This is a genomic window from Pseudomonas sp. NFPP24, from assembly GCF_900112095.1.
Classification (GTDB): domain Bacteria; phylum Pseudomonadota; class Gammaproteobacteria; order Pseudomonadales; family Pseudomonadaceae; genus Aquipseudomonas; species Aquipseudomonas extremorientalis.
The window spans coordinates 113,647-171,317 of the sequence record NZ_FOKD01000001.1; the positions used below are offsets into that span (position 1 = coordinate 113,647).

General features: G+C 58.1%; 43 protein-coding genes (1 of these 43 running past the window's edge). 34 read left to right on the forward strand and 9 right to left on the reverse strand.

Translation table 11 applies throughout. The features are described from left to right. Window positions 1–55: 55 nt before the first annotated feature. Genes gyrB through dnaA form a run of 4 tightly spaced genes read right to left on the reverse strand, consistent with a single transcriptional unit; the run spans window position 56 to window position 6,261 of the window. The gene (gene gyrB / locus BM026_RS00565) at window positions 56–2,473 is read right to left on the reverse strand and encodes a DNA topoisomerase (ATP-hydrolyzing) subunit B (RefSeq protein WP_025854386.1); all 2,418 of its coding nucleotides are present in this window, start codon (window positions 2,471–2,473) and stop codon (window positions 56–58) included. A 4-nt stretch (window positions 2,474–2,477) separates the two neighbouring features. After that, a complete protein-coding gene (recF, locus tag BM026_RS00570; RefSeq protein WP_058424369.1) occupies window positions 2,478–3,581 on the reverse strand; it encodes a DNA replication/repair protein RecF in 1,104 nt (367 codons plus the stop codon). 20 nt (window positions 3,582–3,601) lie between these two features. Next, window positions 3,602–4,705: a DNA polymerase III subunit beta gene (gene dnaN / locus BM026_RS00575; RefSeq protein WP_058424368.1), complete on the reverse strand. Its 1,104-nt coding sequence runs from the start codon at window positions 4,703–4,705 to the stop codon at window positions 3,602–3,604. Between the two features lie 38 nt (window positions 4,706–4,743). Further along, window positions 4,744–6,261, reverse strand: a complete 1,518-nt coding sequence (gene dnaA, locus BM026_RS00580; protein WP_092241502.1) for a chromosomal replication initiator protein DnaA — start codon at window positions 6,259–6,261, stop codon at window positions 4,744–4,746. A gap of 585 nt (window positions 6,262–6,846) precedes the next feature. On the opposite strand from dnaA, the gene rpmH reads away from it, so the two are divergent. The 5 genes from rpmH to mnmE all read left to right on the forward strand — a co-directional run bounded on the left by rpmH (window position 6,847) and on the right by mnmE (window position 10,775). After that, a complete protein-coding gene (gene rpmH, locus BM026_RS00585) occupies window positions 6,847–6,981 on the forward strand; it encodes a 50S ribosomal protein L34 (RefSeq protein ID WP_003213577.1) in 135 nt (44 codons plus the stop codon). Between the two features lie 13 nt (window positions 6,982–6,994). Beyond that, window positions 6,995–7,402, forward strand: a complete 408-nt coding sequence (rnpA, locus tag BM026_RS00590) for a ribonuclease P protein component (RefSeq protein WP_020302575.1) — start codon at window positions 6,995–6,997, stop codon at window positions 7,400–7,402. Next, a complete protein-coding gene (yidD, locus tag BM026_RS00595) occupies window positions 7,395–7,640 on the forward strand; it encodes a membrane protein insertion efficiency factor YidD (RefSeq protein ID WP_003213574.1) in 246 nt (81 codons plus the stop codon). Before rnpA ends, yidD begins: the two co-directional genes overlap by 8 nt. A gap of 2 nt (window positions 7,641–7,642) precedes the next feature. Next, entirely contained in the window at window positions 7,643–9,325 is a 1,683-nt protein-coding gene (gene yidC, locus BM026_RS00600) for a membrane protein insertase YidC (protein WP_093527099.1), read from the forward strand. Between the two features lie 79 nt (window positions 9,326–9,404). Further along, the gene (gene mnmE / locus BM026_RS00605; RefSeq protein WP_071490888.1) at window positions 9,405–10,775 is read left to right on the forward strand and encodes a tRNA uridine-5-carboxymethylaminomethyl(34) synthesis GTPase MnmE; all 1,371 of its coding nucleotides are present in this window, start codon (window positions 9,405–9,407) and stop codon (window positions 10,773–10,775) included. 19 nt (window positions 10,776–10,794) lie between these two features. Here the strand turns inward: mnmE and BM026_RS00610 are convergent, their stop codons facing one another. The 3 genes from BM026_RS00610 to BM026_RS00620 form a co-directional block, all read right to left on the reverse strand. Continuing rightward, the gene (locus BM026_RS00610; RefSeq protein ID WP_092241508.1) at window positions 10,795–13,233 is read right to left on the reverse strand and encodes a TonB-dependent siderophore receptor; all 2,439 of its coding nucleotides are present in this window, start codon (window positions 13,231–13,233) and stop codon (window positions 10,795–10,797) included. A gap of 91 nt (window positions 13,234–13,324) precedes the next feature. Continuing rightward, complete coding sequence (locus BM026_RS00615) at window positions 13,325–14,269, reverse strand: FecR domain-containing protein (RefSeq protein WP_093527101.1); 945 nt, start codon at window positions 14,267–14,269, stop codon at window positions 13,325–13,327. Then, a complete protein-coding gene (locus tag BM026_RS00620) occupies window positions 14,269–14,775 on the reverse strand; it encodes a sigma-70 family RNA polymerase sigma factor (protein ID WP_093514256.1) in 507 nt (168 codons plus the stop codon). Before BM026_RS00620 ends, BM026_RS00615 begins: the two co-directional genes overlap by 1 nt. 564 nt (window positions 14,776–15,339) lie before the next feature. Between BM026_RS00620 and mnmG the strand changes: the two genes are divergently transcribed. The 29 genes from mnmG to glmS all read left to right on the forward strand — a co-directional run bounded on the left by mnmG (window position 15,340) and on the right by glmS (window position 52,326). Then, on the forward strand, window positions 15,340–17,232 hold the full coding sequence (mnmG, locus tag BM026_RS00625; RefSeq protein ID WP_025854394.1) for a tRNA uridine-5-carboxymethylaminomethyl(34) synthesis enzyme MnmG: 1,893 nt from the start codon (window positions 15,340–15,342) through the stop codon (window positions 17,230–17,232). Continuing rightward, window positions 17,229–17,873 (forward strand): 16S rRNA (guanine(527)-N(7))-methyltransferase RsmG, encoded by a 645-nt coding sequence (gene rsmG, locus BM026_RS00630; protein ID WP_092241515.1) that lies wholly within the window; start codon window positions 17,229–17,231, stop codon window positions 17,871–17,873. Before mnmG ends, rsmG begins: the two co-directional genes overlap by 4 nt. An 18-nt stretch (window positions 17,874–17,891) precedes the next feature. Beyond that, window positions 17,892–18,689 (forward strand): ParA family protein, encoded by a 798-nt coding sequence (locus BM026_RS00635; RefSeq protein ID WP_010207696.1) that lies wholly within the window; start codon window positions 17,892–17,894, stop codon window positions 18,687–18,689. Between the two features lie 9 nt (window positions 18,690–18,698). Next, window positions 18,699–19,571: a ParB/RepB/Spo0J family partition protein gene (locus BM026_RS00640; RefSeq protein ID WP_016970690.1), complete on the forward strand. Its 873-nt coding sequence runs from the start codon at window positions 18,699–18,701 to the stop codon at window positions 19,569–19,571. A 148-nt stretch (window positions 19,572–19,719) separates the two neighbouring features. Further along, entirely contained in the window at window positions 19,720–20,127 is a 408-nt protein-coding gene (locus BM026_RS00645; protein ID WP_010565865.1) for a F0F1 ATP synthase subunit I, read from the forward strand. Between the two features lie 16 nt (window positions 20,128–20,143). Next, window positions 20,144–21,013 carry a F0F1 ATP synthase subunit A gene (atpB, locus tag BM026_RS00650; protein WP_093514255.1) on the forward strand — a complete coding sequence of 290 codons (870 nt, stop codon included), beginning with the start codon at window positions 20,144–20,146 and terminating at the stop codon, window positions 21,011–21,013. A gap of 133 nt (window positions 21,014–21,146) precedes the next feature. Beyond that, window positions 21,147–21,404, forward strand: a complete 258-nt coding sequence (gene atpE, locus BM026_RS00655; protein ID WP_002555987.1) for a F0F1 ATP synthase subunit C — start codon at window positions 21,147–21,149, stop codon at window positions 21,402–21,404. A 57-nt stretch (window positions 21,405–21,461) separates the two neighbouring features. Next, window positions 21,462–21,932 carry a F0F1 ATP synthase subunit B gene (locus tag BM026_RS00660; RefSeq protein ID WP_093527103.1) on the forward strand — a complete coding sequence of 157 codons (471 nt, stop codon included), beginning with the start codon at window positions 21,462–21,464 and terminating at the stop codon, window positions 21,930–21,932. Between the two features lie 12 nt (window positions 21,933–21,944). Further along, window positions 21,945–22,481 carry a F0F1 ATP synthase subunit delta gene (locus tag BM026_RS00665; protein WP_093514253.1) on the forward strand — a complete coding sequence of 179 codons (537 nt, stop codon included), beginning with the start codon at window positions 21,945–21,947 and terminating at the stop codon, window positions 22,479–22,481. 21 nt (window positions 22,482–22,502) lie between these two features. Beyond that, window positions 22,503–24,047 (forward strand): F0F1 ATP synthase subunit alpha, encoded by a 1,545-nt coding sequence (gene atpA / locus BM026_RS00670; RefSeq protein ID WP_003177064.1) that lies wholly within the window; start codon window positions 22,503–22,505, stop codon window positions 24,045–24,047. A 50-nt stretch (window positions 24,048–24,097) separates the two neighbouring features. Then, a complete protein-coding gene (gene atpG, locus BM026_RS00675) occupies window positions 24,098–24,958 on the forward strand; it encodes a F0F1 ATP synthase subunit gamma (protein ID WP_003233565.1) in 861 nt (286 codons plus the stop codon). 27 nt (window positions 24,959–24,985) lie between these two features. Then, on the forward strand, window positions 24,986–26,362 hold the full coding sequence (gene atpD, locus BM026_RS00680) for a F0F1 ATP synthase subunit beta (protein WP_015886645.1): 1,377 nt from the start codon (window positions 24,986–24,988) through the stop codon (window positions 26,360–26,362). 44 nt (window positions 26,363–26,406) lie between these two features. Continuing rightward, entirely contained in the window at window positions 26,407–26,823 is a 417-nt protein-coding gene (locus BM026_RS00685) for a F0F1 ATP synthase subunit epsilon (RefSeq protein ID WP_058424358.1), read from the forward strand. Window positions 26,824–26,946: 123 nt separating this feature from the next. Next, window positions 26,947–28,314: a bifunctional UDP-N-acetylglucosamine diphosphorylase/glucosamine-1-phosphate N-acetyltransferase GlmU gene (glmU, locus tag BM026_RS00690; RefSeq protein ID WP_093514252.1), complete on the forward strand. Its 1,368-nt coding sequence runs from the start codon at window positions 26,947–26,949 to the stop codon at window positions 28,312–28,314. A gap of 497 nt (window positions 28,315–28,811) precedes the next feature. Continuing rightward, window positions 28,812–31,577, forward strand: a complete 2,766-nt coding sequence (locus BM026_RS00695) for a type I polyketide synthase (protein WP_093527105.1) — start codon at window positions 28,812–28,814, stop codon at window positions 31,575–31,577. Between the two features lie 42 nt (window positions 31,578–31,619). Beyond that, window positions 31,620–33,323: a fatty acyl-AMP ligase gene (locus tag BM026_RS00700; protein ID WP_093514250.1), complete on the forward strand. Its 1,704-nt coding sequence runs from the start codon at window positions 31,620–31,622 to the stop codon at window positions 33,321–33,323. A gap of 33 nt (window positions 33,324–33,356) precedes the next feature. Next, on the forward strand, window positions 33,357–34,313 hold the full coding sequence (locus BM026_RS00705; protein WP_093514249.1) for an acyl-CoA desaturase: 957 nt from the start codon (window positions 33,357–33,359) through the stop codon (window positions 34,311–34,313). Further along, the gene (locus BM026_RS00710) at window positions 34,303–34,557 is read left to right on the forward strand and encodes an acyl carrier protein (RefSeq protein ID WP_093514248.1); all 255 of its coding nucleotides are present in this window, start codon (window positions 34,303–34,305) and stop codon (window positions 34,555–34,557) included. Before BM026_RS00705 ends, BM026_RS00710 begins: the two co-directional genes overlap by 11 nt. Before the next feature lie 20 nt (window positions 34,558–34,577). Next, window positions 34,578–35,465: a class I SAM-dependent methyltransferase gene (locus tag BM026_RS00715; RefSeq protein ID WP_093514247.1), complete on the forward strand. Its 888-nt coding sequence runs from the start codon at window positions 34,578–34,580 to the stop codon at window positions 35,463–35,465. Window positions 35,466–35,490: 25 nt separating this feature from the next. Continuing rightward, window positions 35,491–37,584, forward strand: coding sequence for a beta-ketoacyl synthase N-terminal-like domain-containing protein (locus BM026_RS00720; RefSeq protein WP_093514246.1), 2,094 nt, complete (start codon window positions 35,491–35,493; stop codon window positions 37,582–37,584). 57 nt (window positions 37,585–37,641) lie between these two features. Continuing rightward, window positions 37,642–39,690, forward strand: a complete 2,049-nt coding sequence (locus BM026_RS00725) for an acyl-CoA dehydrogenase family protein (protein ID WP_093514245.1) — start codon at window positions 37,642–37,644, stop codon at window positions 39,688–39,690. Window positions 39,691–39,709: 19 nt separating this feature from the next. Beyond that, window positions 39,710–41,149, forward strand: coding sequence for a cytochrome P450 (locus tag BM026_RS00730; protein ID WP_093514244.1), 1,440 nt, complete (start codon window positions 39,710–39,712; stop codon window positions 41,147–41,149). Between the two features lie 74 nt (window positions 41,150–41,223). Beyond that, complete coding sequence (locus BM026_RS00735; RefSeq protein WP_093527107.1) at window positions 41,224–44,832, forward strand: alpha/beta fold hydrolase; 3,609 nt, start codon at window positions 41,224–41,226, stop codon at window positions 44,830–44,832. 27 nt (window positions 44,833–44,859) lie between these two features. Beyond that, complete coding sequence (locus BM026_RS00740; protein WP_158243782.1) at window positions 44,860–45,828, forward strand: acyl-CoA desaturase; 969 nt, start codon at window positions 44,860–44,862, stop codon at window positions 45,826–45,828. 35 nt (window positions 45,829–45,863) lie between these two features. Continuing rightward, a complete protein-coding gene (gene asnB, locus BM026_RS00745) occupies window positions 45,864–47,792 on the forward strand; it encodes an asparagine synthase (glutamine-hydrolyzing) (protein WP_093514241.1) in 1,929 nt (642 codons plus the stop codon). 18 nt (window positions 47,793–47,810) lie between these two features. Next, entirely contained in the window at window positions 47,811–48,926 is a 1,116-nt protein-coding gene (locus BM026_RS00750; protein WP_093514240.1) for a M28 family peptidase, read from the forward strand. 28 nt (window positions 48,927–48,954) lie between these two features. Further along, entirely contained in the window at window positions 48,955–49,584 is a 630-nt protein-coding gene (gene cysC / locus BM026_RS00755; RefSeq protein WP_093514239.1) for an adenylyl-sulfate kinase, read from the forward strand. A gap of 131 nt (window positions 49,585–49,715) precedes the next feature. Beyond that, window positions 49,716–50,483 (forward strand): DeoR/GlpR family DNA-binding transcription regulator, encoded by a 768-nt coding sequence (locus BM026_RS00760; RefSeq protein ID WP_058424356.1) that lies wholly within the window; start codon window positions 49,716–49,718, stop codon window positions 50,481–50,483. 10 nt (window positions 50,484–50,493) lie between these two features. Beyond that, window positions 50,494–52,326, forward strand: coding sequence for a glutamine--fructose-6-phosphate transaminase (isomerizing) (gene glmS / locus BM026_RS00765; protein WP_092241519.1), 1,833 nt, complete (start codon window positions 50,494–50,496; stop codon window positions 52,324–52,326). A gap of 86 nt (window positions 52,327–52,412) precedes the next feature. On the opposite strand, the gene pbpC is transcribed toward glmS, so the two are convergent. Both pbpC and BM026_RS00775 read right to left on the reverse strand, forming a co-directional pair. Beyond that, entirely contained in the window at window positions 52,413–54,713 is a 2,301-nt protein-coding gene (gene pbpC, locus BM026_RS00770) for a penicillin-binding protein 1C (protein WP_093120225.1), read from the reverse strand. Further along, window positions 54,694–57,671: the 3' portion of an MG2 domain-containing protein gene (locus BM026_RS00775; protein ID WP_093527357.1), read on the reverse strand. 2,827 nt of this gene lie beyond the right edge of the window; 2,978 of the gene's 5,805 nt are visible here — the last part of the coding sequence; the start codon falls outside the window, past its right edge — the gene reads right to left on this strand; its stop codon occupies window positions 54,694–54,696. Before BM026_RS00775 ends, pbpC begins: the two co-directional genes overlap by 20 nt.

Genomic DNA, 57,671 nt, shown 5'->3' on the forward strand with positions numbered 1-57,671 from the left:
AATAAAAAAGGCCAACGCATAGCGTTGGCCTTTTGGGTTCAGCAGGCTATCAGAATCAGAAGTCCAGGTTGGAGACCGCCAGGGCATTACTTTCAATGAAGTCACGACGAGGCTCGACCGCATCACCCATCAGGGTGTTGAAGATCTGGTCCGCGCCAATGGCGTCCTCGATGGTCACGCGCAGCATGCGACGCTGAGCAGGGTCCATGGTGGTTTCCCACAGCTGATCCGGGTTCATTTCACCCAGACCTTTGTAGCGCTGGATGGTATGGCGCTTGGTGCTTTCGGCCATCAGCCAGTCGAGGGCTTCCTTGAATTCCTTGACCTGCTTCTTGCGTTCGCCACGTTGAATATAAGCGCCGTCGTCCAACAGGGTGCTCAGTTGTGCGCCCAGCGTTACTACGGTCTTGTAGTCATTGCTGCCGAAGAAGTCGCGGTTGAAGGTGACGTAGTTCGACAGGCCGTGGGAGATCAGTTCGACCTCCGGCAGCCATACGTTACGTTCACGGTCTTCACGCAGGCTGGCTTTGTACACCAGGCCGGACTTCTCGACAGTGCGCAGACGCACTTCGTACTGGGCCAGCCAATCCTGCATGTGCGCGTGGTCGCCCAGTTGCTCCAGGCTTACGGCTGGCAGGTAGATGAAGTGCTCGGTCAACTCCTGAGGGTAAAGGCGTGACAGACGCTTGAGGGTCTTCATCACCATGCGGAAGTCGTTAACCAGACGCTCCAACGCTTCACCGGAGATGCCCGGAGCCTCATCGTTCAAGTGCAGGCTGGCATCTTCCAGGGCCGACTGCGTCATGTACTCTTCCATGGCGTCGTCGTCTTTGATGTATTGCTCTTGCTTGCCTTTTTTGACTTTGTACAACGGCGGCTGGGCGATGTAGATGTAGCCACGCTCGATCAGCTCCGGCAACTGACGGAAGAAGAAGGTCAACAGCAGGGTCCGGATGTGCGAACCGTCGACGTCAGCATCGGTCATGATGATGATGTTGTGGTAGCGCAGCTTGTCGATGTTGTACTCGTCGCGGCCGATACCGCAGCCCAACGCTGTGATCAAGGTGCCAACTTCCTGGGAAGAAATCATCTTGTCGAAGCGCGCCTTCTCGACGTTGAGGATCTTACCCTTCAACGGCAGGATGGCCTGGGTGCGACGGTTACGACCCTGCTTGGCGGAACCGCCAGCAGAGTCACCTTCCACCAGGTACAGTTCGGAGAGGGCAGGGTCCTTCTCCTGGCAGTCAGCCAGTTTGCCTGGCAGGCCAGCGATATCCAGCGCACCTTTACGACGGGTCATCTCACGTGCCTTACGCGCCGCTTCACGGGCACGTGCAGCGTCGATCATCTTGCCAACGACCAGCTTGGCTTCGTTCGGGTTCTCCAGCAGGAAGTCGGAGAAATACTTGCCCATTTCCTGTTCAACGGCAGTCTTCACTTCGGAAGACACCAGCTTGTCTTTGGTCTGGGAGCTGAACTTGGGATCCGGCACTTTCACCGAAATAATCGCGGTCAGGCCTTCACGCGCATCATCACCGGTGGTGGCGACTTTGTGCTTCTTGGCCAGGCCTTCGGCCTCGATATAGGTATTCAGGTTACGCGTCAGTGCGGAACGGAAACCCACCAGGTGAGTACCGCCGTCGCGCTGAGGAATGTTGTTGGTGAAGCACAACAGGTTCTCGTTGAAACTGTCGTTCCACTGAAGGGCGATTTCCACGCCAATGCCGTCTTCACGCTGGATGTTGAAGTGGAACACCTGGTTGACCGCAGTCTTGTTGGTGTTCAGGTATTCAACGAACGCACGCAAGCCGCCTTCGTACTTGAACAGCTCTTCCTTGCCGCTGCGCTCGTCCTTGAGGACGATACCCACGCCGGAGTTAAGGAACGACAGTTCACGAATCCGTTTGGCCAGGATGTCCCAGCTGAAGTGGATATTCTTGAAGGTTTCAGCCGATGGCTTGAAGTGGATCTGCGTACCGGTGGTTTCACTGTCGCCGACGATTTTCATCGGTTCTTGTGGAACACCGTGGACGTAGGTCTGTTCCCAGATCTTGCCGCTACGGCGCACGGTCAGGATCAGCTCTTCGGACAGTGCGTTCACTACCGAAACGCCCACACCGTGCAAACCACCGGAGACCTTATAGGAGTTGTCGTCGAACTTACCGCCGGCGTGGAGCACGGTCATGATGACCTCCGCCGCCGAGACGCCTTCTTCTTTGTGCACGTCTACTGGAATACCGCGACCGTTGTCACGCACGGTAATAGACTCATCCGGGTGGATGATGATGCTGATGTCGTCGCAGTGACCGGCCAAAGCTTCGTCGATGGAGTTGTCGACCACCTCGAACACCATGTGGTGCAGACCGCTACCGTCATCAGTGTCGCCAATGTACATACCGGGACGTTTGCGTACGGCATCCAAACCTTTCAGCACTTTAATGCTGGTCGAGTCGTACGTGTTTTCTTCGCTCATGCCTTCACTCCCGATGGTCGTGGGTCTGGGTGATACGGCCTTGTTCCACGTGGAACAAAGCGACTGGCGTTTCCGTCTGCCAGCCTTCCCTCAATAATTCGTGGTCTACACAAGTGATAAACACCTGGCAGCGTAATTCTTCCAACAAGCGGCATAGCGCGTGGCGGTGCTGCTCGTCGAGTTCCGACGGCAAGTCGTCCACCAGATAAATACACTGACCGCGCCGGGCTTGGCTCACCAAGTGGCCCTGGGCAATCCGCAGTGCGCACACCACCAACTTCTGCTGGCCACGGGACAAGATGTCCGCAGCATTGTGAGCGCCTAATCTAAGGCGCAAATCAGCCCGCTGTGGTCCGGCCTGGGTATGACCAATTTGCTGATCCCGCTGCAGGGACGTCGCGAGCACTGCACTCAGCTCACGCTCTTTGTCCCAACCACGGTAGTAGCTCAGCGTCAGCCCTTCGAGGTCCAACAACTCACTCAAGGTCTGCTCAAAGACTGGTTTCAAGGCTTTGATATAGGCGCGGCGGTATTCATCTATTTCGTCGCTGGCCAGGCACAGTTCACGGTCCCAGGCCGCTTGCGAAGCGGCGTCAAGTGTACCATGCCGCAGCCATGAGTTCCGCTGCCGCAGCGCCTTCTGCAAGCGCTGCCACGTGGCCATAAAACGTGGTTCCACGTGGAACACTCCCCAATCGAGGAATTGCCTGCGGATTTTCGGGGCACCTTCCAACAAACGAAAACTGTCGGGGTTGATCAATTGCAGCGGCAGAATTTCCGCCAGCTGCGCGGCACTGCGAGCATTTTGCCCGTCAATGCGGATTTGGAACTCTCCACCGCGATCTCGGGATATGCCCAGGCTGCTGTGCCCGCCTTCAGCCAATTCGACCTGGCCAAACACCGTGCACGCCAATTGTTCGTACTGGATGACGGGTAACAGGCGAGCGCTGCGAAAGGAACGGGCAAGCCCCAACAGATGAATGGCTTCCAGCACGCTGGTTTTGCCACTGCCGTTGGCGCCGTGGAGGATATTGATGCGGGGAGAGGGGGAGAAGGTCACCGGGTGCAGATTGCGCACCGCGGTGACCGAGACGCGACTGAGGGACATCTAGCTTCTGCTGAGCATGGTTACAGGCGCATCGGCATGACAACGTAAGCCGAGTCATCGTTGTCGGATTCCTGCACCAGGGCGCTGCTGTTGGAGTCCGACAGAATCAGACGAACCTGTTCGGTGGTCATCACACCCAGTACGTCCAACAGATAGCTAACGTTGAAGCCGATTTCCAGTGAACCGCCGTTGTAGTCAACGCCCACTTCTTCTTCCGCTTCTTCCTGCTCCGGGTTGTTCGCCTGGATTTTCAACTGACCGTTGGCCAGTTGCAGACGGATACCACGGTACTTCTCGTTGGACAGGATCGCGGTACGGCTGAACGCTTCACGCAGCGCTTGGCGATCGCCCAGCACCAGCTTGTCGCCACCTTTAGGCAACACTCGCTCGTAATCCGGGAACTTGCCGTCAACCAGCTTGGAAGTGAAAGTGAATTCGCCGGTAGTCGCGCGGATATGGTGCTGCCCCAGCACGATGCTGACGTTGCCTTCCGGCTCTGTAAGCAGACGCGCCAGCTCAAGGATACCCTTGCGCGGCACGATCACCTGGTGACGATCCGGTTGGCCGATATCGGCACGCATCGAACACATCGCCAGACGGTGACCGTCGGTGGCCACCGCGCGGATAATACCTTCCGACACTTCCAACAGCATGCCATTGAGGTAGTAGCGTACATCCTGCTGGGCCATGGCGAAGCTGGTGCGCTCGATCAAGCGACGCAGCTTGCTCTGATCCAGGCTGCACGTCAGAGAACCCGGGCCTTCTTCAACCGTCGGGAAATCATTTGCCGGCAAGGTGGACAAGGTGAAGCGGCTGCGGCCGGCCTTGACGACCAACTTCGCTTCATCAACCTTGATGTCGATCAACGCATCGTTCGGCAGGCTTTTGCAGATGTCCATCAGCTTGCGCGCCGGCACGGTGATCTCGCCAGGCTCGGCGGGTTCTTCCAGCTGTACACGACCGACCAGCTCGACTTCCAGGTCGGTACCGGTCAGGGACAATTGCTGGCCTTCGACGACCAGCAATACGTTAGAGAGCACCGGCAAGGTCTGTCGGCGCTCGACGACGCCTGCGACCAGTTGCAGGGGTTTCAACAGGGCTTCGCGTTGAATGGTGAAATGCATGGTCTAGTCCCTTGCCTTAATAAGCTGCGCTGGTGTCATCAAGTAGTCAGTGTACGCAGCAGGTTCTTGTAGTCCTCGCGAATATCCGCGTCGGATTCCTTAAGTTCGTTGATCTTGCGGCACGCGTGCAAGACCGTGGTGTGGTCGCGTCCGCCAAACACATCACCGATTTCCGGCAGGCTGTGGTTGGTCAACTCCTTGGAGAGCGCCATGGCCACCTGACGGGGACGTGCAACCGAGCGCGAACGGCGCTTGGACAGCAGGTCGGAAATCTTGATCTTGTAGTACTCGGCCACGGTGCGCTGGATGTTATCCACACTCACCAGTTTGTCCTGCAGCGCCAACAAGTCTTTGAGGGATTCGCGAATCAACTCGATGGTGATATCGCGGCCCATGAAGTGTGAGTGCGCGATGACCCGCTTGAGTGCACCTTCGAGCTCACGCACGTTGGAGCGGATGCGTTGGGCGATAAAGAAGGCGGCATCGTGTGGCAGGTCGACTTTGGCCTGATCGGCCTTTTTCATCAGGATCGCGACGCGGGTTTCAAGCTCCGGCGGCTCTACCGCAACAGTCAGGCCCCAGCCGAAGCGCGACTTCAAGCGTTCTTCCAGGCCTTCGATTTCCTTCGGATAACGGTCGCTGGTCAAGATGACCTGCTGGCCACCTTCGAGCAGGGCGTTGAAGGTGTGGAAAAACTCTTCCTGGGAACGCTCTTTACGGGCAAAGAATTGAATGTCATCGATCAGCAACGCATCAACCGAGCGGTAGAACCGCTTGAACTCGTTGATCGCGTTGAGCTGCAGGGCCTTGACCATGTCTGCCACGAAACGCTCCGAATGCAGGTACACGACCTTGGCATTCGGGTTCTTCTTTAACAGGTGGTTACCCACAGCGTGCATCAAGTGAGTCTTACCCAAGCCAACGCCACCATAAAGGAAGAGCGGGTTGTAGCCATGCTTGGGGTTATCGGCGACCTGCCAGGCGGCTGCGCGAGCCAACTGGTTGGATTTACCTTCGACAAAGTTCTCGAAGGTGAACGTACGGTTCAGGTAGCTGGTGTGCTTGAGCGCGCCTTCGACCTGGACGGTGCGCTGTTCGGCGCGGACCGGGGCTTGCTGGGACGCGGCGCCTGCCATCGGGTCAAAGCTGTCGCGGGACGGCTCTTCATTTTCTGGCGCGCTTTTTCTCGCAGACGATTTGGATGATGCCGGTGCAGGAGCAGGCGCACTGGCGGCCGGTGCGGCGGCTGCCTGGGCTTGCGACGCCGCAGCAGCCAATGGCGCATTCGGCGCAGCGCGAGGTGCAGAGCTGCGTTTGCTGCCTATTAATAAGGAGAGCACGGGCGCGAGGCCGTTGCCATGTTCATCGAGCAATTCGAGAACGCGGCTCAGGTACTTCTCGTTGACCCAATCGAGAACAAAACGATTGGGTGCGTAGACACGCAACTCGTCGCCTTCGGCTTCGACCTGTAGCGGACGGATCCAGGTGTTGAATTGCTGGGCAGGCAGCTCATCGCGCAAAAGCTCCACGCACTGCTGCCAAAGTTCCACTGACACGGATATCCCCTAAGTTGAAAGCCGGTGAGGCAAAAACAGCCGCCATTGTAGCGGCGAGCCGTTCACTTATCCACATGTAGCTTGATCACAGGCCAGCCAAAATCAACGTCTTAACAGCAATAAAGGCGACCAATGGTCTGTGCATAAGCTCTGTGGATAAGCGGCCCTGAGATCGTTGCACAAGTAGGGGCGAAAGTCTGTGGGTAACCAGCCTGTGGATAACAGCCCATTCCACACACAGCTTATCCGACAGCGCAGCACAGGCAGAGCACCGTTTCTCCCCCGTGTTGTCATTCTCTGTACATCACGTGGTATATGACCTAAAGGCAGTTATCCACAGCTGAATGCCTGTCTAGCTTTTATAAGCTTTACAGAAAAGCTTTAAATAACTTCCTTCTTTATTTTTATATCTATCCCATGAGCACTGGAAGCCAAGCGGACAGAAAAGAGCCGATGGCCTGTGGAGATCTAATTAAAGGAAAAGCTGGTTGGAAATTGACCTAGAGGCTTGCTTTCACTAGAATCGCCGGTCTCTTAAAACGGGGGCCATTCCGGCCCGTTGTGGACGAACCAGGTAACAACGCCATGAAACGTACTTTCCAACCAAGCACCATCAAACGCGCCCGCACCCACGGCTTCCGTGCTCGCATGGCTACCAAGAACGGCCGTGCTGTCCTGTCGCGTCGTCGCGCCAAAGGTCGTGCGCGTCTGGCAGTTTGATAATCCGGTACTGGTGGTGAGTCAGGACTTCAGTCGGGAAAAGCGTCTGCTAACCCCCCGGCATTTCAAGGCAGTCTTTGACTCCCCCACCGGCAAGGTTCCGGGGAAAAATCTCCTGCTCCTTGCGCGTAACAACGATCTGGATCACCCCCGACTCGGGTTGGTGATCGGCAAGAAGAGCGTAAAGCTCTCCGTTGAGCGCAATCGCCTCAAGCGTCTGATGCGCGAATCGTTTCGCCTCCACCAGGACACTCTGGTTGGTTGGGATATTGTTATCGTCGCGCGCAAAGGCTTGGGGGATGTAGAAAACCCCGAATTGATTCAGCATTTCGGCAAGCTCTGGAAACGTTTGGCGCGTACCCACAAGCCAGCACCAGCAGTCAGCACCGAAACTGTAGGGGTAGACAGCCTTGATGCGTAAACTGGCCCTCGTTCCGATCCAGTTTTATCGCTATGCCATTAGTCCTCTGATGGCCAACCACTGTCGTTTCTACCCCAGTTGTTCCTGCTACGCGTTAGAGGCCATAGAAAACCATGGTCTTCTGCGCGGTGGCTGGCTGACCTTTCGTCGTTTAGGTCGCTGTCATCCGTGGAATCCCGGTGGTTATGACCCGGTTCCACCTATCCCTACCTCCCGTTCTTCTTCGATGGCCGAGTAATCATGGATATTAAACGCACGATCCTGATCGTCGCCCTGGCAATCGTGTCCTACGTCATGGTTCTTCAGTGGAACCAGGACTATGGCCAGGCTGCCCTGCCGACTCAGAATGTTGCTACCAACCAGGCTGCGCCGGCTATTCCGGACACCCCGCTGGGTAACGATGCGTCCGCGAGTGCCGATGTTCCCAGCGCGAATGGCGAGACAAGCGCCCCGTTAGAAACGCCAGTGGTCACCAACAAAGACCTCATCCACGTGAAAACGGATGTGCTCGACCTGGCTATCGACCCACAAGGTGGTGATATCGCGCAGTTGAAACTGCCGCTGTATCCACGTCGCCAAGACCATCCGGATGTTCCGTTCCAACTGTTCGATAACGGTGGTGAGCGTACTTATCTGGCGCAAAGCGGCCTGACCGGCACCAATGGTCCGGATGCACGTGCTACCGGTCGTCCGATTTACTCGACCGAGCAGAAGACTTATCAACTGGCTGATGGCCAGAACCAGTTGAACGTCGACCTGAAATTCAGCCTCGACGGCGTCAACTACATCAAGCGCTTCAGCTTCACCCGTGGTTTGTACGACTTGAAGGTCACTTACCTGATCGACAACGAAAGCGACAAACCATGGAGCGGCAACCTGTTTGCCCAGCTCAAGCGTGACGCCAGCTCCGATCCTTCATCCAGCACTGCCACCGGCACCGCGACTTACCTGGGCGCCGCCCTGTGGACAAGTAGCGAACCGTACAAAAAAGTGTCGATGAAAGATATCGACAAGGGCTCGCTGAAAGAAACCGTGCAAGGCGGCTGGGTTGCCTGGCTGCAGCACTACTTCGTGACCGCCTGGATCCCGAACAAGGGCGAGGCCAACCTGGTTCAAACCCGCAAGGACAGCCAGGGTAACTACATCATTGGCTTCACTGGCCCGGCGTTGACCGTCGCACCCGGCGCCAAGGCTGAAACCAGCGCTATCCTGTACGCCGGCCCGAAAAGCCAGGCTGTGCTGAAAGAGTTGTCCCCAGGCCTTGAGCTGACTGTGGATTACGGCTTCCTGTGGTTCATCGCCCAGCCGATTTTCTGGTTGCTGCAACATATCCACAGCATTGTGGGTAACTGGGGCTTCTCGATCATCTTCCTGACCATGCTGATCAAGGGGATCTTCTTCCCGCTGTCGGCAGCCAGCTACAAGTCGATGGCGCGCATGCGTGCCGTGGCTCCGAAACTGGCGGCGCTGAAAGAACAACATGGCGATGACCGGCAGAAAATGTCGCAGGCCATGATGGAGCTGTACAAGAAAGAGAAGATCAACCCGCTGGGTGGATGCTTGCCGATTCTGGTGCAGATGCCGGTGTTCCTGTCGCTGTACTGGGTTCTCCTGGAAAGCGTGGAGATGCGTCAGGCGCCGTTCATCCTGTGGATAACCGACCTGTCGATCAAAGACCCGTTCTTTATCCTGCCGATCATCATGGGCGCGACGATGTTCATCCAGCAGCGCCTGAACCCGACTCCGCCGGATCCGATGCAGGCAAAAGTGATGAAAATGATGCCGATCATCTTCACCTTCTTCTTCCTGTGGTTCCCAGCTGGTCTGGTGCTGTACTGGGTGGTCAACAACGTGTTGTCTATCTCCCAACAGTGGTACATCACACGCAAGATCGAAGCGGCTACCGCAAAAGCCTCTGCGTAACTTACTCTGTGGATAACCACTCAAGACGCCCCCTAGTGGGGCGTTTTGCTTTCTGTCACTTTTGGTCTGGAACCTGTTGATGAGCGCTCCTCGTGAAACCATCGCTGCTGTCGCTACCGCTCAAGGTCGCGGCGGTGTCGGCATCGTTAGAATTTCGGGGCCGCTTGCGAGTGTGGCAGCCAAAGCCATGAGTGGCCGTGAGTTGAAGGCGCGTTATGCGCATTACGGCCCGTTCCTGGATGCTGACGGCAACGTGCTGGACGAGGGGTTAGCGCTTTATTTCCCTGGGCCGAATTCATTCACCGGGGAAGACGTCCTGGAGTTGCAGGGACACGGCGGTCCGGTTGTGTTGGATATGTTGCTGCAACGCTGCCTGCAATTGGGCTGCCGCCTGGCACGTCCAGGGGAATTCAGCGAGCGGGCATTTTTGAATGACAAGCTGGATCTGGCCCAGGCCGAAGCAATTGCCGACCTGATTGAAGCCAGTTCTGCACAAGCGGCACGTAATGCATTGCGCTCCCTGCAGGGTGCTTTCTCCCTGCGTGTGCATAACTTGACCGAGCAGTTGATCAGCCTGCGTATCTACGTCGAGGCGGCGATTGATTTTCCGGAAGAAGAAATCGACTTTCTCGCCGATGGCCACGTACTGGCGATGCTGGATAAAGTTCGCGATGAGTTATCCACAGTGCTGCGTGAAGCCGGGCAGGGGGCTTTGCTGCGAGACGGCATGACCGTTGTGATCGCGGGGCGGCCCAATGCGGGAAAATCCAGCTTGCTCAATGCCCTGGCGGGGCGGGAAGCCGCCATCGTCACTGAGATTGCCGGCACCACACGGGACATCCTGCGCGAACATATCCACATCGACGGCATGCCGTTGCACGTTGTAGACACCGCCGGTTTGCGCGACACCGACGACCAGGTGGAAAAGATCGGTGTGGAACGCGCGCTCAAAGCCATCGGCGAAGCGGATCGGGTGCTGTTGGTGGTGGACGCAACGGCGCCCGAGGCTGTGGATCCTTTCGCCCTGTGGCCGGAATTCCTCGAGCACCGGCCGGACCCGGCCAAGGTCACCTTGATTCGCAACAAGGCTGACTTGACGGGAGAGGCCATTGCGCTGGAAACCAGCGCGGATGGCCACGTCACGATCAGCCTGAGTGCGAAGTCGGCCGGTGAAGGCCTGGAACTGCTGCGCGAGCACCTCAAAGCCTGTATGGGCTACGAGCAGACCTCGGAAAGCAGCTTCAGTGCGCGCCGTCGGCACCTGGAGGCGTTGCGCCATGCGAGCGCAGCGTTGGAGCACGGTCGGGCGCAGTTGACCCTGGCGGGCGCCGGGGAGCTGCTGGCGGAAGATCTGCGTCAGGCGCAGCAGCTGTTAGGCGAAATCACCGGCGCGTTCAGCTCCGATGATTTGTTGGGGCGGATCTTTTCCAGCTTCTGCATCGGTAAATAACCGAGTTATCCACAGCGTCCTACCAATTGTAAGACACCGTACCGAGCAGGGTACGGCTGTCACCCCAATAGCAGCGGCCCGCATCGTTGCAACCAGATACATATTCCTTGTCGAACAGGTTCTTGGCGTTCACATCTACAGACCAGTGTTTGTCGATCTGATAGCCAACGGCTGCGTCCACCAAGGTGACGCTTCCTGCATCCAACTTTCCATACAGCGTGGGTGCGGTGTAGGAAAAGGTACTGTCGAAATAACGCACGCCACCGCCCAGGGACAAGCCCTTGAGTTGGCCATCGAAGAAGCGGTACTTGCCCCACACTGAGGCCTGGTTACGCGGAACCCCGGTCATCTGGTGGCCCTCGACCAACGACGTCGCCGAATCCTTGGTAATTCTCGCGTCAGTGTAGGTATAGGCTGCGGTGACATTCAGGTTAGGCGTGAGATTGCTGTTGACCTCTACCTCAGCGCCCTTGGCCCGGCTTTCGCCTACCTGGCGATAGCTATTGGTGGTGGCGTCAAGGTAAGTGTCGTCTTCCTTGCGCAAGTCATACACCGACACCGTCATTGCCGTATCCCAGCCGATCGGCTCGTACTTCACGCCCACTTCGTACTGGCTGCTGGTGATCGGTTTCAAGGGCGAGCCGGCGTTGGAGATCTGCTGCACGGGGACAAAGGCAGTGGAGTAGCTGACATACGGCGTCAGGCCGTTGTCGAACTGGTACATCACCCCGCCCTGATAGGTGAACTTGCGGTCTTCGGACCCGGTATTGCCGGCCTTGTTCACCTTGTCACGGAAATCGCTGTCGACCCAGTCCTGACGGCCGCCGAGCAGGAACAGCCAGTGATCGTATTTGCTCTGGATCTGTGCATAAACGCCTTTCATCTGCTGCTCGAGCAGGGTGTTTTGCACCGCCACCGGCGTCAACGGGTCACGCAGGTACACCGGGTTATACACATTGATGGTGCCGGCAAACCCCGCATCCCAATCCTGATTGAACGAGGTGCGGTCATAACTGGCGCCAAACAGCACCGTGTTTTCCAGGCCACCGACCTGGAATTTTCCTTCCAGCTGGTTATCCAGCGAATAGACCATCGACTTGTTATAGCGGTCATAGGCGGTCATGTTCAGTTGAGTGCCAAAGCCGCGGTTATTCAGGGCACTGGGCCAGGTTTCATGGCGGTTGATGCGTGACTGCATGTAGCGCGAGTTCTGACGGAACTGCCAGTCATCGTTGAAGCTGTGGCTGAATTCGTAACCGGTACTCCAGGTTTCGCGTTCGAACGTATTCCAATCCGGGTCGCCGAGCATGGTGTGCTTGGAGAGCTTGCCATTGGGATTTGTAAGCAAGGTGCCGGCAGCCGGTAGGCCGAGTTCCAGATTAGTGTGGTCTTTCTGGTAATTGGCCAACAGGGTGAGGGTGTTGTAGTCGTCGAAATTCAGGGTCAGTGATGGCGCGATGTACAGGCGATCGTCTGGCACATGGTCGGTCTGCGTATCGGATTTGCGACCGAGCATCACAACCCGGCCGAGGATATTGCCGCTGTCATTGAGCGGCCCAGAGATATCCACACCCAACTGACGCCGATTATTGGAGCCATAACCCAACTGCACTTCACCTTGTGGCGTAGCAGTAGGGTGTTTGCTCACCAGATTCACCAGACCGCCAGGCGCATTTTCACCGTAGAGCAGGGAAGAGGGGCCGCGGAAGATTTCGACCCGCTCCAGGCCATAGGGCTCACTGGTGGTGTCGTACCGATTACCTTGTACGCGCAGGCCATCTCGCAGCAGGCCGTAGCCGTAATCCGTGGCATTGAAACCGCGAATGAAGAACAGATCGCCCGCCAGCCCATCACCTGCGGCAAAGGGCGGTGCAAAGATACCGGGCACGTAACCCAACACTTCGGTCAGGGTTTGCGACTTCTGGTCCTTGATACGCTGGCCGGTGACGACCGATACCGAACGTGGTGTTTCCGACAGCGGCGTACTGGTCTTTGTACCGACCCTGCTGTTCTGCGCTTTGTAGCCCACATCCCCAGCAATCTCCTGATTGAAACCGCCCTGTTGATAAGTGCTGACTGTGGTGGGCGCGAGGGTGAGTTCGCCGGTGGAAGCGGCCTGCAGGACATAACTGCCAGGTGCCTGGACTACCGCCTGTAAACCGGAGTTTTGCAGCAGCAGCGCAAAACCTTGGTCCACGGAGTAGTCACCTTCCAAGCCTGCTGTGTTTAAACGTGTGGTTTGTTGAGGTGAAAAAGACAGGATCACATTCGCCTTGGCGGCAAATTGGCTCAAGGCGTTATCCAGGGGGCCGGCCGCAATAACGTAGTGTTGCACCGCGCTGGCGGCCTGGGCGCCCGTGGATAACAACACACTGACAGTGGTGGCCGTGCCGAGCAGCAGGCTGCATGTCATACCGTGGTAGGAAAGTCGCTGGCGGAGCTTGGTGGGAACGCGCATAGGTGAGTAAGCCCTGAAGGTGGCATCGTGATTACCTGTAGGGCCGTGTCAGGTAAAAAAAAGATAACCCCGCGTGCAGATATTTTTTCGATCAACCGATTCGCTTCACCGAAACCCAATAGCGAGTGAAGTATTTCACCTGAATCGGCAGGGTGGCCTGCAGATTGGCCAGCACTGCGTCGGTGGAATCCAGGCGAAAGGTCCCGGAAACACGCAGATGTGCCGAGGCCAGGTCGCATTGCAGGGCACCTGGGCGATAGCGGGCGAGCTCTTCGATAACATCACCGAGGCGTGCATCCAATACGATCAGTTGGCCATCGACCCAGGCGGCCTGGGATTTGCAGTAAACGGTGTTTGGCTGCACTTTTTGGCGATCGAAGTCTGCGCTTTCGCCGGCATTGAGCAGCCGGGCCTGGAGGGGCTGGTCACCAGGCGACACATTCACCCGATCCTCCAGAACGCCAACGCGGGTTGAGTCCTGCAACTGGCGTACGGTAAACCGAGTACCCAATGCCTGGACGCGGCCTTGGCGGGTTTCGACATAAAAGGGCGTCTGCACACCCAGCTTGCCGGTGTGAATAAGTACTTCACCTTCGCGCAAGCGGATCAAACGCTGGCGCTCATCAAATAGCACATCAATCGCTGTGCCGGTATTCAGGTCAATCCGCGTGCCGTCGGCCAATTCAATACGCCGGCGTTCACCTACGACCGTGCGGTAATCGGCCCACAGATTACCCAGGGGCGTGTGTTGCTGAACATTCCACCCCAGGAACCCGGTGCCGCCCAGCACCAACATCCACTTGAGTACCTGGCGACGTTGCTGTGTGGCCGACAATGCGCGGCGGGTGAAATCCGGAGGCAGGGCGCCGAGACTGCGCTGCAACTGTTCCATCTGATTCCATGCGGCCTGATGGGAGGGATCACCGTTGAGCCATTGTTGCCAGGCTTGGCGCTCGTCGGCGGTAGGCGTCTGGGATTGAAACTGTACGTACCAACTGGCAGCAGCCTCAAAGGTTTTGCGATCGGGCGCCGCCATTACAGGCTGGCCATGATCAGTGAGCATTCAGTCAATACACGGATCATGTGCTTCTTCACCGTGGTCAGTGAAACCTGAAGCTGATCGGCAATCTGTTGATAAGTCAGCCCCTCGACCTGGGACAGCATGAATATCCGCCGTGCTCGCTCGCCGAGTGCAGACAAGGCTTTATCCACAGCCACCAACGTCTCGATGATGATGGCTTTGTCTTCTTCACTGATGGTTATGGCTTCAGGCCGTTCGGCCAGGGTCTGTTTGTAGGCCTGTTCGATAGCGTTTCGACGGTAACGATCAATCACCAGGCCTCTGGCGATGGTCGCCAGGTAGTCACGTGGTTCAACGATCTGTGCCGCATGCCGCCCGCCCAGAATGCGCACGAACGTATCGTGCGCCACATCGGCCGCATCACAGGCGTTATGTAGCTTCCCTTTGAGCCACCCGCGCAGCCAGGAGTGGTGCTGCTCATAAATGTGCTGGACCGCAGCCGTGTGTGAAGAAGAGGACATAGGGCATGACAAGGTAGGTTAATGATAATCGCTATTATTAACTGCCCCGCCGTTTTCTCACAACAGATCTCTTTTTGCTGTGCTCACCACCGAGTGAAAGGTTTCGGTTGGCGTTGTGGCGGACTGAATACAGACAGATTTGCCGATTTCTGTGGATTAAGCTCTGTGAATAACCGTCCCTGTGCCCAGTTGATAACAGGCCCTGAAACCTGAGTAAAAAGGCCTCTGTGGATAACCGTCTGTTTAATCCACAGGCTTAAAGGACTTATCCAAGGGCCTCATTGGCACATGACCACAGACTTTTGAATCTCTGTACACGCCGTAAATAAAGGCCTGTGTAGATCTATCCACAGAAAGTATGCTCAGTAGAAATAAACATAAAAACAAAGATTTAATAAATTTCTCTCTTTTAATTTCTATTGTCTGTGATTCATCCACAGCTGGTTAAATTTTGTGCAAAGGGTTCTTTAGGAAGGGCTAAGTCCCTATACTTGCCGCCAAAGCTCTAAAACTCTTTCAACAATCAATTCCTGATTACCTACATAAGCAGGCACGAGGTGCGTGGTGGATTTCCCTTCCCGTTTTGAAGTGATCGTCATCGGCGGCGGTCATGCCGGTACCGAGGCAGCACTGGCGTCCGCACGAATGGGCGTAAAAACCCTGTTGTTGACGCATAACGTGGAAACTCTCGGCGCCATGAGTTGCAACCCCGCCATCGGTGGGATCGGTAAAAGCCATCTGGTCAAGGAAATCGACGCCCTTGGCGGCGTGATGGCCATGGCTACCGATAAAGGTGGCATCCAATTTCGCGTGCTCAACAGCCGCAAAGGCCCGGCCGTAAGGGCTACCCGGGCTCAGGCCGACCGCATCCTGTACAAGGCTGCAGTCCGCGAAACCCTGGAAAACCAGCCGAACCTGTGGATATTTCAACAAGCAGCAGATGACCTAATCGTCGAACAGGACCAGGTGCGCGGAGTTGTCACCCAAATGGGTCTGCGTTTCTTCGCAGAATCCGTGGTGTTGACCACCGGTACATTCCTCGGCGGACTTATCCACATTGGCATGCAGAACTATTCCGGTGGCCGTGCCGGTGATCCGCCGTCGATTGCCCTGGCAAAGCGTCTGCGCGAACTGCCGCTGCGTGTCGGTCGGCTGAAAACCGGGACCCCGCCGCGTATTGACGGGCGCTCCGTAGATTTCTCGGTGATGACCGAGCAAGCAGGCGATACACCGATCCCGGTCATGTCGTTCATGGGCTCCAAGGAACAGCATCCGAAACAGGTGAGCTGCTGGATCACCCACACCAATGCGCGCACCCACGAAATCATTGCCGCGAACCTCGACCGTTCGCCGATGTACTCCGGGGTGATCGAAGGCATCGGCCCGCGTTATTGCCCGTCGATCGAAGACAAGATCCACCGCTTTGCCGACAAGGAAAGCCACCAGGTTTTTATCGAGCCCGAAGGCTTGACCACTCATGAGCTGTACCCGAACGGTATCTCCACTTCCCTGCCGTTTGACGTGCAAATCCAGATCGTGCAATCGATTCGCGGCATGGAAAACGCGCACATCGTGCGTCCGGGCTACGCCATCGAGTACGACTACTTCGACCCGCGTGACCTCAAGTACAGCCTGGAAACCAAAGTGATCGGCGGTTTGTTCTTTGCCGGGCAAATCAACGGCACCACCGGTTACGAAGAAGCAGGTGCCCAAGGTTTGCTGGCCGGAACCAATGCTGCACTGCGCGCGCAGGGCAAAGACAGCTGGTGCCCGCGTCGCGATGAGGCGTACATCGGTGTGTTGGTCGACGACCTGATTACCCTGGGTACCCAGGAACCGTACCGGATGTTCACATCCCGGGCGGAATACCGCTTGATCCTGCGCGAAGACAACGCCGATCTGCGTCTGACCGAGAAAGGTCGCGAACTGGGCCTGGTCGACGACGCACGGTGGGCTGCCTTCTGCAAAAAACGCGAAAGCATCGCGTTGGAAGAACAGCGGCTGAAAAGCACTTGGGTCCGCCCGGGCACCGAACAGGGCGATGCGATTGCCGAAAAATTCGGCACGCCGTTGACCCACGAATACAACTTGCTCAACCTGCTGTCGCGTCCGGAAATCGACTACGCTGGTCTGGTCGAAGTGACCGGGCAGGGTGCAGAAGACCCACAGGTCGCCGAGCAGGTCGAAATCAAGACCAAATACGCCGGTTACATTGACCGCCAGCAGGATGAAATCGCCCGCCTGCGCGCCAGTGAAGACACCAAGCTGCCTGTGGATATCGACTACACCGGGATTTCCGGGCTGTCGAAAGAAATCCAAAGCAAGCTGGGGATAACTCGGCCAGAGACCCTGGGCCAGGCTTCACGTATCCCCGGCGTCACCCCGGCAGCGATTTCGCTGTTGATGATTCATTTGAAAAAACGCGGCGCGGGCCGTCAGTTGGAGCAAAGCGCTTGAGTTCGTTGGTCACCTCGCAACACGCCGAAGAGTTATCCACAGGTGCGCGCCAGTTGGGCGTCGACCTGACCCCGGCCCAGCACGAATTGCTGTTGGGCTACCTGGCCCTGTTGATCAAATGGAACAAGGCTTACAACCTGACCGCGGTGCGTGATCCCGACGAAATGGTGTCCCGTCACTTGCTCGACAGCTTGAGCGTGATGCCATTCATCGAAAACGGTCGCTGGCTCGACGTCGGCAGTGGGGGCGGCATGCCAGGCATCCCACTGGCCATTCTGTTTCCCGGGTCGCAAGTGACCTGCCTGGACAGCAACGGCAAGAAGACCCGCTTCCTGACCCAGGTCAAACTCGAACTCAAGCTGGATAACCTGCAAGTTATCCACAGTCGCGTCGAAGCCTTCACGCCTGAACAGCCATTCAACGGAATCGTTTCCCGGGCGTTCAGCAGCATGGAGAACTTCAGCAACTGGACCCGCCATCTGGGCGACCGCGACACCCGCTGGCTGGCAATGAAGGGCGTCCATCCAAGCGATGAGCTGTTAGCATTGCCGGCAGACTTCCACCTCGATAGCGAACACGCCTTGGCCGTACCCGGTTGCCAAGGCCAACGCCATCTGCTGATACTGCGCCGCACGGCATGATTGGGAACACAAGCAAGAATGGCTAAGGTATTCGCGATAGCGAACCAGAAAGGTGGCGTGGGCAAAACCACCACCTGCATCAACCTCGCAGCATCCCTGGTCGCAACCAAGCGCCGGGTGCTGTTGATCGATCTCGATCCACAGGGCAACGCCACCATGGGGAGCGGTGTGGATAAACACGGCCTGGAAAACTCGGTCTACGACTTGCTGATTGGCGAGTGCGACCTGGCCCAGGCCATGCACTACTCCGAACATGGTGGTTATCAACTGCTGCCGGCCAACCGCGATTTGACTGCGGCGGAAGTGGTGCTGCTGGAAATGCAGATGAAAGAAAGCCGTCTGCGCAGCGCCCTGGCGCCAATCCGCGAGAATTACGACTACATCCTGATCGACTGCCCACCGTCGCTGTCGATGCTGACACTGAACGCGCTGGTGGCCGCCGATGGGGTGATTATCCCCATGCAGTGCGAGTACTACGCGTTGGAAGGGTTGAGCGACCTTGTGGATAACATCAAGCGCATTGCCGAATTGCTCAACCCGAACCTGCAGATCGAAGGCTTGCTGCGGACCATGTTCGATCCGCGCCTGAGCCTGATGAACGATGTATCGGCGCAGCTCAAGGAACACTTCGGTGACCAGCTGTACGACACGGTGATCCCGCGCAACATCCGTTTGGCCGAAGCCCCGAGCTACGGCATGCCGGCTTTGGCCTATGACAAACAATCCCGTGGTGCCATTGCCTACCTGGCGCTGGCCGGCGAGATGGTTCGCCGTCAGCGCCGCAATTCACGCACCGCTGCAGCCCAGCCAACTTAAGGAATCCCCATGGCCGTCAAGAAACGAGGTCTCGGACGTGGACTGGATGCACTGTTGAGTGGTCCGACCGTCACATCGCTTGAAGAACAGGCGGTGCAGGCCGACGAGCGCGAGCTGCAACACCTGCCGCTGGACCTGATCCAGCGCGGCAAATACCAGCCACGCCGGGACATGGACCCCCAGGCGCTGGAAGAACTGGCCAATTCGATCAAGGCCCAGGGTGTGATGCAACCGATCGTGGTGCGTCCGATTGGCGGCGGCCGTTTTGAAATCATCGCCGGTGAACGCCGCTGGCGCGCGAGCCAGCAGGCCGGCAAGGAAACCATCCCGGCGATGGTGCGCGATGTGCCGGATGAAACCGCCATCGCCATGGCGTTGATCGAGAATATCCAGCGCGAAGACCTCAACCCGATCGAAGAAGCCATTGCCCTGCAGCGCTTGCAGCAGGAATTCCAGCTGACCCAGCAACAAGTGGCCGAGGCGGTGGGTAAATCCCGTGTGACCGTGTCCAACTTGCTGCGTCTGATCGCGTTGCCGGAAGTCATCAAGACCATGTTGTCCCACGGCGACCTGGAAATGGGTCACGCCCGTGCATTGCTCGGTTTGCCGGAAAATCAACAGGTTGAAGGGGCGCGACACGTTGTCGCACGGGGGCTCACCGTTCGTCAGACCGAGGCCCTGGTTCGCCAATGGCTCAGCGGCAAACCTGCACCGGTCGAAACGGCCAAACCTGATCCGGATATCGCCCGCCTCGAGCAGCGCCTGGCCGAGCGCCTGGGCTCTGCGGTGCAAATTCGCCACGGGAAAAAAGGCAAAGGCCAATTGGTTATCGGATATAACTCCCTCGATGAGCTTCAGGGCGTCCTTGCCCACATCCGCTGAAACATTTGCTTATGTAGCGAGTGATCGGAAATCACTACCCGGCAGTTGAATAGGGGCAGAACCGCCCCTATACTCTGCGCGCATTTTGTCGGCACAAATTATGCCAAGTTATTGATTTCCGGCAGCCGACCATTGAGGAGCAAGAGTGATGGAAACCCGCACGCCAAACACGTTGCCGTTCCATCGCTTGGCCGTTTTTCCGGTTTTATTGGCTCAATTTGTCATCTTGCTGATCGCCGCATTGGCGCTTTGGTACTGGCATGGAGTCGTAGCCGGATATTCAGGACTCTGCGGAGGCCTGATAGCCTTGCTGCCCAATATGTATTTCGCTCACAGGGCCTTTCGGTTTTCCGGCGCCCGAGCAGCCCAGGCTATCGTCCGGTCATTTTATGCCGGCGAGGCAGGGAAACTGATTTTGACGGCAGTGCTGTTTGCACTGACCTTTGCAGGTGTGAAGCCATTGGCGCCGCTGGCTGTATTCGGCGTCTTCGTGTTGACCCAACTGGTCAGCTGGTTCGCTCCCCTGCTAATGAAAACAAGACTTTCGAAACCTTAGGGCGTTTGAGGCAACCATGGCAGAAACAACCGCTTCGGGCTATATCCAGCACCACTTGCAGAACCTGACCTTCGGTCAGCTTCCTAATGGCGGCTGGGGCTTTGCCCACTCCGCAGCAGAGGCCAAAGAAATGGGCTTCTGGGCTTTCCACGTCGATACGCTCGGCTGGTCGGTTCTGATGGGGCTGATCTTCGTCGTACTGTTCCGTATGGCGGCCAGCAAGGTGACCTCAGGGCAGCCTGGCGGCTTGCAGAACTTCGTCGAAGTGCTGATCGAGTTCGTCGACAGCAGCGTCAGAGACACCTTTCACGGCCGTAATGCGCTGATTGCACCGCTGGCGCTGACCATTTTCGTTTGGGTGTTCCTGATGAACTCCATCGACCTGGTTCCCGTCGACTGGCTGCCGTTTGCCGCTGCCAAAATCGCGGGCAATGATCATCTGTTCTTCCGGGCCGTACCGACTACTGACCCGAACGCGACAATGGCCATGTCCCTTTCCGTGTTCGGCTTGATCATTTTCTACAGCATCAAGATCAAGGGATTGGGTGGTTTTATTGGAGAGCTGACGCTACACCCGTTCTCCAGCAGCAATATTTTCCTTCAGGCACTGCTGATTCCGGTCAACTTCCTGCTTGAATTCGTCACTTTGATCGCTAAACCCTTTTCGCTCGCGCTGCGTCTATTCGGCAACATGTATGCCGGTGAGCTGGTGTTTATCTTGATCGCCGTAATGTTTGGCAGTGGTCTGTTGTGGTTGAGTGGTATCGGCGCCGTATTGCAAGTGGCATGGGCCCTGATTCACATCTTCATCATTACCCTGCAGGCATTCATCTTCATGATGCTGACCATCGTCTACCTGTCGATGGCGCACGAAGAGAACCATTAAGGCCAGTCTTGACTAGTCTGATGTCCTTTCCGGTCAAACGGGAAGGTGGCCCACAAGGGCTATGAAACGATTTGTTTTACCGCTTTAAAATCTAAAAAACCTAAACCATACGACGTAAAAGTCGGGAGGAAAGATGGAAACTGTAGTTGGTCTAACCGCTATCGCTGTTGCACTGTTGATCGGCCTGGGCGCACTGGGTACTGCCATTGGTTTCGGCCTGCTGGGCGGCAAATTCCTGGAAGGCGCAGCGCGTCAGCCAGAAATGGTTCCAATGCTGCAAGTTAAAATGTTCATCGTTGCCGGTCTGCTCGACGCCGTAACCATGATCGGCGTTGGTATCGCTCTGTTCTTCACCTTCGCGAACCCCTTCGTTGGTCAACTCGCTGGCTGATCACTCGAATTTTCGAGTTGATTGGTGTGATGGACAACGAACGAGCGAGGTGTTGGCGTGAACATTAATGCAACCCTGATTGGCCAGTCCGTTGCGTTCTTCATTTTTGTATGGTTTTGCATGAAGTACGTGTGGCCTCCGGTCATCGCGGCTTTGCAAGAACGTCAGAAGAAGATCGCGGATGGTTTGGACGCTGCCACCCGTGCAGCTCGCGACCTGGAGTTGGCCCAAGAGAAAGCGGGCCATCAACTGCGCGATGCTAAGGCACAGGCAGCTGAAATCATTGAGCAAGCCAAGAAACGCGGTAATCAGATTGTTGAAGAGGCTGTTGAAAAAGCCCGTATCGACGCTGACCGTGTGAAGGTTCAGGCTCAGGCCGAGATCGAGCAGGAACTGAACGGTGTCAAAGATGCGCTGCGTGCCCAACTGGGTGCTCTGGCCGTCGGCGGTGCTGAGAAGATCCTGGGTGCCACAATCGATCAAAACGCGCACGCGGAGCTGGTAAACAAACTGGCTGCTGAAATTTAAGCGAGGGCGATCATGGCAGAATTGACCACGTTGGCCCGACCTTACGCTAAGGCAGCCTTCGAGCACGCCCAGGCCCACCAGCAGCTGGCCTCTTGGTCAGCCATGCTCGGCCTGGCTGCAGCAGTGTCGCAAGACGACACCATGCAGCGCGTGCTCAAGGCCCCGCGACTGACGAGCGCAGACAAGGCCGCCACGTTTATTGACGTGTGCGGCGACAAGTTTGATGTGAAAGTGCAGAACTTCATCCACGTCGTTGCCGAAAACGACCGTCTCCCGCTGTTGCCGGAGATTGTCGCTCTTTTCGACCTGTACAAGGCCGAGCAAGAGAAGTCGGTAGACGTTGAAGTGACCAGTGCTTTTGCATTGAACCAAGAACAGCAAGACAAACTCGCCAAGGTTCTCAGTGCACGACTCGACCGGGAAGTGCGCCTGCAAGTTGCGGAAGACCCATCCCTCATTGGGGGTGTTGTCATTCGCGCCGGCGACCTGGTTATCGATGGCTCGATTCGCGGCAAACTCGCGAAACTTGCCGAAGCATTGAAATCTTGAGTTTGAAGGGGCAGCAGAGCAATGCAGCAACTCAATCCTTCCGAAATAAGTGAAATTATCAAGGGCCGCATCGACAAGCTTGATGTGACCTCCCAAGCCCGTAACGAAGGCACTGTCGTCAGCGTATCTGACGGCATCGTGCGGATTCACGGTCTGGCCGACGTCATGTACGGCGAGATGATCGAGTTTCCGGGCGGCGTCTACGGTATGGCCCTCAACCTGGAGCAAGACTCCGTAGGTGCCGTTGTATTGGGCGCTTACACCAGTCTGGCTGAAGGCATGAGCGCCAAGTGCACAGGCCGCATCCTGGAAGTTCCGGTTGGTAAGGAACTGCTGGGTCGCGTAGTCGACGCACTGGGTAACCCTGTTGACGGTAAAGGTCCACTGGGCAACACCGAGACCGACGCGGTCGAGAAAGTTGCTCCAGGCGTGATCTGGCGTAAGTCGGTAGACCAGCCTGTACAGACTGGCTACAAGGCTGTCGATGCCATGATCCCAGTCGGCCGTGGCCAGCGTGAGCTGATCATCGGTGACCGTCAGATCGGTAAGACCGCTCTGGCGATCGACGCGATCATCAACCAGAAGAACAGCGGCATTTTCTGCGTCTACGTAGCTATCGGTCAGAAACAATCGACCATTGCCAACGTGGTTCGCAAGCTGGAAGAAAACGGCGCCCTGGCCAACACGATCATCGTGGCTGCCAGTGCTTCGGAATCTCCTGCGCTGCAATTCCTGGCACCGTACTCCGGTTGCACCATGGGTGAATTCTTCCGCGACCGCGGTGAAGACGCGCTGATCGTTTATGACGATCTGTCCAAGCAAGCAGTGGCTTACCGCCAGATTTCCCTGCTGCTGCGCCGTCCACCAGGCCGTGAAGCCTACCCAGGCGACGTGTTCTATCTCCACTCCCGTCTGCTGGAGCGCGCATCCCGCGTTTCGGAAGAGTACGTAGAGAAGTTCACCAACGGCGCAGTGACCGGCAAAACCGGTTCCCTGACCGCACTGCCGATCATCGAAACCCAGGCTGGCGACGTTTCCGCGTTCGTTCCGACCAACGTGATTTCCATCACCGACGGTCAGATCTTCCTGGAATCGGCCATGTTCAACTCGGGCATCCGCCCTGCAGTGAACGCCGGTGTTTCGGTATCCCGTGTGGGTGGTGCCGCTCAGACCAAGATCATCAAGAAGCTGTCCGGTGGTATCCGTACCGCTCTGGCTCAGTACCGTGAACTGGCGGCATTCGCCCAGTTCGCTTCTGACCTGGACGAAGCGACCCGTAAGCAACTTGAGCATGGTCAGCGCGTTACCGAGCTGATGAAGCAGAAGCAATACGCCCCTATGTCGATCGCTGACATGGCGTTGTCGCTGTATGCCGCTGAGCGTGGGTTCCTGACCGACGTTGAAATCGCCAAGGTCGGCAGCTTTGAACAAGCGCTGATTGCTTACTTCAACCGCGATCACGCCGAATTGATGGCGAAGATCAACGTGAAGGGTGACTTCAATGACGATATCGACGCTGGCATGAAAGCCGGTATCGAGAAGTTCAAGGCCACCCAAACCTGGTAAGCCGCAGCGGGAGCCGCAAGGCTCCCGCTTGCTAACCTGATAGGTGTTACATGGCAGGCGCAAAAGAGATTCGCAGTAAGATTGCGAGCATCAAAAGCACGCAAAAAATTACCAGCGCCATGGAAAAAGTGGCGGTCAGCAAAATGCGCAAGGCACAAATGCGCATGGCTGCTAGCCGTCCTTATGCGGAGCGTATCCGCCAGGTAATTGGGCATCTGGCCAACGCCAACCCGGAATACCGCCACCCGTTCATGATCGACCGCGCAGTCAAGCGTGTGGGTTATGTGGTTGTGAGCAGTGACCGTGGTTTGTGCGGTGGTCTGAATACCAACCTGTTCAAGGCCCTGGTCAAGGACATGGCGGTAAACCGCGAAAACGGCGTCGAGATCGATCTGTGTGTCGTTGGTAGCAAGGGTGCGGCCTTTTTCCGCAACTTCGGCGGTAACGTCGTTGCAGCTATCAGCCACCTGGGTGAAGAGCCGTCGATCAATGATTTGATCGGCAGTGTGAAGGTGATGCTGGATGCGTACCTGGAAGGCCGGATTGACCGCCTGTCCGTGGTATCCAACAAGTTCATCAACACCATGACCCAGCAGCCAACCGTGGAGCAGTTGATTCCACTGGTGGCGACTCCGGATCAGGAACTCAAGCACCACTGGGACTACCTCTACGAACCGGACGCCAAAGAGCTGCTTGACGGCTTGATGGTGCGCTACGTGGAGTCGCAGGTGTACCAGGCGGTGGTCGAGAACAACGCAGCTGAACAAGCGGCGCGGATGATCGCGATGAAAAACGCTACCGATAACGCCGGTGATCTGATCAGCGATTTGCAGCTGATCTACAACAAGGCGCGTCAGGCTGCGATCACCCAAGAGATCTCGGAAATCGTCGGCGGCGCTGCCGCGGTTTAACGGTTCAAATATTCAGAGGATCCAGCTATGAGTAGCGGACGTATCGTTCAAATCATCGGCGCCGTTATCGACGTGGAATTTCCACGCGACAGCGTACCGAGCATCTACAACGCGCTGAAAGTACAAGGCGCGGAAACTACTCTGGAAGTTCAGCAGCAGCTGGGCGACGGCGTAGTTCGTACCATTGCGATGGGTTCCACCGAAGGCTTGAAGCGCGGTCTGGACGTTGTCGACACTGGCGCTGCCATCTCCGTACCGGTCGGTAAAGCGACCCTGGGCCGGATCATGGACGTACTGGGCAACCCGATCGACGAAGCTGGCCCTATCGACACCGAAGAGCGCTGGGGCATTCACCGTCCAGCACCTTCGTTCGCCGAACAAGCTGGCGGCAACGACCTGCTGGAAACCGGCATCAAGGTTATCGACCTGGTTTGCCCGTTCGCCAAGGGCGGTAAAGTGGGTCTGTTCGGTGGTGCCGGTGTAGGCAAGACCGTAAACATGATGGAACTGATCCGTAACATCGCCATCGAGCACAGCGGTTATTCCGTGTTCGCCGGTGTGGGTGAGCGTACTCGTGAGGGTAACGACTTCTACCACGAGATGAAGGACTCCAACGTTCTGGACAAAGTGGCACTGGTTTACGGTCAGATGAACGAGCCGCCGGGAAACCGTCTGCGCGTAGCACTGACTGGCCTGACCATGGCCGAGAAGTTCCGTGACGAAGGTAACGACGTTCTGCTGTTCGTCGACAACATCTACCGTTACACCCTGGCCGGTACTGAAGTATCCGCACTGCTGGGCCGTATGCCTTCGGCAGTAGGTTACCAGCCGACCCTGGCTGAAGAGATGGGCGTTCTGCAAGAACGTATCACTTCGACCAAGGAAGGTTCGATCACTTCGATCCAAGCGGTATACGTACCTGCGGATGACTTGACCGACCCGTCGCCAGCGACCACCTTCGCCCACTTGGACGCCACCGTCGTACTGTCCCGTGACATCGCTTCCCTGGGTATCTACCCAGCGGTCGATCCACTCGACTCGACTTCGCGCCAGCTGGACCCGAACGTGATCGGCCAGGAGCACTACGACACTGCTCGCGGCGTTCAGTACGTGCTGCAGCGTTACAAAGAGCTGAAGGACATCATTGCGATCCTGGGTATGGACGAGCTGTCGGAAACCGACAAGCAGTTGGTATCCCGCGCTCGTAAGATCCAGCGCTTCTTGTCGCAGCCGTTCTTCGTGGCTGAAGTCTTCACCGGTGCATCGGGTAAATACGTTTCCCTGAAAGACACCATTGCTGGCTTCAAAGGCATCCTCAACGGTGACTACGACCACCTGCCAGAACAAGCGTTCTACATGGTCGGCGGCATCGAAGAAGCGATCGAGAAAGCCAAGAAACTGTAATCCAGGCGCCCGGAAACGGGCGCTCATCAGGTTGAGGCAATCAGATGGCTATGACAGTCCATTGCGATATCGTCAGCGCGGAAGGGGAAATCTTCTCCGGTCTGGTAGAGATGGTGATTGCACACGGCGAACTCGGTGACCTTGGTATTGCCATGGGCCACGCGCCGTTGATCACCAGCTTGAAGCCAGGTCCGATCACGCTGACCAAGCAGGGCGGGGAAAAGGAGGTGTTTTACATCTCTGGTGGTTTCCTCGAGGTTCAGCCGAACATGGTCAAGGTACTTGCCGACACCGTGCAACGTGCTGGCGACCTGGATGAAGCCTCCGCTCAGGAAGCCGTCAAGGCTGCCGAGAAGGCCCTGAACGAAAAGGGTGCGGACTTCGACTACAGCGCTGCTGCTGTACGTCTGGCCGAGGCTGCAGCCCAGCTGCGCACGCTCCAGCAGTTGCGCAAGAAGTAAGCGGCCTAGCCGTCGTACATCATGCGCGATTGATTAAAAAGGGTAGCCTCGGCTACCCTTTTTCTTTTTCAGCAAAACACTTCTCTGGTCTGAAGCCGGACCGCCCAGGATTGGTAGCCACTCATGTCTCTTGAAATCGTTATTCTCGCCGCAGGCCAGGGCACCCGCATGCGTTCGGCCCTGCCCAAGGTGTTGCACCCGGTTGCCGGCAATTCCATGCTGGGCCATGTTATCCACAGCGCCCGGCAACTGGACCCCCAGCGCATTCACGTAGTGATCGGTCACGGTGCCGATGTGGTGCGTGAGCGTCTCGCCGCAGACGACTTGAATTTCGTTCTACAAGACAAGCAACTCGGTACCGGCCACGCCACCGCGCAGGCCGTGCCCTTCATCACGGCGAACACCGTGCTGATCCTGTATGGCGACGTGCCGCTGATCGAAGTGGAAACCCTGCAACGCCTGCTGAAGCACGTCGTGCCTGGCCAGATGGGCCTGCTGACCGTTGAGCTGGATGACCCCACCGGCTATGGGCGCATTGTGCGCAATGCCGACGGGAAGGTCGCTGCCATCGTTGAGCACAAGGATGCCAGCGAAGCCCAGCGCGCCATTACCGAAGGCAATACCGGCATTCTCGCGGTCCCTGCCAATAAGCTCGCCGACTGGATGAGTCGTCTGTCCAACAACAACGCCCAGGGCGAGTACTACCTCACTGACGTCATCGAGATGGCTGTGAGCGATGGCCTGCTGGTCGCCACCGAGCAACCCCACGACCCGATGGAAGTGCAGGGCGCCAACGACCGCAAGCAACTGGCCGAACTGGAGCGTCACTATCAATTGCGCGAAAGCCGCCGCCTGATGGCCCAGGGCGTGACCCTGCGCGACCCTGCGCGTTTCGATGTGCGCGGGGAAGTGACCGTCGGCCGTGATGTGCTGATCGATATCAACGTGATCCTCGAAGGCCGTGTGGTCATCGAAGACGACGTGGTGATTGGCCCTAACTGCGTGATCAAGGACAGTACCCTGCGCAAGGGCGTGGTGATCAAGGCCAACAGCCATATCGACGGTGCCGTGATGGGCGAGGGCAGCGATGCCGGGCCGTTTGCGCGGTTGCGTCCGGGTAGTGTGCTGGAGGCCAAGGCCCATGTGGGTAACTTTGTTGAACTGAAAAACGCCCACTTGGGTGAAGGCGCAAAAGCCGGTCACCTGACTTACCTGGGCGATGCAGTTATTGGCGCGCGCACCAACATCGGTGCCGGCACTATTACCTGTAACTACGATGGCGCGAACAAGCACCAGACTGTGCTGGGCGAAGACGTGTTTATCGGCTCCAACAATTCATTGGTTGCCCCAGTAAAAGTAGGCGATGGCGCCACCACCGCAGCGGGTTCGACTATCAATCAGGATGTGGATAACTTGCAGCTCGGCGTAGCCCGCGCCCGCCAACGCAACATCGACGGCTGGAAACGCCCGGTCAAAATCAAGAAGACCTGAGTTATCCACAATGAAAAAACCTGCTGGCGCTGGCCAGCAGGTTTTTTTTGCCTGCGAACCGGCTGCTCTTCAAGTGGGGGCCAGGTTCCCTTATGCTTCAGTCGTCAGTTGAATAAGATAGAAATATTGCTAGTAGACCAATCTTATGCACATGCCCGACTTGTGAGTCAAAAAAGCGCTGGTATTTGTAACATTTATTTTCTAAATGATTTCAGATTGCCTTCAAAGCAACAAAATTTTCGCTTCTTGCCGTGCTTCGTTCGCAGCAGAAAAAGCTGTGACCCTTATAACGCGTGCGTTACAAGGTGGCTAAAAAATATAATAATTATTTTTTTGACAGATTTTGGTTTGTGATCTACCTCGATTTTTCGGTCTTTCATATTTAGTTGCTAGTTCAGATTTTGCTGACATATAGTTATGCCACCAGCGACTAAATCAACAATATCCTCTCCACCTGTACCCCTGTGGAAGATGGAAGACCCTCAGGTAGGTGTGTCATGGATGACAGTGGACAATCAGTCTTGGGGCACGCCGGACCCGAAATACTCAAACAGTCACTTATTAAAATTAATCAATTAAAAAAAGAGCTTGCTGCTATGAAAGCGCAGGCTTCAGAGCCAATTGCAATTATTGGGATGAGTTGCCGGTTTCCGGGTGGATCGTTGACGCCTGAGCAGTTATGGAACAATCTCTGTGAAGGCAAAAGTGCCATAGCGCCAATGGTTAACAAGCGTTGGGACAGCCTTTTATGGAACAGTGCCGTTCCTGGTGAGAGTGGAAAAAATTATCAAAAGACGGCTGGGCTTATTGATCACATCTATAATTTTGACGCCAATTTTTTTGGCATGTCAGAACTTGAAGTTCGCCGCACCGATCCACAACAACGTTTACTCCTGCAACTGAGTTGGGAGGCCATCGAAGACACGGGTCTGGACTATCGCATACTCGCCGGTTCAAAAACCGGGGTATATGTCGGCTTGTCCAGTGATGACTATGCCGACTTTTATACTCGCTCAGGGGATACAGGAAAAATTTCCCCGTTGTCCGCACTGGGGTGCGGAAAGAGCATCGCCCCCGGACGAATCTCTTACTTCTTTGGCTTTCGTGGCCCTGCGTTGCAACTGGACACGAGTTGCTCGTCAGCACTGGTGGCGGCAGACCTTGCCTGCTCCGCGCTGCGCAATCACGAGATAAACATGGCTGTCGTGGGCGGCGCTAATCTGATCCTTACGCCCGGCGCTTCGGTCGCGTTTTCGACCATGCAGGCGTTGTCGCCCAGCGGTGAGTGCCGGCCGTTTGATGAAGGCGCCGACGGTTATGTCCGTGGCGAAGGGGCCGGGGTTATTGTTCTCAAGCGCTTGTCCGACGCGATCAAGGAAGGGTTGCCTGTTCATGCGGTGATCTCCGCCAGTGCGATCAATCATGACGGCAAATCCAACGGCATGACGGCGCCCAACGGTTTGGCTCAACAAGAGGTGATTGCCGAGGCTTTGCGCAAAGCTCAACTCGCGCCTGAAGCGGTTCGCTATGTCGAGTGCCATGGTACCGCTACGCCGTTGGGTGATCCGATTGAGCTTATGGCGTTGTCAAAGTTCTATGGGCGCACGCACCGCACCTGGTTGGGAGCGGTCAAAAGCAACATCGGTCACCTTGAGGCGGCGGCAGGTCTGGCGGGCCTGATCAAGGCTGCGCTGGCGGTCAAGCACGGGAGAATTCCGGCCTCATTGAACTGTGAGGTACCCAACAAAAAATTTGCGTGGACGCAGAGCCACCTTGCCGTTGCGACTACCACACAAGACTGGCCGGATTGCGCCCCGGTACGCCATGCAGCCGTCAGTAGCTTCGGTATGAGCGGTACCAATGCCCATGTGGTAGTGTCCAGTCATGATCAATCGGTAACGGTCGCGTCTTCGACACTGCCGCAATGCCTGACGCTCAGCGCGAAGGACTCTGCTTCATTGCTGACCCAGCTCAAGCAACTCGAGAAGCATCTCGACGGCCTCGCCGAGGATCGACTGGCGGCTCTTTGCGCGCGGTCCAATCGTTGCCGTACGCATCTTCCTGTCAAGTTTAGTGCGCCGGCCAGCGACAAAATCATGCTGCTCGACAAGGTGCGTGAGGTCATCGCGCAGTCTGTGGTTCCAACCGCTGGGTTGATGGCAAAAACCTGCTTTGTGTTCAGTGGCCAGGGCGCTCAATACAAGCAAATGGCAAGTAACCTGTATGCATCGACGCCAGTATTCCGACAAGCACTGGATCGTGTCTCGCAATTCTATTGCCAGACGTTTGATTTTGATTTGCTGAAGGTTCTCTTCAGTCCTGAATCCGACTTTCAAGTGGAAGAGGTGCAACCGGCTCTGTTCAGTGTGCAATACGCGCTGACGGCGTTGTGGAAAGCCTGGGGTATTACGCCAACGGTAGTGATCGGTCATAGCGTTGGCGAGTACGCGGCAGCCTGCGCATCGGGCGTGATGACCATGGAGTGCGCTGCACGCCTTGTGTGGTATCGGGGCAGACTTATCCAGGCGCATACCCGGCCCGGTGGAATGTACGTGGTTTCGACCTCCTCAAGTTGCGCGGAGGCTCTTCTTGATGAAATCCCTCATTCGATCGCGGTTGAAAACACACCGGACACCTGTGTTATTTCGGTCGACGATGTTAATGCTGCTGCGCTGGAACAAACACTGGGCCTGCATTCGACTCACTATAAGCGGCTGCATGTGGCCCGTGGATTCCATTCTTATTTAATGGAACCGGTTCTTGATCTGTTCGCATCCTATTTGGATTCTGTTGAACTGAAGACGCCCGTGACTGAATTCGTTTCTACTGTCACGGGTACTGCTGAGGCTGCGTTGTTGACCACTTCCGGCTATTGGCTACGCAATGTGCGTGACACCGTGAAATTTTCCAGTGCAGTCAGTCAGGTGATGGAGGGCGGGCCCACTCTGTTTATTGAGATTGGACCGAGTTCTCAATTGACGTCGATCATTAACGCACTGGATCACCAGAATGAGCATATAGCCTGTGCCAGCTTGGATCGTGCTACACCGGACTTGCAGCAACTTTCAAAAGTGCTGAGTTATTTATATCAACATGGCCGGATATTGAATTGGCCGGCGATTGTTCCAACGGTAACCTGCGAGCCGGATGTATTGCCGCATTACCAGTTTGCACAAACGGAATACTTTCCAGAGAAAGCCTTAAAACGCCAACTATCGGTAGGCGAGTTCGAAAACGTGCTGAAGGCAGTCAGCCTTACATAAGCCTTTTTCAACGTCTTAGTCGTATATCACGGATGAGAAATTATGAGTTCCACAAATTATGGGCGTGTCGACGACGCTGGATTTTCATGCCTGGTCACTATGTTCAAGGCACATGTGCTCGCGCATCCTGATAAAGCCGCTTTTGTATTTATTACTCGCGCACAGGAGCAAACGCTCTCGTTTGCCGAGTTGGACAAGTGTGCAAGCAATATCGCCAGTACTCTGCTCGCCCATAATCTTGCCGGGCAAAACGTGCTGTTGGTCTTCACGCCAGGCTTGGAGTTCATCAAGGCGTTTTTGGGTTGCCTTTACGCCAATGTCATCCCGGTACCCGTCAATACCCCGACCCAGACATCGTCTGTGGACCGTTTCGAGAAAATTGTGCAGGACGCTGCTATCGGCAGGGTGCTGACAACAGCCGACCTGTACGCACGATACAAGATTCAAGACTGGGACATCCCTGCGTTGCTGGTGGATGAAGTGCCGATCGCCGAGCCCGATTTTCAGCCTGACGACTCGCAGCCTGGTGATGTGGCCTTTATTCAATACACCTCGGGTTCGACGGGCGATCCAAAGGGTGCAGTGATCACCCACGGCAATTTGATCAGCAATCTGGAGATGATCAAGAGCGGCTTCGGCAATGATGAGCACATTGTCGGGGTCAACTGGCTGCCACTGTTCCACGACATGGGGCTGGTGGGCAATGTTCTGCAACCCATTTGGCTGGGCATCACCTGCATTCATATGTCGCCGCTGGAGTTTGTGCAGAAGCCGGTTCGTTGGCTGCGGGCGATCAGTGATTACAAAGGCACCACCTCAGGGGGGCCGACATTTGGCTATGCCCATTGCCTGGCTCGAATCAAGGAGGAGGACTGCGCAGGCCTTGACTTGAGCTCCTGGCGGCTGGCCTATTGCGGCGCCGAGCCGGTGAACGCGCAGGTACTGGATGCCTTCGCGCAGCGATTCGCGCCATTTGGTTTCAACGCCAGCAGTTTCTACCCCTGTTATGGAATGGCTGAAACCACCCTTATCGTCACTGGCCCGACGGCGGGCAGCGGTATGCGCAAGCTGAGCGTAGACCGGCAAGCGCTGGCGGACGGGCAGGTACTACCGGGCGTTGAGGGCTCACCTTCGGACATTTACGTCAGTAATGGCAAAGCCATCAATGGTCAACGCGTGGTCATCGTCCACCCTGAAGGTGGCGGCACACTTGCCGAAAACCAGGTTGGGGAAGTCTGGGTTGCGGGAAGTTCAATCGCTGCGGGTTATCTGAATAACCCTTCGGCCACTGCGCAACGCTTTGCCTGTCAGCCCGAAGGAGGCAGTGCCGACTTCTATCGCACCGGCGACCTGGGTTTCCTGCGCGATGGCGAACTCTACATAACCGGGCGCTTGAAGGATGTGATCATTCTGCGAGGTCGCAACTACTACCCCCAGGATATCGAGCAAGTGGCCTATGGCGCCGTTGCGGGATTGAGGGAAGGCTGCGGTGTGGCCTTTTCAACTAATGCTGATTCTGAAGAACAATTAGTCATTGTTTACGAAGTTGAAAAGAGTCACATCAACACACTGGATAAAGCCTCGGTAACAACATGCATTCGACAAGCGGTGATTAACCATTTTGGTGTTTCGCCCCATCGGATCATCTTGATAAAACCCAAGGGAATACCGAAAACATCCAGCGGTAAATTGCGCCGTTCCGCGCTTGCACAGTTGTTCACGCAAGGTGCGCTCGAAGCATTGTGAGGTTGATACCTGTGCCACCCCAGGAGAGTCTCCATGGAAGTTGCTGCTGCTGTTCATGACGTTAATCAGGAGTCGTTGAAGGGCGTGACGCTGTCCAGCCCTCAACTCAAGAAATTTCAGCTGATACATGCTTTGGTGTTATTGCTATTGCCCGCCGTGGGCACGGGTGTGGCCATCGTGTTGTATTTCATCCATGGCGTTTCACCCGTCAATATCGGAGTGTTTGCACTTTTTTATCTTCTGACGATGCTGGGCGGGTCGGTTGGCTACCACCGGTTATTCGCTCACCGGGCGTTCAGATGCGGGCGCGGGGTAAAAGTCCTGCTGGCTGTATTGGGCAGCATGACGGCCCAAGGCTCGCCGATTTACTGGGTCAGCAACCATCGCCGCCACCATGAGTACAGTGATCGCAACGGTGATCCGCATTCGCCATACGCCGTTGAGCGGCCCGGCGTGCTGGATAAGCTCAAGGGCCTATGGTTCTCCCAGGTCACCTGGACTTTCCAGCATGAACTGACCAACTCCACCCGATATGCCAAAGACTTGCTGCGCGATCGAGATATTTGCCTGGTGTCGGCGCGTTATTTTTATTGGGTTGCTCTTGGCTTGATCCTGCCGGCCATTATCGGTGGGCTATATACCTGGAGCTTATATGGGGCGCTGGAGGGGTTCTTGTGGGGTGGACTGGTGCGGATATTTCTAAGTTATCACGCCACCAGCAGTATCAATTCCTTATCGCACATGATCGGTAGCCGTCGGCATGAAACGCGGGACCGCAGCACGAATATTTGGTGGATGGGCATTATTACCGTGGGGGAATCTTTCCATAACAACCATCACGCGTTTCCTGCCTCCGCGCGCTTTGCACATGACTGGAAAGATATCGATATCGGTTATTACGCAATCAAGTTCTTGGAAGTGTGCAGGTTGGCCTGGGATATACGAACCCCATCTAAAAAAGTATCTACTGGAGGTTGTGATGAAAAATGATGTAGCGAAATTACAAGAGTGGCTGATCAATTATATCGCCGATCTCACGGGCGTCGAAAAAACAGCCATCAGCGAACAGTCGCAGTTCAGCGCTTTGGGGCTCGACTCTGCGGCGGTCATTGGTATGACGGGTGACTTATCGGACTGGTTGGGAAAAGAGATCGATCCGACCATTGTGTATGAATACCCGACCATCGAAGGCCTTGCGCAACACGCCATGGACGCTGAAGAAATTCTGGTTTGACCTCACAAAAGGATTTGTAAATGACACAGTCTTCTTCTGCGGCAATTGGCGCATCGATGGAAGCGATCCAATCGCACTACGATTTGAGCAATGACTTCTATCATCTGTGGCTCGATCCCGTGACCAAGTGTTACTCGGCAGCCCTGTGGGAGCCGGGAGATACATTCGTAGAGGCGCAGCTGCGCAAACTCGATTACCACATCGAACAATCTGGCTCGCGCAACGGCGCCAATGTGTTGGATATCGGTTGTGGTTGGGGCGGTACCCTCAAGCGTCTGGTTCAGAGTTATGGGGTTGACCGGGCGGTGGGGTTGACCTTGAGTGATGCGCAGAAAAATTACGTCGAGCAGCTCGACCTTCCAGGTGTCGACGTGCGCCTCGAGAACTGGCAGGACCACGTGCCCGCGGCCAAGTACAGCGCGATCATCTCCATCGGCGCGTTTGAGCACTTCGCCAACCTTGAACAGACCGCCGAAGAGAAAATCCTCGGTTACCGCCAGTTCTTCAAACGTTGTCACGGCTGGCTGGAAGACGGTGGCAAAGTGTCCCTGCAAACCATCACCTATGAAAACGCTACACGTGAAGATTTCAGTCCCTTTTTTGCCAAGGAGATTTTCCCGGAGTCCGATCTGCCGCGCCTGTACGAAATTGCTCAGGCCTGCGACGGGATGTTCGAAATACAGTGTGTACGCAATGACCGGGAACACTACTACCTGACTCAGAAGGCCTGGTGGCAGGGGCTCAAGAACAATAAGGAGGCGATCTGCACCACCTACGGCGTAGATATTTTCCAACGCTATAACACGTACCTGCAGATGTGCATGGTGGGGTTCAAATCCGGAACGATGGGACTGGCGCGCTTGACCCTCAAGCGTATCGACCACCCTGCCGCCAGTCTCAAAGACTGAACGTACCCGTGAGGAAGGCATAGCCATGGACGTCGCTATCGTAGGCATGGGCTGCAGGTTTCCGGGAGCCAGTGGGTTGGCTTCCTTTATCGAGCTGTTACGCAGCGGAGCCCGCGCGGTCACCGATTATCCCCAGGACCGCTTTGGCCACTTGCAAGGTTCCCTTGAGGCGCTGAGCCCGGACATGCTCAAGGGCGGCTTTCTGCCGAATATCAAGCTGTTCGATTGGGGTTTTTTCAACCTGTGCAAGGAAGAAGCGGACCACCTCGACCCCCAGCAGCGCCTGCTGCTGGAGGTGTCGTGGGAGGCTTTGGAAAATGGCGGTATTGAGCCTGCGAGTCTGCGCAAGAGCCGTACAGGCGTGTTCGTCGGCGCGACCAATGCCGACTACCACAGGATGGTGTTTGCCGATCACACCCTGCTGAGCAAGTTCAGTGCCTCCGGCACCGCGTTGGGCACCGCCGCCAATCGATTGTCTTATTTCTATGACTGGATTGGTCCCAGCCAGGTGGTGGATACCGGCTGTTCTTCGTCGCTGGTCGCGCTTGACAGCGCGGTCGGCGCGCTCAAGCGCGGCGAGATCGATATGGCTGTGGTAGGCGGGGTCAATTGTATTTTGCACCCCAACAACACCTTGGCCCACTTCCACGCCGGCATTCTTTCTGCCGATGGCGCCTGCCACTCCTTTGACGATGCAGCCAATGGGTATGTGCGCTCGGAGGGTTGCGGCGTGGTGATCCTGCAGCGCCAACCGGATGCGGTGGCCGCCCGGCGCAAAATCTGGGCGCTGATCAGCGCGACTGCGGTCAATCATGATGGTGCCAGCAATGGCTTTACCGCCCCCAACGCCCAAGCGCAAAAACGTTTGATCCAGGAGGCGTTCGCCGCCAGCGACCATGCTGTCGCCGATCTTTGCTACGTCGAGACTCACACCACAGGCACGCTGATGGGAGACGCGGTCGAGCTCAAGGTCCTGAACGATATTGTGCGTCTGGGTGCGCCGAACGATTCGGTGAAGATCGGTTCGGTCAAAACCAATATCGGTCATCTGGAGTCGGCGTCGGGCATGGCGTCGTTGATTAAAGTGGCGTGCATGGCCTATTACCGGGAGTTTTATCCAACCTGTGGCTACACCACGCCCAACCGTTTTTATAAATATGAGGCGGGGCAGCTCAGGGTCAGCATGGCGCATGAGCCGGCCCCCTCGATCGCGCATAAATGCCTGGGGGTCAGCACGTTCAGCTTTGGCGGCACCAACGCGTTCGCGCTGCTCAAGTCGGCTGCGCCATCAACGGCTCCCGACCTCGTCGCACAACCTGAGCACGTGTTCGTGCTGTCGGCTAGATCTTCCCAGGCCCTTGTTGCCCAACTCAAGAAGCTGCTTGAGTGTTTGCCTGGGTACCTGGACGAGGATTTACCGCAGCTGTGCAGGGAGCTGCTGTGCCGCGAGAAGTTCAGGTTTCGCGTGGCGATGGTGGCTTACTCGGTGGGTGAATTGGCCGAGAAGATCCGGACCATCGCCGCTCTGCCCGCGGTCTTTATCGTTGAAAGCCAAAAGCGCAAACCCTTGGCGCTGTGCGTGAGATTCACTGCCTTGGCGCGGCCGGACAGGTCGCGCAATTCGCCCGTGCCCCAAGCATTCGAGGCGCTTGTGGGGACCCGTCAGATCGCAGAGGTCGAGCACCCGGGCGTGCGCAACTTCCTGGCGTGCCTGAGCGCCGTTGAAAGGCTGCGGGCTTTCGGTTTGTTGGGCACCACGTTTCATTACGAGGGGCTGGGGCGGCTAGTGTCGGCCTACTGCGAACAAAAAGCCACCCCGCGCCAACTCATGCAGGTTCTCACTAACCAAGGGCTGTTGGCGAATTATCAACAACCTGGCCCCACGCCTGCCGAAGCACCCCTGTTGTACATCGGCGAACCGCTCGATGGCGGCGCCCGGTCGGTTTACACGCTGGCCGACGACTCGATTTTTTCTACCGTAGATTTGCCCGTGCTGATCCAACAGTTATTCCTGCGTGGCTATGCGCTGGATAGCTCTGGGGTCGACACGCAGGGCTGCGACATATGGCCGTTAGCGCCTTCGTATCAATTTGACCACTCGCTGTGCTGGTACACGTGAACCCGTGCCCGGCGCGGTTGCACCCGTAAACAACTCTCTTTTTTGGCAGGGAATGTCATGACCATCGATCAATTGGAAAGTCACCAGAAGGCTGAGGAATTGATCAGCTGGATTCGTCAATACGCAACCACCCGGATCAACTCCAGGGTGATGGATGAGCGCCGCACTATCGCGCCGCACATCATCCTGGACCTGGGCAACAAAGGCATCCTGGGAATGCAGGTGCCCAAGCGCTACGGTGGCCTGGAGCTGTCCACGGTTGATCTGATGCGCGTGATTCAACAGCTGACCGCTATTGATATGACGTTGGGTACCTTCGTCGGGCTCAATAACTGGCTGGGCATCTGGCCGATCCAGATGTACGCCAGTGAAGAGGTAAAACTTGAGTTGCTGCCTCGTCTGGCGTGGGGCCGTGAGCTGGCTGCGTTTGCCTTCACTGAACCTGGCGCCGGCTCGGATGCTCGCTCGATCAGGACCTTCGCCGTACCGGTCGGCTCGCAGCGGCAGGCGATCAGTGGGGAGAAATCGTGGATCGGTTCCGGCGCCTGGGCGGGTGTGACCACGGTGTTTGTCCAGCAGTTAGATGACCAGCAGCGGCCGAGCGGCATTAGTGGCTACGTACTCAAGGCCGATACGGCAGGTGTGAGCCAGGGGCCCGAAGCCTTGACCATGGGCATGCGCGCCATGATTCAGAACACGGTGAAGTTCGATGCCGCACAGGTCGAGGAAAAGTACCTGCTGGGCAGCAAAAACGTCGGGATGGATATTGCCCAGGACATCATGATGCATGCCCGCCTGGGCATTGCCGGTCTGAGCCTGGGGGGCATGAAGCGCTGTGCGCAGTTGATGTTGCGTTATGCCCGGCGGCGTAGGATTTCCACCGGGTTGCTGCTGGACAACCCGGTGACACAGGCACACCTGAGCGATGTTTCTGCGGCCATTACGGCCGTGGATACCCTGGTGTTCAGTGTCGGGCGCTTCATGGACCAGGGAGTGACCATTCCGTCGGAGGTGTTCACCGCCTGTAAATCCAGTGCGCCGGAGCTGTTTGGCGAGGCGGCGGATCACTTGACCCAATTGCTCGGTGCCCGCGGCTATATCGAAACCAATGGCGCGCCCCAGCTGCTCCGGGACGCCAGGATTCTGCGGGTGTTCGAAGGCCCCACGGAAACCATGAACATGTACCTGGGCGGTCGAATCCTCAAGGGCGGCGCGGATTTTTTCGCCTTTTTGGACACCACCTTGCTGGCGCCGCATATCAGCCAGGCGATTGCCCAGACGGCCCGCCAGATCCAGGAGCGGGCCGGCAGCCATGCCTTTGTGCAGGGCGATGCGCTCCTGACGAAAAAGTGGGTGCAGTACAAAGTGGGTGAAGTGTCGACCTTTGGCGTACTGCAGGGGTTTTTGCACCTCGCCATGCAAAGCAGTGCACAGCCGCGCTTCAAGCGCGCGTACGACTGGGCCAGCGCACGTTTCGAGCAACTCAAACAGGCGGCCCTGTACGGTGCGCCGTGTGAAGTGGCGCTTACCGGGATTGACGCGGTATGCAACGAAATCGATGACTTGATGGCCGATATCGCCGATATCGAGCAACAGTTGCCGGCAGACAACCAAATGCTCGATGCCTACCTGCAAAAGGAGGCAGTCGAGGAAACGTCTGCCCAGGTTGCAGCGCTGACGCCTCAGGCCGAGCCGGCACCCGCCCGGGTATCTGTGGCTGTCGGCCAGGGGCCTTCACCTGTCGAGTTGCAACAGTGGATCAAAGCCTGGGTGGCGCGCTGCATCGCGGTGGCACCGCAACAGATCGACGGTAACGAGCCCTTCACCAGCTTTGGCCTGGACTCCACCGACGCCGTGGAAATCGTCCACGACCTCGAACAGTTCCTGGACCTTGAGTTGGACGCCACGCTGTTGTGGAACTACCCCAGCATCGACGAGCTGGCGGCTTACCTGGTCTGTGAACTGGCAGGCCGCAACAGCGTTGGCCCGCCGGTGGACAAACCCCTGGACACGCCAACGGCAGAAACCTCAACGTCCCATGCCGCGATTGACGCGATGACCGACGAGCAGGTGATGGATCTGTTGATGAAAGAAATTTCCGCCTGATAGCCACGAGGGAATACCCATGAACCTGCCTGTTCAGCAAGCCGAAGATTTTACCCTGTCACAGCTACCCACCGATGCACGAACCATGGGCCTTGGTAAAGACCTGCCCGGCCCCGCGGGGGTTCTGGGGACGGTGAACAAGTTGCGCCGCAACGCTCTGGCGGCACTGGTGGAATTCAACGAGACCTATGGTGATATCTGCCGGATCAAATTCGGCCTCAAAGAACAGGCCGTGATCATTTCCCATCCCGATGATATCCGCACTGTGTTGAGTGACCGGTATGGTCACTTTCAGAAAAACGGTAACCGCAATTTCAAGGAAATCGACCGGTTTTTTACCAATAGCCTGTTTACCAGCGACGGTGAGTTCAACAAGCGTCAGCGCAAGTTGCTCAAGCCAACCTTCAACCCGATGCTGACCGATCAGTTTGCTGCGCCGATGGTGAACGCGGCCAAAGAGATGATGGATCGCTGGGATGCTCAGAAGCTCACCCGGGTCAATCTCAAGGAAGAAGTGCTGGCGCTCACACGGCGCAATATTTGCGAAAACGTCCTCGGCGTCGACGAGCATTTTCATCAGGCAGCCCAGACCCTGCGTGAGTCGTTTGAAGTGGCCAACATCCTGACGATGGAGCGGGCACGCCAAGTGCTGCCTTTGCCTCTATGGGTGCCGACCCCGCAAAACGTGCGCTTTATCAAGGCCAAGAAGAAGATGCTGGCCCTCATCGAGAAGGTGATCGAGCACCACACCACGACACCTACGCCCACCCGCTCGATGGTGCAGATGTTCATGCAGGCCAGGTACGCCGATAACAACCAGCCTATGGAGCACGAGCAACTGCTGAGCGAGTGCATGACCCTGTGTTTCGGGGCCTACGAAACCAGTGCCAACACCTTCACCTATGCCTTCCATTTTTTGTCCAGATACCCCGATATCAGAGCACGGCTGGAGCACGATATCGACACCCTGCTGGAAGGCCGCTTGCCTGCCGTTTCGGATGTCGGGCGCTTGGGTTATGCCCGCAAAATCCTCAACGAAACCATGCGTCACTACACGCCTGGCTCCATGTTGATCCGCTGTGCCAAGCAGCAGACCGAACTGGCCGGCTACACGATTGCGGCCAACACCATGATCGTGCTGAACATCTATTCCATGCACCGCCATCGTGATTACTGGGATAACCCGCTGGCCTTCGATCCCTCTCGGTTCGACCTCGAACGCCTGAGCGAGGAAAAGAAACATGCATTCATTCCCTTCGGCGGCGGAGGGCGATCCTGCATCGGCATGGGCATGGCCATGATGGACGGCATCTTGCTGCTAGCGACGGTGATGCAGCGCTATCGAATCAACAACGCCATCGACTACGCGGACAGTGCCGCACCCAGTTTGCGCAGAATCGTGATGGGCCCGGAAGGCCAGATACCGGTGCTGCTGGAGCGGCGCCAGCCTTGCATTTGAACGCCAGCTGGCGCGTGTCATCACGCAGGCCCGGGCGGGTCGCGCGTAATCAGGGTCATGGTCGGGAATAGGGAATGAGTGTGGATAGTTCGTTGTTGACGCAACTGGAAGGGTTTACCCGGCAACAGCTGATGGCAGTGGTCGCACGGCTGCATGATGATTACGCGGTGGATGCGGACTTTACTCCGCGCAGCCATCACCAGGGCGTCAGTGCGTATGACGTGTGCTGGCGTTCCGCCGAGCTGCAGGATTACCTGCAAGCGGCCCCCCGCGTCGCACCCCGCACTGTCCTGGCCTGGACAGCCGACCCTTACCTGCTTGAGCGGTTACGCTGTGGCACCATGCACGAGCGCAGTACGAGCGGCCCATCCACTGCGACGCTGAGTGCTCGCCTGGCTGAGCTGGCCCGGCAGGACCCGCTGACACTGGTGGTTGATGTCGCGACACTGTGGGCCACTGATGACTCGCCGTCCCATGATGATTTTGCACGGCTGGCGACGTTGCTGAGCGAGCTGCGCGATGTTCTGAACAGGATTGAGTCGGATGATTTGAACCTGCTTTTCCTGACCCACGGCGCGATAAGTACCGGCGACCAAAGCCCGGGCTGGTTGCCACTGCCGGCGATCTTCCATGGCTTGGGTAAAGCGCTGAACCTGGAGCTGGACCTTGCCACGGTCACCACCGTAGACCAGGGAGCCGACCGCCAGCAAAGCCTGGCACACCTCCTGGCGGTGGCGTCGGGCAGCGAGCGTCAGGTCAAACTGGTTGAGGACCGCGTCTACTTTCCCGCGCTCGCGTTGCGCCCCGCACCCGACGTGGAGGCCAAGTCGCGCCCATGGGGTAATTGTCTGGTGGTGGGTGGTATGGGGGCGCTGGGGCGAGAGCTGGTGCATTTTTTGCGCAGCCAGGGTGCGGGCAAGATCGTGGCGGTGGGACGAACCGCTCATTCACGCATTGCCGTGCGGCAAGCGCTGGGGGAGGAGGTCATCTACAGCGTCGTCGATATTACCCGTCCGCTGGCCCTCGCTGACCTCAAAGCCACCCTGGCTGCTCAGGACATCAGCATCGACAGCGTTTTTCACCTGGCCGGCAGCCTGCATGAGGGTTTGTTCGTCGACAGTGATACCCAGCAAGACATCGAGGTGCTTCAGGGCAAGTTGATGGGCGCGATCAACTTGTTGGAGTTTTTCGACGCGCCCGATATTCGTCATTGTTTTTTTTCGTCCATCGCTTCGGTGATCGGTACGCGTGGGGCGGGCATGTATAGCGCTGCCAACGAGTTTCTGGATCAGTTGGCCCGTGGGCGCCAAGCTGAGGTGTTCTGCATCAATTGGGGGCCGATGCTCAATGTCGGCATGGCCACCCGTCACGGACAGGATGCCGCGGGTATTTGGGCATCTCTTGGCGTTCAGCCATTGGTGCCCGAGCAGGCCCTGCAAGCGTTGCGCGGCCTGAATGGCGGCCCGCGACAGCAACTGATCGCCGAGGTCGATTGGGTCACCATCCAACGTCTGGTGGGTCACAAGCTGGGCAGCCGGTTGCTGGCGGACCTGGTAGCGCAAGCACCCGCGCAAAGTGCCGGCCCTCAATCCAGGCTGCTCAAACACCTGGCAGGTCTGAAGGATCGCGAGGCGGCGATCAGTTGCCTGGAACAGTACCTCAGCGAACTGTTCCAGCGTTTTTCCGACAGCCGCGATGCGCCATTGACGCTCGACAGCAATATCAGCGAATGGAACCTAGACTCACTGGTACTGATGGAGCTGTTGAGTCAGGTCAAACGCGACCTGGATTTCATCATTTATCCCCGTGAGATTTTCACCCACAACAGCATTCGCCTGTTTTCCCGCTACCTGTATGAGCAGCTGTTCAGTACCGACGCTCCAGGTGCAACCGTGGATGACGACGAGTCGCTTGCCGGTGCGCAGGCTTTCCCCGCTGAGCTGCCGGTCATTGATGCCGACATCAAGGTCAGGGAAGGCGTTGTGTTCCTGCTGTCCAGCCCACGCTCGGGTTCCACCTTGCTACGCGCAATGGTCCAGGGCCACCCACAGATCTTTGCTCCGCCTGAATTGCATCTGTTGGCCTACGCGACCATTGGCGAATGGAAAGCCGCGTCCGAGTCCAACTATTTCGATCAGGGCTTGCAGCGCGCACTGATGGAAATTTTTTTGGAAGATGCCCAGGCCGCCAGTGAACGCATCGACCATTGGGTGCGTGAAAATACGCCGGTCAGCGAGGTGTACCAATTTTTGCTCGACCACACCCGGTGCCCGTTGCTGGTGGACAAATCGCCCAGTTACGCCTCTTCGGCGCAGGCATTGGTCAATGCTGAAAGCCAGTTCGAGCGGCCGCGTTATATTCACCTGGTGCGTCATCCCCTGCCGGTCATCGAGTCGTTTACCCGCATGCGTATGCACAAGCTGATTGGGGCCGAGGCCGAGGATGGGTTTTCCACGGCGCAGAAGATCTGGCAGAGCGGCAACCAGAATGTGCTCGATTTTTTCCAGGCGCATGTCGATCCGCAGCGGGTTATCCACATTTGTTACGAAGACCTGGTGCGCGAACCCGAGCCGGTTATCCGTCGCTTGTGTGATTTCCTCGGCGTCGATTACGACGCCGCCATGTTGAACCCCTATGCCCAGGACCGCATGAGTGACGGGGTGCACGCGACCTCCATGGCCATTGAGGACCCAAATTTCAAGACTCGTGAAGCCATCGACCCGCGATTGGCCGATGCGTGGAAAAACCAAGCGAGCCCGCGCGCGCTCAGCGCCCAGACCCAGGCGCTGGCCCGACGGCTGGGGTATGCGCCGATGCCTGCCGCGCTCGGTGTCCAGCGGCGAGAGTCGTTTGTCACCTCGTTGGCCGAACCGATGTGCGTCAGTGAGTGGGGGGCGCCGTCGTCTGCGCCTTCGATGTTGTTCCTGCATGGGCTGCTGGAACAGGGGCCCGTGTGGGATTCGCTGGTACAGCATTTGGATCTGAGCTCCCGCCGCTACGTGGCCCCCGACATTCGCGGGCACGGCCGCAGCGGTCATGGCTCGTCCGAGCAATTGGCGACGCTGCTCGACTACGTGCTGGATATGCAGGCCATTCATCAGCAATACGCAATGGCGCCCCTGCATCTGGTGGCCCATTCGTTCGGCTCGGTTATCGCGGTGGCCTACGCTTCGGCGTTCCCGCAGGCGGTCAAGAGCTTGACCCTGGTTGAGCCGGTGTTACCGGTGCAACGCTTCACGCCGCAGGTGGAGCGCTACCGCGAGCTTGTCGAGTTTCTCAAGACGCAGCACGTGCACAAACCCATGGCCGACCTTGAAGAGGCCGCCTCGCGCCTGCGCACAGTCACACCCAGCCTGTTGCCGGCCCAGGCGCTTGAATTGGCGCGACGCATTACCCGGCCTGCGCCAGAGGGCATCTGCTGGACCTGGGATGCGCGCCTGCGTTTTCGGGCGGGAATGGGGCTGGGCATCAGCAGGCTTGAGTACATCGAGCTACTGCAGGGCCTGCCTTTGGAAACCCATTTGGTCCTGGGTTCGAAAAGCCGCTCCAACCGAAAAGCCGACCTTGAGGTGTTCCACGCGGCCGTCGCGCCGCAGCGCATCCATACGCTGGAGGGCGGCCACAACCTGCATGTGGAATGCCCGGAGCAAGTGGTCGCTGTGCTTAACGGGATTCTGGAGTGAGCCATGTCCGGGACAAGGAATGACGCTATGAACGTGAATATGCCGCCACCATTGCGCCGGCCTGTGACCGAGGAGACGCCGGCCACCGCCAGTGTGCGCGTTACCCTGAGCAATCCGGTCTTAATCCGCCGCCAGCGGTTGCTGAGCCTGTTGTTCAACGGGCTGCCGTTGCTGGGCGTGTGTGCGGCCTTGTACATCGGCCTGACCCGTGGTTTCAGCTGGGTCGATGTCAGTGTGTTCGTGCTGATGTATGTGCTGAGTTTCTTCGGCATCGAAGGCGCCTACCACCGCTTCTTTGCTCATCGTGCGTTCAAGACCGGCACGGCCGGCAAGCTGATCCTGGCAATCATGGGCGCGACCGCCGCCCAGGGGCCGGTGGCATTCTGGGTCGCTAACCATCGACGCCATCACCAATACACCGATACCGAACTGGATACCCACTCGCCGTGGTTCGATCATCGTGGCGCGCTCAAGGGGTTGCGCGGGCTCTGGCATGCCCATGTTGGCTGGTCGTTCGGTGATCAGTACGTGAACGTCGCCGCGTTTGCCTCCGATATGGTGCGCGATAAAACCGTCGCGTTCGTAACGCACTATTACTTGTACTGGGTACTGCTCGGGCTGGCACTGCCGGCTGCGATCTGCGGGGCGCTGGCGGGGACTTGGCAGGGAGTGCTCAATGGCTTTGTGCTGGCGGGGCTGGCGCGCATCTGGTGCGTGCAAAACGGTGTCTACATCGTTAACTCAGTGTGCCACCGCTTCGGCTCCAGGCCCTTCGTCACTCAGGAAAAAAGCACCAACAACGCCTGGCTGGCGCTACCAACCCTCGGTGCCTCCTGGCACAACAATCACCATGCTTTCCCGGCTTCTGCCACGACCCGGGTTGAATGGTGGCAGCTGGATATAACCGGGCTGATTATTCGCCTGCTGGGTAAGGTGGGGTTGGTCTGGGATATCCGCACCACCTCGCAAAAGCTTCGCGACTCCAAAAGACCTTAGTGGGCTGTTAATACTTTTATCAGGCAGGGATTGATATGTGCGCAATTTTCGGCGTTATGACGCAAGGACCGCTCGCTCTTCAACATGTGCATCGCGCGATGGACACGATGCAGCACCGCGGGCCCGATGACCGTGGGCTCTGGAGCTCGGAGGATGGCAAGGTCGTGCTGGCCCACAACCGTCTGAGCATCGTCGACCTGGCAGGCGGACATCAGCCGCTGTTGAGCGCCGCGCACGATGTTGTTGCGGTGGTGAATGGTGAAATCTACGGCCACCGCCAATTGCGCGCGAGCCTGCAGCAAAAGGGCTATCCGTTCCAGACTCACTCAGACAGTGAAGTGCTGTTGGCGCTCTATCTGGAATACGGCTCGGCCTGCCTTGAACACCTGCGCGGCGAGTTCTCGTTCGTCATCTGGGACCGGCGCAAACAGCAGATGTTTGCCGCCCGCGACCGGTTTGGCGTAAAGCCGTTGTTCTACTACCAGGACCAGGAAAAATTCATGGTCGCCTCGGAAATCAAAGCCCTGCTGGCCATGGGCGCGCCGGCCGAGTGGGATGTAGAGAGCGTGTACGACTTCGACTCAGGCATCCTGCACAACGACCGCACATTCTTCAAAAACATCAAGCAGGTTGCACCTGGCCATTTCATTCTGGTCACCCAGGGACACCTGCGCACGGTCAGCTATTGGGACCTTGACTATTTGACGACGCAGCAACTGGAGGCCGACCGCCGTACCAGTGCCGATTATGTTGAAGAATTCCGGCAACTCTTTACCGATGCGGTGAAGGTGCGCCTGGAAGCGGATGTGCCCGTAGGTTGCTACCTCAGTGGTGGCCTGGACTCCTGCAGCATCCTGGGGATGGCCAACAGCCTCAGTGCCAGGAAGCTGGAAGCCTTCACCATCTCCTTCGATGATGACCTGTACGACGAATACGCGATGGCTGAGGAAATGGCCGCGCTGGCTGGTTCACGTTTGCATCGGGTCGATGTGACACAGCAGAACCTGGCGGACCATTTTGACCAGGCGGTCCGGCACGCCGAGTCGCTGTTCATCAACCCCCATGGGGTGGCCAAGTACATCTTGTCGAGTAAGGTGCGCGAGCAGGGGATCAAGGTGGTCCTGACCGGTGAAGGCGCCGATGAAATTCTCGCCGGCTATCCCATCTTCCGTCAGGACATGTTGACCACCAGCGCCGCGATACTGGGCCAGGATGCCGTGAATCTGAAGCTTGAGCAGTTGAAGCAGGCCAACAAAACGTCTATCGGGTTGCTGCTCTCGGAGGAGTCGGGCAGCGAACTTGCCTATATCAAAGCCATGCTGGGCTACATCCCGGCGCAACTGGCGGGCAGTATCCGGCGCTTCAAGCTGTATTCCTCGTTTTATACCCCGGCGTTCTCGCAGATGCTCAGCGGGCGCGACAGTATCGCGGCGTTTCTGGACGGGATCGATGTCAGCGCCCGGCTCAGAGGGCGCGATGCGGTGAATCAGTCTTTGTACCTGTGGTGCAAGACCTCGTTTCCCAACTACATGCTCAGCGTGCTTGGCGACCGGATGGAAATGGCCCATTCGATTGAAGGTCGCCCGCCGTTTCTTGATCACCCCCTGGCCGAGTTTTGCGCCCGGTTGCCGGTGCACCAGAAAATCCATCTTGATCGCGAAAAACATCTGTTGCGCGAGGCAGCACGGGAGTTGATCCCTCAGCGCGTCTACGACCGCCAGAAACAACCGTTCATGGCCCCAACGGTTTCCCGGCACAGCTTCGGCGCATTGCAGGAGTTTATCTGCGACACCCTTAGCAGCACCGAGGCGCAGTCATTGCCGTTCTACGACACCAAGAAGCTGCTGGCGCTGGTTACCAACCTGCCCAACCTTCCCGTCAACGTACAAGCCGGTGCCGATGCGCTGTTGGTGCAAGTGGCGAGTGCCTGCTCTATGCAAAAACAATTCGGGTTATCCCTGTAGGCATAAGGAAGTCAAAGGATGAGCCTTATCAGCGAACTGTTGAAAACCTACGATGGGATGGGCCCCCATCGAACAGGTCAGCCCCAGGACCCTCTGGTTTCCGAGTGGATGCAAGGGCTTTTAAGCGAGGCGGGGCTCGAAGTGCGCACTCAGGCATTGGCCTTTACCACCGTGCAGACCCATCAGTGCTGGCTGCTGCTGGGCGAGAATCGATTTGAGCTGATGCCGTGCCAGGATACGCAGCTGCCTGAGCATATGAATCTGGAAGGCACCATTGGCTTTTCCGAGCCCTGCGATATCCGTCTGGCTCAAGTGTCGACGATGGGCAATCAGCAATTGGCGGACCTGAAGCAATCGTCGGGCGCCGCCGCCATGATCATTTTTACCATGGGGTCGCTTGCTGGGCTGACGCCACTCAATGCCGATGAATTCAAAACGCCCTTTGCCCAGCCGGGTTTTTTTGTCTCCGGTGAACACCGCGACCTTATACGCAGCCTGCTCAAGACTCACGGCAGGGCCAGAATCGAGTCGAGCCTGTGTTTTGCCCCGGCGCAGTCGACCAACATCATCGCGACGAAGCACGGCACCCAACCGCATCTGTCGCCCATCATTGTGTTTACCCCCCGAACCGGCTGGTGGCATTGCGCTTCCGAGCGCGGTGGTGGCGTCGCCTGCCTGCTTCATATGGCACAGCGGCTGAGCGATATCGAACTGTCGCGCTCCGTTGTATTCCTGGTGACCTGCGGGCACGAACTCGGCTACTTGGGCATGCAACACGCGAGTGCCGAATGGGCGCAGGGGCCAAAGGTTCATCTGTGGCTACACCTGGGCGCCAACTTTGCCGCCGCACAGGACCCGCTGTTTTTCATGCAGGCCTCCACGACGCCACTTCAAGAACACTACCTGGAACAGCTGCAACGCGCCGAGGCAGCCCCCGACATTGTCGCGCCCACCGGTGGAGAGCCGTCCGGTGAGGGCGCATTCATCCCGCGCGGTGATGACTATCTGTCGATTCAGGGTGGGAACGGCTTTTTCCATCATATCGATGACCGTTATGAGACGGCCGTCGACAAGCAAAAATTGCACGGCATCTGTGAGGCAACCCTGGCATTCCTGATCAAGCAGGCGGCCTGAATTGGTTTTGGTGAAGAAAGGAACTCTTATGAACAATACGCGCTGGCAGGAATACCATTTGGATCAAACCGACCGCTCCACCTTGAAGGGCCACAAGCCCTGCACCGTATGGTTCACCGGTTTGAGCGGCAGCGGCAAATCGACCGTCGCAAATGCGCTGGACCAGTTGCTCAACCGTATGGGCTGCCATACCTATGTACTGGATGGCGATAACCTGCGTCAGGGGTTGAACAAGGATTTGGGGTTTTCCGCCGAAGACCGGGTGGAGAACATCCGTCGCGTCGGGGAAGTGTCCAGGTTGTTTACCGACGCGGGGCTGATCGTGCTGTGTGCGTTTATCTCGCCTTACAGCAAGGATCGCGAATTCGTGAAAAACATCCTCAATCACAATGAATATGTGGAAATTTACCTCAGCACCCCGCTTGAGGAATGCGAACGTCGCGACCCCAAGGGCTTATACAAAAAAGCCCGGGCGGGCAGCTTGCCCAATTTCACCGGCGTTCACTCGCCCTACGAAGTACCCACCCAGGCCAACCTGGAAATCGACACCAGCGGCAAGGCACCCGAGCAAATCGCAGACGATATCCTGGCTTACCTGGTGAACATTGGCATTGTCACGCCGGCACTTTCCATGGGGCGGCAGCCGGCGATTGCTTGAGTCCGCATTGACCCCTCGCCGAGCGTCGGGCCCGCTCTGCATTGCTGAAAACTCCAGCTGGCGCTTGACGACTTCGCGACAATAGGTTTTGATTGCCTTCGTTATCTTTCGAAACGAAACTTATCATCACCATGTCGAAACGAAATACACCCCAGCGGCGCCACAACATCCTGACCTTGCTCAATGAACAGGGCGAAGTCAGCGTGGACGAGTTGGCCAAGCGTTTCGAAACGTCGGAAGTTACGATTCGTAAAGATCTGGCTGCCCTGGAAAGCAACGGCCTGCTGCTGCGTCGCTACGGCGGCGCGATCACCATGCCCCAGGAACTGGTGGGCGACGCCACCCAACCCATCTCGGTGTACAAGCGCGCCATCGCCCGTGCGGCTGTGATGCGCCTGCGCGAACACGCCCGCATCATTATCGACAGCGGCAGCACTACCGCCGCGATGATCCCTGAACTGGGCCACCAGCCCGGCCTGGTGGTGATGACCAACTCCCTGCACGTGGCCAGTGCCTTGAGCGAACTGGAACACGAGCCGGTGCTGCTGATGACCGGCGGCACCTGGGACCCGCATTCGGATTCATTCCAGGGCCAGGTCGCCGAGCAAGTACTGCGTTCCTACGACTTCGACCAGCTTTTCATTGGGGCTGATGGCATCGACCTGGAGCGCGGCACCACCACCTTCAACGAATTGCTGGGCCTGAGCCGCGTCATGGCCGAGGTCGCCCGTGAAGTGGTGGTGATGGTCGAGTCCGACAAGATCGGCCGCAAGATTCCCAACCTGGAACTGCCCTGGAGCAGCGTCCATACCCTTATTACCGATGATCGCCTGCCGCTCGAGGCCCGCGACCAGATCCAAGCCCGCGGCATTACGCTGATATGCGCGGCAATCATCTAGGAGAAACACCATGTGTGGCATCGTAGGCGCAGTCGCTGAACGCAACATCACTCCCATCCTGCTCGAAGGCCTCAAGCGCCTTGAATACCGTGGCTATGACAGCGCCGGTGTGGCCGTCTTCACCAATGCCGGCAAACTTGAGCGCATGCGCCGCCCGGGCAAGGTCAGCGAGCTGGAGCAAGCGCTGCTTGGCGAGCCGCTGGTAGGCCGTCTGGGCATTGCCCACACCCGCTGGGCGACCCACGGTGCACCGTGCGAACGCAATGCCCACCCGCATTTCTCCGGCGACCTGGCCGTGGTCCACAACGGCATTATCGAAAACCACGAAGTACTGCGCGAACAACTCAAGGGCCTGGGCTACGTATTTACCTCGGACACCGACACCGAAGTCATTGCCCACCTGCTCAACCACAAGCTCAAGGACCTTGGTGACCTGACGGTTGCCCTCAAGGCCACGGTCAAGGAACTGCACGGCGCCTATGGCCTTGCCGTGGTCAGCGCCAGCCAGCCCGACCGCGTGGTTGCCGCGCGCAGTGGCAGCCCGCTGGTGATCGGCCTGGGCCTGGGCGAGAACTTCCTCGCCTCCGACCAACTGGCGCTACGCCAGGTCACCGACCGCTTCATGTACCTGGAAGAAGGTGATATTGCTGATATCCGCCGTGAAAGCGTGCAGATCTGGGACGTCAACGGTCAGTCCGTCGAGCGCGAAGCCGTGCAATACCGCGACGGTGCCGAAGCGGCCGACAAGGGCGAGTACCGCCACTTCATGCTCAAGGAAATCCACGAGCAACCCGCAGTGGTGCAACGCACCCTCGAAGGTCGCCTGAGCCAGCACCAGGTATTGGTCAATGCCTTCGGCCCACAAGCTGCCGAGCTGTTCGCCAAAGTGCGCAACGTGCAAATCGTCGCCTGCGGCACCAGCTACCACGCCGGTATGGTTGCCCGTTACTGGCTCGAAGAACTGGCCGGCATCCCGTGCCAAGTGGAAGTTGCCAGCGAGTTCCGCTACCGCAAAGTGGTGGTGCAGCCTGACACCCTGTTCGTGACCATCTCCCAGTCCGGTGAAACCGCCGACACCCTGGCCGCGCTGCGCAATGCCAAAGAGCTGGGCTTCCTCGCCAGCCTGGCCATCTGCAACGTCAGCATCAGCTCGCTGGTGCGTGAATCCGACCTGACCCTGCTGACCCAGGCCGGTCGTGAGATCGGCGTGGCGTCCACCAAAGCCTTCACCACCCAGCTGGTTGGCCTGCTGTTGCTGACCCTGTCCCTGGGCCAGGTTCGCGGCACCCTCGCCGAAGGCGTCGAATCCACCCTGGTCGAAGAACTGCGCCGCCTGCCAACCCGCCTGGGTGAAGCCCTGGCCATGGACAGCACCGTGGAAAAAGTCGCCGAGCTGTTCGCCGACAAGAACCACACCCTGTTCCTCGGCCGTGGCGCGCAATACCCGGTGGCGATGGAAGGCTCGCTCAAGCTCAAGGAAATCTCGTACATCCACGCCGAAGCCTACCCGGCCGGTGAGCTCAAGCATGGTCCATTGGCCCTGGTGGATGACGACATGCCCGTGGTCACCGTGGCGCCGAACAACGAACTGCTGGAGAAGCTCAAGTCCAACCTGCAGGAAGTCCGCGCTCGTGGCGGCCAACTGGTGGTGTTCGCCGACGAAAAGGCCGGCATGACCAACGGTGAAGGCACCCATGTCATCAACATGCCGCACATCCACGACACCCTGTCGCCGATTCTCTACACCATCCCGCTGCAATTGCTGTCGTACTACGTGGCCGTGCTTAAAGGCACCGACGTGGACCAGCCGCGTAACCTGGCGAAGTCGGTGACGGTGGAGTAACCCGCCACACCCTGGAGGCCCGATAGGGTCTCCAGCATCAACTCGGGGAAGAGGGGAATCAAACTACGTTAAGTGCGGCAGTCCCCCTAAGGTACAAACTCCACCTTCAACCCCCGGCTCGCACTGCGCCCCTGATCATCACTGACCCGCAACCGATACTCCCCCGACTTGCCCGGCCGCCAGTTCAGCGTGGTCTGCGGCGAACCCTGGCCGATCAAGGTTTGATCAGCAAACCAATACAGCGTCGCCGCATCGCTGGCCGCATTGGCATTCAGCGGGATGCTTTCCTGGGGTTGAGACAAGCGCAACTGGTAGCTCACCTGGGTCAGTGGCGAGCGGATCTGCGGCGCTTCACTCTGGTCACTCAGGCGGTTGGGCTGGCAGTTTTTCATCACACTGGGCGGCGTGCGCCGGGGCAGGCCGGCGGCGCGGTACAGGCGTTGCACGTCGCTGGGCCAGAATTCGAAGACTTCTTCGCGGGTGTACTGCGGATCGAACGGCGGGCAGGCGGCCTTGCCGGTGCGGGTGTCGATCAGCACCGGGCGGTGCAGGTTCGACACGCGAATCGGCGAGACGCCGGGGATGTACCAGGTCTTGCGGGTTTGCGGGCACCAACGGTTGGGCAGCTCGCCGGACGCGGCGCAGACGTCGATGCGCACCAGCCCGGCGGGCGGTTTGTCAGGCTTGATGACGGTGTTGGGCAAGGCCAGGGGCAGGGCGTCGGCGATGCGGAAGAACAGCGGCGCAGCGGTCTTGGCACCGATAAACGCCGGGTTCGGGTGGCCATCGAAGTTACCCACCCACACCACCAGCACGTAAGGGCCGACCAGCCCCGCGCTCCAGGCATCGTGAAAGCCCCAGGAGGTGCCGGTCTTCCAGGCGGTGCGCCAGTGGCGGCCGGGCAGGCCATCCGGGCGTGGGTTGCGACGCAGCATGTCGCGCACCATGAACGCGGCCTGGGGCGTGAGCAACGGCGCGCCGGTGGATTGCGGCTGTTCCTGCAAATAGCGCAACGGGCGCAGGTGCCCGTCACCGGCCAGCATCACATACAACCGCGCCAGTTCTTCCGGGGTCATCTCGCCGCCACCGAGGGCCAGGGCCAGGCCGTAGTGGCTCTCGTCGCGCAGGCCTTTGATGCCGGCGCGTTGCAGCAATCCGTATAGAGACGGGGACTTCACTTGGCTGGCGAGCCACACCGCCGGGATGTTCCGACTGCGGATCAACGCATCTCGCGCTGTCAGCGGGCCGACAAAACTGCCGTCGAAGTTTTCCGGTTGGAAGTAGCCGAAGTTACTGGGCAAGTCTTTAAGGATGCTCATGGGGTGGATGACCCCCTGGTCCAGCGCCAGCCCGTATAGAAAGGGTTTGAGCGTCGACCCCGGCGAGCGTCGCGACAGCACGCCATTCACCTGACCGTGCAGGTTTGTGGATAAGTAATCCGCCGAGCCCACCAGTGCCTTGACGCTCTGGTCACGGCTGTCGATCAGGATCGCCGTGGCGTTTTCCACCCCTGTGCTGCGCCGCTCGGCGATAAACCCGGTGATCAGGCGTTCGAGCAGTTGCTGCAACGGCAGGTTGAGGGTGCTGTTCAATTCATTGCCGGCTTGGGAAGCCAGCAGCTGTTCACTCAGGTGCGGGGCGAGGAACGGGATCTGCTGGCGGTTGCGCGCTTCCAAAGGCAAATCGAGCAGGCTGCCGTTGCGCGGGTCCTGTGGATAAGTCTGGCGCCAGTCCGCCATCAAGCGCAGTCGCGCATCTTGCAGTGAGGGCCCGAAGCGCGCCCGCCGCCCCGGCTGTTGCGGAATCACCGCCAGCGCCAGCGCTTCGGACAGCGACAGCTGCGTCGCCGACTTGCCGAAGTAGATACGGCTTGCGGCTTCAGCCCCTTCGATATTGCCGCCCATGGGCGCCAGGTTCAGGTAGGCCTCAAGGATATCGTGCTTGCTGTAGCGTGCCTCCAGCCACAGCGCCAGCGCCATCTGCTGCAACTTGCCCGGCACCTGGCGGGTGTTCAGGTCCCACAGGCGCCGGGCCAGTTGCATGCTCAAGGTCGAGCCGCCCTGGCGCTGGCCACCGCTGTAGGTGGCCATGGCCGCCCGCAGCAACGCCGGGGGATTGATCCCCGGATGCCAGTAGAAATTGCGGTCTTCCTTGAGCAGCAAGGCTTGGACCAGCGAAGGAGAGATCCGCTCCAGCGGTAGCCACAGGCGGTATTGACCGTCATCCGCCAGCGTCATGCGCAGCAGTGAACCATCGTCGGCCAACACTACCCGCGATGAGCTGACAGCCTGTGCCAGCGGGGCATGGGGCCAGAGCCGCAGGCCCACCAGCACCGCCGCCGCTACGAGCAGCGGCGGCGCCAGGCGCTTAAGGCTTGGTAATTTCAAGCTGGCCTACTTTGCCGCGCCCTTGCAGGGTGGTCTCGTACATGCCTTCGGCGTAGGCCGGTGGCGTGTTGAAGGTGCCGGCGTTGGTGGCGCGTACACGGTAGACGAACGTGCCGACATCACGCAGCGCGGTACCGTACAACACCACGCGATCATCACGCACATCCACGTAGTCCGGCTGCCAGTTGCTCAGCTCGGTTTCGCCGATGGGGGCTTGCCAGCTCTGCTCTTCCTGGCTGTCTGCTTCCACGTACTCGGACTCTTCGCCCTCGTTTTCCTCCGTGCTGGCGGCTTCCGGCTCCGGCGGCAAGTTATACACAGGCTCGACGCCACCCGGCAGCAGGTCGACCACGGCCACTTGCTGTACCTGATCGCGGTCGGTAGCGCGCAGGCGCAGGCGCACCAGGAACTCATCACCCACCGCAACCTTGCTCACGGGCTCGCCCTTGAGGTCGAGGTATTCGTGGATGATGTCCAGGCCATTGTTGATCGGCTTGAGCTTGGCGCCCTTGTCGAAACCGGCTTCGCTGAGCATGTAGAACGCGGTCGGGCCGTCGGATTTTTCCATCACCAGCTTTTGCGTGTTGCCCGGCACGGCGGCGCGCGGCGGCTGGCCGGCCATCTCCAGCAATTGCTGTTGCTTGTCACCCAGCCAGGCGGTGGCCTTGAGGGTCATGTCGCTTTGCGCACGCTGGCCGTAGTTGTCCAGGGCACGCAGCAACAGGGCCGCCGACAGCGAGTTATAGCGCTGTTCGTTGAGACGTTTGCCGAGTTTATCCAACAGCGCTGTAGGCACATCGTCCATCAGCTCCGGGAAGTGTCGTGCCAATAGATGCAGGTGTTCGGCGTCGTGCACCAGCGGGTCGTAATACAGGCCGTCGCTGTCCCACTTATCCACAAGGGCGCGCCATGGCACCTTGCGGAACAGGGTATCGGCCTGGCGATCCTGCTTGAGCAGCTTGTAGCTGGCTGCCAGGTAAGCGGCGCCCAGGTCGTTCTGCCAGGTGTCCTTGAAGTAGCTTTCGTAGCGCTCGCGGATATCGCTCAGTGCACCACTCACCAGAACCCCCTGACGGCTCAGCAGGTAACTGGCGTAGGCGCGGTTGCGCAATTCCGACAGGCCTTCGCTGGGACCATTGGCCAGATCGGTCAGGTACGCATTCGAGCGCACCAGCAGGTCTTCCGGCACTGGCAGCCCGCGCTCCTTGGCTTCGATCAGAAAGTCGGTGGCGTAGAGGCTGGCGTAGGGCGCCACATCCGGGTTGGCCGCCCACAAGCCAAAGCCACCGGCCTGGTTCTGACGCTGGCGCAGCATGCGTACTGCACTGCCGAACGCTTGCTCGGCTTCCGGGGCGTTGCCGCCCCAGATCAATGCCGGCATGGCCTTGGACACCAGTTGCTCGGTGCAGGCGTAGCCGTAGTCGTCCAGGTAATGCTTGAGGCCGTTTGCCCACACCAGCGGCGAGGCGGCCACGCCCAGTTGCACATCGCGCAGTTGGCTGAACAGTTCGCGGGTCGGTTTCAGCTCTTTGCTGGCGCTGTCGAAGCGACCCAGGCTCAGGGCGACGCGATGTTCGCTCAGCGGGCGGATCGAGGTGGTTTCGGCGACCTGGATGCGCTTGCCATCCGGCAACACCGCGACAAAGCGCAAATCCGCCGAACCAAGGGTGTCGCCGACCTTGATCTTGAACTCGGCCGTGCCTTCCTTGCGCGGTTGCAGGGACAGTGTGCTGCCCTTATCGCCTTGCACCACCAGACCGTCACTGGTCTGCACTTCAAACTTCACGTTCGCCGCTGCGTCGAGGTTGCTGAACACCCCGGCGCTGACGTTGAACACATCCCCCGGCGCCACAAAGGCCGGCACGTTCGGTGTGATCACGATCGGCCCGCGTACGTCGGTGCTGGCTTCGCTCACACCCACGCTGTCGCTGTCCACGGCCACCGCAAACAGGTGCAGCTTGCCGTTGAAGCTGTCCGGCACCTGGTAATGCAGCACGGTTTCGCCGGCCGGCAAGTCCACCAGCCCGGACCACCAGGCCACCGGCGGCTGGTGTTTACGCTTGAACGGGTTGAGGTGATTGGCCAGGGCGCCCTCCGTATCGCCACCGGGCGCCGCCCCACTGAGCAGGCGGCTGAATTCCGGCAGGATCAGGTCAAGGATCTGGCTGGTGCCGACTTCCAGCGCACGCTTCTGGAAGAAGAAGCCCAGCGGATCCGGTGTCTGATAGCGCGCTACTTGCAGGATGCCTTCATCGACGGCGTATACCACGGCGCGGCCCGGGCGATCAGCGTTGACCTTGATATCCAGCGTCTGCCCCGGCTCGATCTTCGCCGGACCCTCCACCTTCAAGGCCATGCGCCGCGCATCCAGGTTGATGCTGAACGGCACCACGCCGTAGGACAGCGGGCTCATGTACACCTCGGCCGAGCCCATGTCGCGCACAAACTGCACGTTCACGTAGGCATTGCCCTCAAGCCCTGCGGGAACACGGATATGTTGCACGCTGTTGGTGCTGTCGGCCTTGAACCACTGCTGGGTGTAGACCTTGTCCCGTTCGATAGTGATCAAGCCGGCGCCGGTGTACGGGGCACGGATGCTGATGGCGATTTCATCACCGGTGGCATAGCTGCGTTTATCCAGGCGCAGTTGCAGCTCGGCATTGCGTTCCAGGGAGCGCGAGGTGTTGCCACGCCCGGCCACGCTGTAGTCGATCTGGTTGAGCAGGTTGCCGTTGGCGTCCTTCAACTGCAGGGTGAAATCGCCCGGTGTCGACGTGTTAAGCGTCTGCTTGGCGCCTTCTTTCGTCATCACCAACGGTGACGCCGGCTGGCTGATGTTCTTGATGCGTGACTCGTACTTGTAGGTGCCGTTGGACTGTTTCACCAGCACCGACACGTAACGGTGCTCGACCACTTCGCTGGTCAGGCCGTCCACCGCCAGTGGTGTCAGGTCCGGCG

Excerpts from the sequence above, each read along its gene's own strand:
- gyrB (WP_025854386.1), bottom strand. The coding sequence starts at position 2,473 with ATGAGCGAAGAAAACACGTACGACTCGACCAGCATTAAAGTGCTGAAA.
- recF (WP_058424369.1), bottom strand. The coding sequence starts at position 3,581 with ATGTCCCTCAGTCGCGTCTCGGTCACCGCGGTGCGCAATCTGCACCCG.
- dnaN (WP_058424368.1), bottom strand. The coding sequence starts at position 4,705 with ATGCATTTCACCATTCAACGCGAAGCCCTGTTGAAACCCCTGCAACTG.
- rpmH (WP_003213577.1), top strand. The coding sequence starts at position 6,847 with ATGAAACGTACTTTCCAACCAAGCACCATCAAACGCGCCCGCACCCAC.
- yidD (WP_003213574.1), top strand. The coding sequence starts at position 7,395 with ATGCGTAAACTGGCCCTCGTTCCGATCCAGTTTTATCGCTATGCCATT.
- yidC (WP_093527099.1), top strand. The coding sequence starts at position 7,643 with ATGGATATTAAACGCACGATCCTGATCGTCGCCCTGGCAATCGTGTCC.
- mnmE (WP_071490888.1), top strand. The coding sequence starts at position 9,405 with ATGAGCGCTCCTCGTGAAACCATCGCTGCTGTCGCTACCGCTCAAGGT.
- BM026_RS00610 (WP_092241508.1), bottom strand. The coding sequence starts at position 13,233 with ATGCGCGTTCCCACCAAGCTCCGCCAGCGACTTTCCTACCACGGTATG.
- BM026_RS00615 (WP_093527101.1), bottom strand. The coding sequence starts at position 14,269 with ATGGCGGCGCCCGATCGCAAAACCTTTGAGGCTGCTGCCAGTTGGTAC.
- BM026_RS00620 (WP_093514256.1), bottom strand. The coding sequence starts at position 14,775 with ATGTCCTCTTCTTCACACACGGCTGCGGTCCAGCACATTTATGAGCAG.
- BM026_RS00635 (WP_010207696.1), top strand. The coding sequence starts at position 17,892 with ATGGCTAAGGTATTCGCGATAGCGAACCAGAAAGGTGGCGTGGGCAAA.
- BM026_RS00640 (WP_016970690.1), top strand. The coding sequence starts at position 18,699 with ATGGCCGTCAAGAAACGAGGTCTCGGACGTGGACTGGATGCACTGTTG.
- BM026_RS00645 (WP_010565865.1), top strand. The coding sequence starts at position 19,720 with ATGGAAACCCGCACGCCAAACACGTTGCCGTTCCATCGCTTGGCCGTT.
- atpB (WP_093514255.1), top strand. The coding sequence starts at position 20,144 with ATGGCAGAAACAACCGCTTCGGGCTATATCCAGCACCACTTGCAGAAC.
- atpE (WP_002555987.1), top strand. The coding sequence starts at position 21,147 with ATGGAAACTGTAGTTGGTCTAACCGCTATCGCTGTTGCACTGTTGATC.
- BM026_RS00665 (WP_093514253.1), top strand. The coding sequence starts at position 21,945 with ATGGCAGAATTGACCACGTTGGCCCGACCTTACGCTAAGGCAGCCTTC.
- atpA (WP_003177064.1), top strand. The coding sequence starts at position 22,503 with ATGCAGCAACTCAATCCTTCCGAAATAAGTGAAATTATCAAGGGCCGC.
- atpG (WP_003233565.1), top strand. The coding sequence starts at position 24,098 with ATGGCAGGCGCAAAAGAGATTCGCAGTAAGATTGCGAGCATCAAAAGC.
- atpD (WP_015886645.1), top strand. The coding sequence starts at position 24,986 with ATGAGTAGCGGACGTATCGTTCAAATCATCGGCGCCGTTATCGACGTG.
- BM026_RS00685 (WP_058424358.1), top strand. The coding sequence starts at position 26,407 with ATGGCTATGACAGTCCATTGCGATATCGTCAGCGCGGAAGGGGAAATC.
- glmU (WP_093514252.1), top strand. The coding sequence starts at position 26,947 with ATGTCTCTTGAAATCGTTATTCTCGCCGCAGGCCAGGGCACCCGCATG.
- BM026_RS00695 (WP_093527105.1), top strand. The coding sequence starts at position 28,812 with ATGGATGACAGTGGACAATCAGTCTTGGGGCACGCCGGACCCGAAATA.
- BM026_RS00700 (WP_093514250.1), top strand. The coding sequence starts at position 31,620 with ATGAGTTCCACAAATTATGGGCGTGTCGACGACGCTGGATTTTCATGC.
- BM026_RS00705 (WP_093514249.1), top strand. The coding sequence starts at position 33,357 with ATGGAAGTTGCTGCTGCTGTTCATGACGTTAATCAGGAGTCGTTGAAG.
- BM026_RS00710 (WP_093514248.1), top strand. The coding sequence starts at position 34,303 with ATGAAAAATGATGTAGCGAAATTACAAGAGTGGCTGATCAATTATATC.
- BM026_RS00715 (WP_093514247.1), top strand. The coding sequence starts at position 34,578 with ATGACACAGTCTTCTTCTGCGGCAATTGGCGCATCGATGGAAGCGATC.
- BM026_RS00720 (WP_093514246.1), top strand. The coding sequence starts at position 35,491 with ATGGACGTCGCTATCGTAGGCATGGGCTGCAGGTTTCCGGGAGCCAGT.
- BM026_RS00725 (WP_093514245.1), top strand. The coding sequence starts at position 37,642 with ATGACCATCGATCAATTGGAAAGTCACCAGAAGGCTGAGGAATTGATC.
- BM026_RS00730 (WP_093514244.1), top strand. The coding sequence starts at position 39,710 with ATGAACCTGCCTGTTCAGCAAGCCGAAGATTTTACCCTGTCACAGCTA.
- BM026_RS00735 (WP_093527107.1), top strand. The coding sequence starts at position 41,224 with ATGAGTGTGGATAGTTCGTTGTTGACGCAACTGGAAGGGTTTACCCGG.
- BM026_RS00740 (WP_158243782.1), top strand. The coding sequence starts at position 44,860 with ATGAACGTGAATATGCCGCCACCATTGCGCCGGCCTGTGACCGAGGAG.
- asnB (WP_093514241.1), top strand. The coding sequence starts at position 45,864 with ATGTGCGCAATTTTCGGCGTTATGACGCAAGGACCGCTCGCTCTTCAA.
- BM026_RS00750 (WP_093514240.1), top strand. The coding sequence starts at position 47,811 with ATGAGCCTTATCAGCGAACTGTTGAAAACCTACGATGGGATGGGCCCC.
- cysC (WP_093514239.1), top strand. The coding sequence starts at position 48,955 with ATGAACAATACGCGCTGGCAGGAATACCATTTGGATCAAACCGACCGC.
- BM026_RS00760 (WP_058424356.1), top strand. The coding sequence starts at position 49,716 with ATGTCGAAACGAAATACACCCCAGCGGCGCCACAACATCCTGACCTTG.
- glmS (WP_092241519.1), top strand. The coding sequence starts at position 50,494 with ATGTGTGGCATCGTAGGCGCAGTCGCTGAACGCAACATCACTCCCATC.